Origin of the sequence: Flavobacterium circumlabens, from assembly GCF_004345565.1 — a bacterium.
GTDB classification, from domain to species: domain Bacteria; phylum Bacteroidota; class Bacteroidia; order Flavobacteriales; family Flavobacteriaceae; genus Flavobacterium; species Flavobacterium circumlabens.
Genome location: NZ_SLWA01000005.1, coordinates 378,798 through 423,461 on the forward strand (window position 1 = coordinate 378,798; position 44,664 = coordinate 423,461).

Consider the following 44,664-nt stretch of genomic DNA (forward strand, 5'->3'; position numbering starts at 1 on the left):
TTTGTCATTTATGATGCCATTGCAATGGGAATTCCGTTGAGCCGTATTCATGAAATCACAAAAATCGATATGTGGTTCCTGAAACAATATGAAGAACTTTATACTTTAGAAAAAGAAATTTCTAACTATAAAGTTTCTAACCTGCCAAAAGAGCTGTTGCTTGAAGCGAAACAAAAAGGTTTTGCCGACAGACAGATTGCTCACATGGTCAATTGCCTGGAAAGCGAAGTGCATACTTTACGTATGGATATGAATGTAAACCGTGTTTTTAAATTAGTAGATACTTGTGCTGCCGAATTTAAAGCAAAAACACCTTATTACTATTCTACTTTTGAGGCTGAAATCGAAAAAGCAAACGGCGAGCGTTATGTGGATAACGAAAGTGTGGTAACAGACAAAAAGAAAATCATTGTTTTAGGTTCGGGACCAAACAGAATCGGGCAGGGAATTGAATTTGATTATTCTTGCGTTCACGGTGTATTGGCAGCAAAAGAATGCGGTTACGAAACCATCATGATCAACTGTAATCCTGAAACGGTTTCGACTGATTTTGATACAGCGGATAAATTATATTTCGAACCGGTTTTCTGGGAACACATCTACGACATCATTCAGCATGAAAAACCGGAAGGTGTAATCGTGCAGCTTGGTGGACAGACGGCATTAAAACTGGCTGAAAAATTATCTAAATATGGAGTGAAAATCATCGGAACCAGTTTTGATGCACTGGATTTAGCGGAAGACAGAGGTCGTTTCTCTGATTTATTAAGAGAACTGCATATTCCTTTTCCACAATTCGGAATTGCTGAAACAGCTGACGAAGCTTCTGCTTTAGCAGATACTTTGGACTTTCCTTTATTGATTCGTCCTTCTTATGTATTAGGAGGTCAGGGAATGAAAATTGTAATCAACAAAAAAGAACTGGAAGAACACGTGATCAACTTGTTGAAAACGATTCCTGGAAATAAACTGCTTTTAGATCATTATTTGGCAGGAGCAATCGAAGCGGAAGCAGATGCCATTTGTGATGCTGATGGAAATGTTTACATCATTGGAATTATGGAGCATATCGAACCTTGCGGTGTACACTCCGGAGACAGTAATGCTACTTTGCCTCCTTTTAATTTAGGAGAATTTGTGATGCAGCAGATAAAAGATCATACGGTAAAAATTGCCAGAGCGCTGAAAACGGTGGGTTTAATCAACATTCAGTTTGCGATAAAAGACGATACGGTTTATATTATTGAGGCCAATCCAAGAGCTTCGAGAACGGTTCCGTTTATTGCAAAAGCATACGGAGAGCCTTATGTGAACTACGCTACTAAAGTAATGTTAGGATATAATAAAGTGACTGACTTTGATTTCAACCCGCAATTAAAAGGATACGCGATCAAACAACCGGTTTTCTCCTTCAGTAAATTCCATAATGTAAACAAAGCATTAGGGCCGGAAATGAAATCGACAGGAGAAAGTATTTTGTTTATTGATGACTTAAAAGACGACCAATTCTACGAATTGTACTCGAGAAGAAAAATGTATTTGAGTAAATAATCTCAAATCCTGATATAAAAAAGGCTCCATGAAAATGGAGCCTTTTTTGTGGTTAATCTGGAAGTTGGTTTAATTAATAGTTTTTTAAATATTATTCATTAGAGATTGACATATTGTCTCTTGTATTTTTTTGAACTGAAATAGCACCAAAGAGTGCTAATAAAAAAGCAAAAGCATAGAAGCCTTTTTCGCTTGGTAAAATAGTAGCATTCCAAAGTCCGACAACTAAAAGAACAATTGATAAAAGAGTTCCGAACCAGCAAATACCGTAATAAATGTCAGTCACAGGTAAGTTTTCCAATCGGTCCCTTACACTTTTTTGCAATGAAACTACGGCAAAAAGGCCAAACATTAAAACGGTAAAGTAATATCCTTTCTCATTTAATAACATTTCGGCTCTGGCAAGTCCTACTATAAATCCTACTGTTCCGGCTCCAAGAGCTACCCAGGATGCCGCTATAAAGGCATTCGATGTTTTTTGTTGTGTCATGTTTATATTAATTTTATTTGTATTTCGAAAAAATTCCGGAATCTGTAGCCGTCCAGAAGCAGGACTTCTGGCCACATGCTTTTAATCCGCTGTTGGCCCAGGTATTGCAGGTGTGCAGCATACTATAACTTCCGTTAGCTTCATAAAAGGCATCGGTTTTGCTGTAATTGGCATCCGTTTTTATAGGCAGATAATTGCCGGAAGCATCTTTTTGGAAACTATTGTTAATGTAATTTATGAGACGATCGTATTGTTCTTTGCTAATCATCATTGATTTGCAGTCCTCTCCTAATCTCATTTGTTTGTAATAAGTTGCATGAATGGCAGTAGTACTTAAGCCTGTTGCGGCTTTAAAAGCAACAGAAGCTTTTAAATCGGACCATTCGGGAGTTTCTAAGTAAAAACCTTTGTCGCCCCATCCCATAGCGATGTATTTATAAGTAGAGTCTGCAGCTTTGGTGTTTTTATATTGAATTTGTTTGCTCCAGTCGATCTGATCGTTTTTGACAGGCATTACAATATCGGTGTGAACGCCATTGGTGAGAATAAAAATTTCAACTTCAGGTTTTGTGTTTTCTTCTTTGGCAATTGTAATTTTTGAAAGTGAAAAAGCCATTATAACGTAGAACAAAAGAAATCCTGTAAAGACCAAAATTACTTTTAAAAGAATTTTAAATATTTTTTTCAAGTTATTTATTTTTTTTCAAATGTAACTAAATTAAGTTCACCTCAAAATTAATTTAAAAGAATTATGACGAATAATCTGTTTAAATCCCGGAAATAAAAAAAGCCTCCTAATAGAGGCTTTTTGCTTAAAAGTAAGATTGTTATTTAATGAACTGTTGTAATGGTTTTAATTGTTCCATGTCGATTTTGGATTGTTTTAAAACACTCATTAAAGTCATGATGTTATTCGGATTCATGTCTTTTCCCAACACGCGTACTACGGCAAATCCGTTTTCTTTTCTGTTGACGAAAACCACAAATTCTTCAATGTTTTCATCGGTGCCGACATAACTTATCGATGCGCCTTCTTTACCAGAGCCAAACTTCATTAATTCCTGATATTTCGGATCTTTTAAGATTGCTTTTACTTTAGCCCTTTCCGTTTCAAACGCTGTCGTGTTTGTTGCATTTGCTTTGAAGGCAAGAATGTTCATCTTGTCAAAAGAGTTTAAAGCTTCGGTTTGTGCTGCAGATAATTTTGCTTTATCTAAATTTAAAATAGAAGGGGAGACATCAAGGGCAATAAAATTTTTGTTGTCCGTATTTTCTACAAAATATTTTTGCAATGAAGGTTTAGATTCACAACTTATCAAAGTTAATAAAGCTAAAAGGGCTGAGGTAAAAACGCTTATTTTCATCTTATTTTTTGCCTTTAGAGGCTTTTTTTAAGTCAGAACCGCCCGGAAGCTGCATTTTGTCTGTTAGTACTGAGATTTCGTTTAAGTCAAAATTACCGGTAAGTGATAATAAAACCGATTCTTCGTTTTTAGCGCCATCAATAAACATCAGCAATTCTTTTACCTGTGTGTCGCTGGCACCTGATTTCACTAAAATTTTAATGTTTTTACCGCTATCATTTACGCGCATTAGTTCTTCTAAGCCTGCTGTTTTAATGTATTTATCGGCAGAAGCTTTCATTTCGGCTTCGACTTTTGGATTTTTAGTGGTGAACACTTTTAAATAGTCTAGCTTTTTAATCAGTTTAATGTATTGTTGTGTTTCTTTATCAGTAGCATCCACTTTTACTTTGCTCATTAAATCGAACATTTTTTTGTTTACAATTACGGATGTTACATCGTCCTGACCGTCAAATTTGTCAAAAGCGCCCTGTCCGTAAAAAATAGTGGTAACGAAGGTGAAAACTAGTGTTATGATGAAATTTTTCATTTTATTGAATTTTAATTATTGTTTGAAAATTTTGTTTTTTGATTGTTCGTATTCCTTAATGTATTGTACACTTCCGATACCTACATTTACATTGCTTGACAATAAGGATAAAGCTTTTTGCGTTGCCGCCATGGCTTCTTCAGGATTGTCGTAGGTTCCTAATTCTGATTGCGCTACAACCGGAGCTGCATTTTTTTCGATCACAAAAAAATAGGTTCCAATTCCCAGTAAAACAACAAAGGAGGCTGCAATCGATAACCACGCCACATTTCGTTTTTTAGTTTGTAGTGGTATTTCCTGCGTTGATTTTTGTTCTTTTACCTGAGAGAAATAACCAAACATTGGTTTGTACTGCTCCAGATGCTGCGCAACATCCGGTGAAGAGAAATATTCTTTTAATTCGTTCTCTTCGGCAACAGTTGTTTCTCCCTGAAAGTATTTTTCTAGTATATTTTCTATTTTATTTAATTCCATAACGGTGTGTATTAAGCATTGATTCTCTAATTTTTTTTCTCGCTCTCGAAAGGGCTACCCGGATAGCCGTTTCATTCATATTGACAATTTTCGCAATTTCATCAAATTCATATTGTTCAACATCGCGTAACTGAATTAATATTTGTAATTGTTCGGGCAGTTGGCTTATAATTTTCTCCACCCATTCTAAACTGTCCGCATCTTCCAGTTTTTTGTCTAACTGAGGCTGACGGTCTGTAAAATTATTGTGTACAATCTGCAGATTTCCTGCTCTTTTAGATTTTAACTGATCCAGGCAATAATTTTTGGTCATGGTCATCGCCAGTGCTTCAACACTATTGTAGGCTTCCAGTTTTTCTTTTTTATTCCATAATTTAACAATTACTTCCTGAGTTGCGTCTTCAGCTTCTTCCGTACTGGTAAGCAATCTTTTTGCCAGACGAAAAACTTTGTCTTTGAAAGGATTTATTAATTCTATAAAAACAATCTGATTCATAAATCAAGGTTATTTATTAGCTTGTATATAAGGAAGACGAGGCACAATTCTTTTTGTTACAATCAACTTCAAAAAAAATATTAAAAAAATATTAAAAAAAAGACATATAATGTATTACAGTTAAAACTAAAGATACTATTTTTACGTTAATAGTGTTATAAATACCATTTTATGAAAACAATAGTAAGAAGTTTATTGTTATTACTTTTACTCGCTTTTTCTTTGCAATCTTGTGAGGATCAGGACGATGTTGATTCTCCTGCAGATTTACAAATAAATGATTTTATCTGGAAAGGGTTGAATCAGTTTTATTTGTGGCAGGCTGATGTTCCCAATTTAGCTGATGATCGCTTTAGTAATCAGGAAGCTTTGAATTCTTTTTTATCGGGATATTCTGAACCTGAAAACTTATTTGAAAGTTTATTAAATAAACCGAGCAGTAAATTTCCGAAAGGAGAAGCTATAGATCGTTTCAGTTGGATTGTTTCCGATTATACGGTTTTAGAGCAGGAACTTCAAGGGACTACCAAAAACGACGGAATAGATTTTAGATTGAGTTATAAACCGGGGAGCTCTACAGATCTGGTGGGTTATGTACGTTATATTATTCCTAATTCAGATGCTTCAACAAAAAATATAAAACGAGGAGATCTTTTTACAGGAGTAAATGGAACTCAGTTGACCGTTTCAAATTACAAACAGCTTCTTCTCGAAGCAGAAAGTTATACGTTGAATTTAGCACAGTATAACGGAAGTACCATAGAGACGAATGGAAAAACAGTTTCACTGGTGAAGACCACTTTGGATGAAAACCCGATTTTGATTAACAAGGTGATTGTTTCCGGAAGCCATAAAATTGGTTATATGATGTATAATGGTTTCTATGCCAATTATGACACACAATTGAATGATGCTTTTGGACAATTAGCCGGACAGGGAATTACCGATTTTGTTCTGGATTTAAGATATAATGGCGGAGGATCAGTTCAGACTGCGACACGTTTGGCCAGTATGATTACAGGACAATTTAAAGACCAGATTTTTGCCAAGGAAAAATGGAATGCTAAGGTGAATGCCTATTTTGAAACGGAGGACGCGGAATCTTTAAACAACAGATTTGTAGATAATATTGAAGGAAAACCATTAAACAGTCTGCGTTTAAGTAAAGTATACATACTGACAACAAGTGGTACTGCATCTGCAAGTGAATTAATTATCAACGGATTGGCACCTTATGTGACAGTAGTGCAGATTGGTGATTATACGATTGGAAAAAATGTAGGGTCTATTACATTATACGATTCTGAAACCTTTACCAAAAGTAAAGTGAATCCAAATCACAAATATGCGATGCAGCCTTTGGTTCTTAAAATTGTTAATGCTGCCGGTTTCGGAGAATATACGGATGGGCTTAAGCCAACGATTCAGCAATTGGAGTATGTTTCTAATTTAGGGGTTTTGGGAGATCCTTCTGAACCTTTACTAAATACAGCCATTGCAAATATTACCGGTACTGCCGCCAAAAAAGTACAACAGGACAGAGGAAAAGCACTTAGGACTTTTATAGATGCCAAGGCCATGAATGGTATCAGAAACCAAATGTATGTTGATAAAGCTCCCGAAGGACTTTTAAGAACACTAAAATAAATTAAAAAGGCTTTCAGAAATGAAAGCCTTTTTTAGTAATATAAAATTATCCAAAAAACTAATTCTATAAAAATTATCTTATAACGATTCTTTTCGTTGTTTTCTTTTCATCAATTGTTATTTCAAACAAATAAATTCCAGGACTCAAATCAGAAACCTGAATGGCATTGTACTGTGCAACAGGAAGCTTTTTTCTAACGGTACCTGCGATATCATAAATCAAAATACTACTTTGCTGATCTGTATCTAAATAAACAATGTCAGTAGTCGGATTTGGATATAGTGTTACAGAAGTCAAATCGAAATTTTTAGCACTCAACACCGTTTTCTGATTGATTACACCAACGGCATTCAAATCAAATCCGCCCGTTGGATAAGGAGTAGAGTAGGGATCATTAATAATATTTCCTAAACTGTCGTGAGAAGCATACAACGGATTAATAGTTCCAATAACGTCGATTACCCTTACATGAGTGATATTGTTTTTATCTAGTAAAGCATTATTAGGAACGTCGGATAAATCAAACGGAGTTCCGAAATTCACACGATATTTTCCGGCTAAGTTGTTGATATATCTGCAATCTACAGCTCCAAAACCACCAATTTGACTAGTCGTCTGTGTTTGACTGTGCGATGGAAATCTAAAAAAGTTAACTCCGTTAGAGCTAACTTCCACAAAAGCCAATTCCAGGAACGTATCCGAAAATCCGTTTTCGAAAACGGCAAAATCAAATCCGGGACCATTTACAATTGGAGTAGCAAACGTAAGCGTTGCGCTTCCGCCGTCACCTAAACAAACAACGCTTGTACTGGTTCCGCCTAATGCACCACTGGGATCACCGGTCGAAGCCAAAGGACCTGTTGGATTTGCAATATCCTGAGGGCCTCTTACCACGTTAATTCCGGTTGCCCAACTCTTAAAAACAGTACTGCTTTTTGCTATTGCAGTGCTTCCGGTCTGTCCCGCTGCCGGAGCATACGATTGTGCTGTAAGTACCGCAGGGGCTAATAATAAAGTAAAGAGTAATTTTTGTATCATAATAGCTTAGTTTAAAAAAATACCCTTATAATTTTTATAAGGGTATTTTCGTTAGTAATTAGTTATTGGAATAAAAACCGTTTGGCCCAATACCAACAGTTAAGGTTTTTAATACAGTTCCGGTTGAAGAATACACCGTAACAATTCCGTCTTGTGTAAATCCGTTTGCATTACCCGAATAAATTTTCCCGTCAATAACTCCAAATCCATAAAAAGTAGAATATTGAACATACGAAGTAGTAAAAATGGGAGTAGTGCTAAACGCTGTAGCGGTCAGGTCCATTGCGTATACGCCACCATCTTTAGTGTAATAAATTTTACTTCCATCAATATCCATATTTGCTGCCCCTTTTAAAGCAGTAGATTCTATAGATGTTGCAGTGTCAGAAGTTGTGTTAATTTTGAATAATTTGCTTTTTGTATCATTTCCACACAATACATATACACTTCCATTTTTTTCTTCGATAGAATTAATACCTTGCTCAACAGTAATAGTTGTCAAGACAGTATTGGTTGCAGGATTAATTACGGTTACTTCATTTCCAGAACCATAAGCACCATTCATAACGTAAAGCTTATTATTGGCAACCACAATTCTCTCAGCTGTTTTACCTACAGGAATTGAAGCTATATAAGCATAAGTTTTAGCATCATAAATCGTTACAGCCTGAGAAATAGCATTGGTTACATATAGTTTGTCATTGAAAACAACACTGTAACGCGGGTTTTCTAATTTTGTAGTAATAGTTGCCAGACTTTTAAAAGTATAACGATTAACCACTTCAACTTCATTGGAGTTGTTTACCACAATAAAAGCTTTCTCTCCGCTAAAAGTCATAGACTGAGCCACATCACCTAAAACTGTTGGTGTATTTACAAGCTTGAAAATATCGTTTTGAAACGTAGCCAAATCATTCGAAACATAGGAAACAGAAGCATTAGGAGTTCCAAAATTCCCTTCATTTAAAATGAATATGCCATTTTCATACGCACCTAACGGAACTTCAATTTCGGGAGTGTCATCGTTACTACTACAAGAAGCAAATAAAAATGCAGATGCAATAATTCCTAAATAAAGATTTTTTAATTTCATGTTTTAATAGTTAAGGTTTAAATAAATAGTTAAATTCCGCCCGGGCATAAAACGGCTCGGCAGCGCTTCATATTTTTCATTCCACAAATTGGCCACTTTAAGACCAACTTTGAAAGTGTTTTTTTTGCTGAAATTATAATCTGTTCCGATATTGGAAACATTATACGCGTCCAGAATATATTTTGGGTTGTTGTCGGAAGTAGTAAATATTTCTCCCGTATACATAATCTGATAATACGCGGAAAGCTTTTTATAATAGTACGATAACGATCCCGTCAGTTTGTGATAAGGAACATAAAAAAGCTGTTTATTTGTTATGTCATCCAAGGAAACCGTGTAACCATAAGTTCCGCTAAAATCAAAAGTATGTTTGTTGACGTTTTTTTTCCATCCTAAAAGTGCTTCAGCACCATAAATAGTAACTTTGTCGGTATTTACCGGAGACCAGTTTCCGCTGTTATTGGGCAGCCATCGAATCATATCTTTGATTTTCATTCCGTAACCCGTTATGGTCAGTCTGAAATCTTTGTAGCTAAACTGATTTCCTATTTCTGCCTGATAGGAACTTTCCGGTTTTAAATCCGGATTTCCGCTGCCTTCCCAGTACAAATCGTTGAAAGTAGGAACTCTGTAGTTTCTGGATACATTGAATTTTAACTGATAAAAATCGGAGAAATTATAGCGTGAGCCCACAGAAAAAAGAACCGGACTTTTATAAACATCCGAAACCTCTTTTCGGGCGCTCATTTCATAATTCCATTTTTCCGTAAGAATGTGTTTCCACAAAAGACTTGCACCGCCAATTTCTCGGCTGCTACGGCCAATTCCGGAACCAATTCCATCATTTTTCGTATAATCTAAAATGGTGCTGATTTTGATTTTCGAAGATAATTCGTAATCAATATCATATTTTCCGATAAAACTTTTAACGCCTCCCGAAGTAAATCCGTCTCTGTTGATGTCTTCAAAATAATTATAGTGCTCGGTAATGTAAGCCAATCTCAAATTCGAAGCGAATTTACTGAAAGAGCTGCTCCACGTTACTAAATTTCGGGTATTGTAATCCTGATATTTTGTTTTGGTTGCATTGGGAGATGTGAGTGAAAAATGACGCTCACCATCGTATATTTCACTGTAAAATTTAATACTGTTATTAGTATTGATTTTAAAGCCAACTGCGGCATCAAGCGTATTGTTATAATATTGTCCATTAAGGTTATGGGCATCCTGACCAACAAATTTAAAATCATTATCGGAGCTGTTACGGGTAAAGCTGGCATCAAAACTCCATTTTTTTGTAGCGGCCGTAAGACCATAAATGGCACTTAAAGTATTGAATTCCCCGTAATAAATCTGAAAGTCATTTTTGAAAGTATCCGTAAACTTCAAATCATTATTTAAGTGAATGGTTCCTCCAATGGCACCGCTTCCGTAAATAACACTTCCGCCTCCGGCTTTTACATCGATAGAATTAAAACCACGGGTCGAAATCGTATTAAAATCAGTTTGTCCTAAAAGCTGGGAGTTGATGTTGATTCCGTTCCAGACTACTACCGTTTGTTGTGAGGTAGTTCCCCTGAAAGAAGGCGAAGAAGTCATTCCGAGACCATTTTCCTTAAAATAAATAACCGTATTGTAATTTAAAAGAGAAGTCAGTGAAGCCTGATTTCTATTAATGATCGAGTCGCTTAATCGTTGAACGGATTGTGTATTCGAGAAATTCTTAAGATTGGAGTCGGATACAACAACTTCTTTCAGTTTTGTAATAGAGTCTTGCTGCGCCGAAATAATCTGGCACAGGAAAAGCAGGCAAAAAGCAAAACGTTTTTTTAAAGTCATAATTTCTACACTCTTTTTCCCGAGAGTTCGATATTTGTTACAAAGGCAGGTCTCCTGGCTTGCGTCTTGTTGTTTACCTTCCCACCCGCCTTGGCGAGCAGTGGTTTGTAGCTAACAACAAGCGTTCTTTACGAACTTAGCTTACAGTTGCGGGTACAGCTCAGGATTTTACCTGATTCCCTTTTAATGTGTTTGTGATATTACAACACAACCTTAAATTTCGTGCAAAGATAGAGTTAAAATTATTGAATATTCAAATTTGTTTTGCTTTTTGAATTGAATTCTAAACAAATCAAGTTTTAAAGTTCTATTTTGATGACTTCTCCAAAGTCTGCTTTGTTCTGAAAAGCATCTTTTAAAGGCAGTGAAGTTTGATGACAAAGGAAGCTTCTGATAACTCCGGCATGTGCAACAATAATTATAGATTTATCTGTTTTTTTCGAAAGCTGCTCCGCTAAAAAAGCACCAACCCGTTCATGTAATTCGACAAAAGATTCTCCATTTACAGCGCTGACGTTTACAAAATCTTCCATCCACGGATTAAGTTGTTCCGGTGGAATACTATTCCAGTTTTTCATTTCCCAGTCTCCAAAATTCATTTCCATTAATCTTTCGTCTTCCTGATAAGAAATGGTTTTTATTTGGTTTTGAATGTGTTTTGCCAATATCACACAGCGTTGTAAAGGGCTGGAGAAGAGAATTGCTTCGGATGGTAATTGGGAGGTAATGTTTTCAAAAATTAAATCAAAAGGTTCGGCCAGACTAACATCAGATTGTCCGTAACAAATTCCTTTTTCGCAAGTGGTCTCCGTGTGACGAACTAGAAAGATTTCCATACCAAAAGAATACTTAAATAATAAATAACTTCACAAACCTGCTGAGTGGCACCGAGACAATCTCCCGTATAACCGTCAATCCATTTTTGAAAATACCGGGCTAAAAAATACCGGGTCATGAAAACCGGAATTAAGACCAGAAGAAGCTGATATTTAAAATAAGAGAGCACAAACAAAGGCAGTAATCCGAAGAAAAAAGCACCTAAAACTTCTTTCCAGGTATTGCTTTTTGCAATCGGCTTACTCTTGCTGGAAGCATCATCTCTTGAATATTCATACGTAAAAATAATACTTATGGCTGCCAGACGACTCAAAGCATGCGCTGAAACAAACAACAGCAAAATTGGTGAAACCGAAAACGGAAGACCAGTTTCAAAAAGCAAAACAGATTCTGAAAGCAATTTGAATTTTAGCAAAAAAAGCAAAACCAGACCAATTGCCCCGTAAGCGCCAATAGCACTGTCTTTCATAATCATCAGAATTTTTTCTTTGGTCCAGCCGCCGCCAAAACCATCGCAGACATCTGCAAAACCATCTTCATGAAAGGCACCGGTTGTCAGTACAGAGGTAATAATTGCTAAAATCACCGCAATTTCCGTTGACAGAAAAAGAGAAAAAATATAAAAAGCCAGAAAAGAAATGCTTCCCACAATCCAGCCGATTAAAGGAAAGTAACGTGTGGCCTTATTCAAATAATCCGGATGGTGATCAATGTTTTTCGGACAGGGAATTCTGGTGTAAAACATTAAAGCAGTAAAGAAAATATGGAGTTCTTTTTTCATTTAAAAATTTATGTATTGATAATAAACTGACACTGACACTGAAAACTGACAACTGAGACTGTCTACTTCCGACTCACCCCCGCATTTTCAAAAGTAGCCATTTCATTCAAAAAAGCTTCCGCTGATTTTAAAATAGGTAAAGCGATTGCACAGCCCGTTCCTTCGCCCAGACGCAAATCTAAATTTAAAACAGGTTTTGCACCTAAATAATGTAATAATTTCTGATGTGCATGCTCAGCTGAAACATGGCAAAAAACCGCATTTTCCTTAATATTTGGATTCATTTTGGAAGCAATCAGAAAAGCCACACTGCAAATAAAGCCATCTACTAAAATCAGCATTTTGTGATTGTAAGCGGCTAACATTCCGCCGGCCATTTGTATAATTTCAAAGCCTCCAAAATAAGCCAGTTGTGGTGCGATTTCGGCTTGACCGGAATAATTTTCAATGGCCTTTTTTAATATATTTTGTTTCTGAAGTAACTTTTCATTTTCAACTCCAGTTCCTTTTCCGACGCATTCTTCAATTGGGAAACCCGTTAGAAGACTCATTAAAACAGCAGCCGTTGAAGTATTTCCGATTCCCATTTCACCAAAACCAATGCAGTTGCAGGCTGTTTTGGCGATATCGTCTACGATAGTTTTTCCTTTTTCAAAACACAATTGCAGTTCTGTTTCGCTCATAGCGGGAACATGTAAAAAAGACTGCGTTCCTTTTGCAATTTTGGCATGAATCAATTTAGCATTGGTTGGAAAATCATAATTTACACCGGAATCTACAATCGATAAGGCAATATTATTTTGATTGCAAAAAACATTGATGGCCGCACCGCCTTCCAGGAAATTATGCACCATTTGTCGCGTAACATCCTGCGGATAAGCACTGACGCCATGATTGGCAATTCCGTGATCTGCAGCAAAAACAACAATATTCGTATTTTTTATTTTTGGATTTAAAGTTTCAAAAACACTTCCCATCTGGAAAGCTAAGGATTCTAAAACCCCTAAAGCGCCAATAGGTTTGGTTTTAGAATCAATTTTTCCCTGTAAAAGCTGGCTGAAACCGACTTTGTTTTCATTCGGAGCCTGAGAATTGAATTCAAAATTGGAAACTTCCTTTTTCATCACCGTTTTGATTTCAGTACAATCCGGAACCTCCGATTTCTGCTTCCAGTTTAATTGCTGCAGCATGGGCTGGTTATCATAATTGGTGGCGGGTTTTCCAATGCAGAAATATCCGAGCGGCTCGATGTTTTCCGGTAAATCGATGATTTTTTTAAATTGGTAATAATTCAAAATCGAAACCCAGCCCATTCCGTAACCTTGTTCCGTAAGCGAAAGCCAGATGTTTTGCGCTGCGCAGACCGAACTGAATTTAACGGCTTCATTACTGCCCACCGTTCCGATCGTAAACTGATTTAAAACCGATCTGTCGTAAGCAATGATCAGCCCGATTGGAGCTTCTTCAATGGCTTCCAGTTTCAGGGATTGGTACTGTTCTTTTTGTTCCGGATTGTCGGTCAGTTCTGCAGCTTTTGTATTATACTCTGAAAATAAATTCTTAATAGCACTTTTAACGGCTGCCGATTTAATGATATAATACTTTGTAGCATCGGTAAGCCCAACCGAAGGCGCCCAATGTCCTGCCCGCAAAGCATTTTGTATCACTTCATCAGGGACTTCTTCGGAAGTAAAATGTCTGGTATCACGGCGCGATTGTAATATATCATCTAAATAGCTCATCTGTGTAATTTTCAATTTTTAAATTCCAAAAAGGAATCCAATAAGAATTTCATGTTTAAGTAAAGATAAAGTGTCACTTTGGAATTTGGAATTTCAAAATTTGAATTTCTTTTTAAAATTTGGATTTTTCCCCTTTGATGGTAACAGGAATTCCGGAAACCATCAGTACCACTTCGTCTGCTTTTGCGGCTAAAAACTGATTCATCCAGCCTTGCAGCTCGGTAAATTTTCTGCCGATATGAGTTTCAGCATGAACGCCCATTCCAATTTCGTTGGTAACAATTATCAGGGCTGTATTTTGTTGTTGGGCTATTTTTTCAAATTCAGCTTTGGCCTCTTCCAGAGATAAGGAGACGTCATTTTTAGTATCCACAAAAAAGTTGGTTAACCAAAGTGTTACACAATCAATTAAGGCTACTTTTCCGGTGAAATCAATCTCACTCAAATGTTTTTCTTTTTCAACGTTCGTCCAACGTTCGTCACGTTCCTGTTGGTGTCTGTCAATTCTGTTCTGGAAATCCGAATCCCATTTTCTGGCTGTCGCCACATAAATCGGCGCATCCGAAAGTTGTAAAGCCAAATTTTGAGCGTAACTGCTTTTGCCGGATCGTTCACCGCCGGTAATTAGATAGATCATTTTATGCTATGAATTAAAAGTTGTCAATTGGGAATTATTGGGGCGTTCCCTTCGGTCGGGCTATCCACTTTATCTTTTGTTTTTTAAAGAAAAAAACAAAAGGATGCCGTTCCTATCCCTAACGCAGCCACGAATTTATGAATTTATAATTCACAGGAAACAATTCAATACGGACAATGTCTGCATTCGTTTCCGCAGCAAGTTCCTCTTTTTAGGTGAAACCACGCTTTGAAAACATATTTTTCATTCTCAATATAATAATCAATTCCTTCTATTAATTGTTCAGTTTTGGGTAAAGCCGCTGCTTTATTGTGAAGGGCTTTTTCCGGGGTAAGGGTTTCAATATAAGCATCTATTTTATCTTCACATGCTTCTTTAAAGCAAACCGGACAAAGACAGTCACCGCCTTCAGAAAGATTAAAAATAGGAGGGTAGTCATTGCACCAACATTTGTTTTCAACAGAAATATCTCCGCAGCTGAAAGAAGATTCACAGCCTGAGCAAACTTTTGTTTTTGTGGTATTCATGTAGGTAAAAATAAGATTTGTTTGATTTTGTAAGAATAAAGGTAAACAAAAAAAATAGAAATTGGTTTACCTTTGCCCTTATTGAAATGTAAATATGAAATTCTAATAATTCAAAAATCATATCTGTTCAGAAGAATTACAAATACCATACCTTAAAATTATATAACCTAAAGATGAAACATTTATTACCTAAATTTATTTTTATTTTTTCTTTCCTGCTCCTGGTTGGATGTAAAAAAAATGAGGAGACAGTAGCTGCCAGTACTGCAACAGCAAAAAACATTATCGAGTATGCTTCGGGGCTTTCTATTGTGAAACACGAAGGATATTCGGTGGTAACGGTTTCAAATCCATGGCCAAATGCCAATAAAAAATTCACTTATATCTTAAAAGAGAAAGAAGCTAAAGTGCCGGACAGCTTACAATCGTATACCACCATAAAAGTTCCTTTGGAATCAGTTGTAGTGACTTCAACAACCAATATTCCGTTTCTGGAAATGCTGGAAGTAGAAAATAAACTGGTTGGTTTTCCTCATACGGATTATGTTTCTTCAGAGAAAACAAGAGCATTGATTGATAAAGGTTCTGTTAAAAATGTTGGACAAAATGAAAAATTAAATGTAGAACAGCTAATCGAATTGTCACCGGATCTGATTGTGACTTTTGGTGTAGACAACAACAATCCGATGCTGGATAATTTAAAGAAAAGCGGCCTGAATGTTTTTATCCAGGCCGACTGGATGGAACAGTCCCCACTTGGAAAAGCAGAATGGATTAAACTGTACGGAGCCTTATTTGGTAAAGAAGATAAAGCCAAAGAATTGTTTGATAAGATTGTTTTGAGCTACAATCAGGCTAAGAAATTAGCGGCAGATCAAAAAGCAACTTCAACGGTTTTGTACGGATCGATGTATGAAGATGTCTGGTATGTTGCGAAAGGAAACAGCTGGGTAGCAGAGTTCATGAAAGATGCACATGCCAATTATTTATGGGCAGATTTAAAAGGAACCGGAAGCGAAGGTTTATCCTTTGAAAAAGTTTTGGTGAAAGCCAAAACAGCTAATATCTGGATAGCGGCCGGATCGTTTAAAACGCTGGAGGAGTTTGGGAACACGAATCCGCATTATACTCAGTTTGATGCTTTCAAAAATAAAAACGTGTACACTTTCGAAAGTCAGTTTGGAGCAACAGGGGGAATCATTTATTATGAATTGGCACCAAGCCGCCCCGATTTAGTTTTAAAAGACTACATCAAAATTTTTCATCCTGATTTGTTACCGGGTTATGAACTTACTTTTGCATCCAAATTAAATTAAGCCAATTGATTCATAAAAAGCGAAATATAGTCCTGTTTATTGTGCTGGCTGTAGCACTTTTGTTTATGTTTTTTCTGGACATTAGTTTAGGGTCGGTTACTATTCCGTTTAAAGAAGTGTATACCAGTCTGACGGGTGGGAATGCCAGTAAATCGACCTGGGAATACATCATCATTAATTATCGCCTGCCTAAAGCGATTACGGCTGTGTTGGTTGGCGTTGGGTTGGCTGCAAGTGGTTTGCTGATGCAGACTTTATTCCGGAATCCGTTGGCAGGCCCGGATGTTTTGGGATTGAGTTCAGGAGCTATTTTAGCGGTGGCTGTTGTTATTCTGGGCGCCGGTTTTTTACCGTCTTTTTTCAATACCGTTTTACTATCGCCATACGCAATTGTATTGGCGTCAACTTTAGGCAGTATTTCAGTATTGCTTTTGGTTTTATTAGTGGCACAAAGGCTAAGAAACACAATGGCAATCTTAATCGTCGGACTTATGTTTGGCAGTTTTACCAGTGCTATTGTGGGGGTTCTGACTCACTTTAGTTCAGCAGAGCAGTTGCAGAAATTTACCTTTTGGTCACTGGGAAGTCTTGGAAATCTTTCCTGGACGTCAATTTGTATTTTGGCAGTCTGTGTAAGTTTAGGTCTTCTTTTAAGCGCGAGCAGCATTAAACCCTTAAATGCGTTGCTTTTAGGCGAAAATTATGCTAAAAGCATGGGGCTGAATTATAAGAAGGCCAGATTAATTATCATATTTGCGACCAGTATTCTGGCCGGAAGTATCACCGCCTTTGCCGGTCCGATTGCTTTTATTGGTCTGGCAGTACCTCATATTGCAAAGCTTACTTTTCAAACCAGTAATCACAGAGTTTTATATTGGAGTACGTTTTTTTATGGTGGAATCATCATGCTGTTTTGTGATATTGCCTCACAGTTACCGGGATTGGAAACAACCTTGCCAATTAATGCCATTACTTCTATAATTGGTGCGCCTGTTGTCGTGTGGTTATTAATGAAAAAAAGGAATTTTCAGTAAACAAAACTCAGAATCTTAGCCGCTTACAACTTTAGCACCTAAAAAAATGAAAACAATTCTATCTACATCAGATTTAAGTATTGGCTACAAGTCCAAGAAAACAACTGTGACTATTGCCCAAAACCTGAATTTAAATCTGGGTGCGGGAAAACTCATTTCTCTGATTGGAGCAAACGGAATAGGAAAATCGACTTTATTAAGAACCCTCACAGGAATTCAGCAGCCGTTAGCAGGAACCGTTTTTCTCAATAATAAAAATATAAATACCTATAAACCTTTAGCTTTAGCACAGAATTTAAGTCTGGTGCTGACTGAAAAACTCCCGCCCAGTAATCTGACTGTTTTCGAATTAGTCGCCTTGGGCCGCCAGCCATACACCAATTGGATTGGAACTTTAACGCCCGAAGACATAACCAAAGTCAATGAGGCTTTGGCGCTAACCCAAATCAGTCATCTGGCGCTTAAAAAACATTTTGAAATAAGCGACGGACAATTGCAAAAAGTACTGATCGCAAGAGCGTTATCGCAGGATACACCGCTCATAATCCTTGACGAACCTACAACGCATCTTGATTTGCTTCACAAAGTTTCGCTTTTCAAATTATTGAAAAAACTAACGCAGGAAACCCAAAAGTGTATTCTCTTTTCGACTCATGATATTGATTTGGCAATTCAATTAAGTGATGAGATGATTATTATGACTCCCGATGTAATTGTTCAGGATGAACCTTGCAACTTAATTTCAAAAGGAAGTTTTGCAACTCTATTCAAAGACGAACATATTGCTTTTGATGCAGAAAAAGGGAAGTTTATTATTACTTAGATTTTTTTTCAGGAGCTAATCCTGCTGTCCACTATATCTTTTGTGGTGAACCCCACCACAAAAGGACGCCGTTCCCATCAGGGCTGGGAGATCAGTTTTATAAGAAATTAGTAAGTTACAATTACGAAATATTATTAAATCTCATTTTACCATTCAATAATTGATATCAGACTAAACCTTTAATCCAATTTGTCTTTTAGCTTCTCCCACTACAAAGGCAACAGAATTGGCAATATTAAAGCTTCGGATCAATTTTGACATTGGAATTGTCAGGTGGTTTTCAAAACGGGCCAGAACTTCTTTGCTTAAACCTACGCTTTCTTTTCCGAAAACCAGCCAGTCCCCATCCTGAAAATCGGTTTGCAGGTAGGATTTCTCGGCATGTGAACTCATCAGAAAAACACGCGAATGATCCGGAATTTGTCTGATCCATTCTTCAAGATTGCCATATTCGGTCACATCAAGATGCACCCAGTAATCGAGGCCGGAACGTTTTAGGTTTTTGTCATTAATCACAAATCCAAAAGGGTGAATTAAGTGCAGACGGCTTTCGGTACCCACACACAATCGTCCAATGTTTCCGGTATTATTCGGGATTTCAGGTTCTACGAGAACAACGTTTAGCATTATTTTTTTGAGTTATGAGTTATTAGTTATGAATTATAAGTTATTAGTTGTGAAAATTATCAAATTATCAAATTATCAAATGGGCTCATTATCTAATTTAAAAAAATCCTGAACTTCAAGGACTTCACCGGCTTTTAAGTTTTGCAAATATACATTTCCTATCCGGACCCGAACCAATCGTAAGGTTGGAAAACCAACAGCAGCGGTCATTTTTCGAACCTGACGAAACTTGCCTTCATTTACCGTTATGGATGCCCATGACGTCGGCCCATGACGTTCATCCCTGATTTTTTTGGCTCTTGGACCAAAGTCCGGAATTTCTGTAACGATAAAAGCCTTGCATGGCCTGGTTCTGTACTTGCCGCCATCAAAACCAATTTCGACACCTTTTTGCAGTTGTTCGATGGCTTCGGCAGTAATGACACCATCGACCTGTACATAATATTCTTTATCGACTTTTTTGCTTCTGATCTGTTCGCTTACCTTTCCGTCGGTTGTCAGTAAAAGTAATCCTTCAGAATCTTCATCTAAACGGCCGATTGCCATTGTGCCTTCGGGAAAATCGTGTAATTCCCCCAGAAGCTTTTTCTTTCTTTTTAATTCATAAATAAACTGACTCAGATAGCCGTAAGGTTTAAAAAGAATGAAGTGCTGGTGCATGTTTTATTTTTAGGCAAAGATAGTTTTGTTTGATTATAATTGAAAGAAGAACGTTTTATTATCCAAAAGCTATGTTAAAGCATTCCGTTTTCGGATATAGAATTCGTAATATTATAATAAGAATTTTAAAATATAAAAATATGGAAACTAATAATTTAGGCTCTAAAAAAATAAACGGAGTACAAAAAGACAGCGAAGAATCTAAAGGTAAAAATGTTTCTCATGATCATAAACCGGAAACAAAATTGCAGAAAGAAGTAGTCACAGATACAGATGGCAACAAAGAGGTGGTAAACCGTGCCAGAAATGAAAATGAAAAAATAGAGAAAGTTTCAGATCAAACCGATGGCGAAAGTTCAAATCGTGGTGTTGCCGGGGAAGAAGAGGTGAAAAAAACGGTTGAAAACAAAGATAGGAATTCTGATATCACGCCAAATCGTTACCCTAATTCCCACCCGGATAATCATGAAGACAGAGGAAACATGAAATTAGATGAATAGCATGCATTAATTTTAAATTGTGACACTTCTTAAAATCGTTGGGATACCATGGGTTTAGATGTATTTTCGGATATAAAATTAAAGACTTTCTAACTTTGGAGAGTCTTTTTTTTGTTTATTTTTCACATAATAAAAATAATAATCTAAGGTTATTTCTTATAAATCACTATATTGTAAGTAAATTTTTCGGATAATGTATAATGCTGTTAAACCTTATTATAGCTGATAATAATGAAATAAATTTGCTGATAATTTCCTTTTAGTTAGCAGATGTTCATCAATTTGGATGCAATAAGTTTAAGATTTTACAATATTCCCTTAATATTAAAGACTATAAATTTGATTTCTAAAAACCCCTATTTTCAAACGTATGAAAAACATTTACTCTTTACGCAACGTAATCGCTTATTTTAGCTTTTTTTGTTGCTTTTCGATGAGTCTTGTGGCACAGACCATGCCGGCAGCTCAAAGTTTACCGTATACACAGGACTTTTCGTTTGCTGCAACAGTAGCGACGTATCCGGCTGGTTTCCAAGGCTGGACGGTATCAACATCAAATCCTTCAGGGACAAGTCAATATGCCACAGCTGCCACTATGGTTGCCGACAGACCTTTGGCAATTAGTAGTACCGCTGCCATAAGTAGTGGTAATTTTCATAATTACGATGGAAAAATCGGCTTCCTGAACACGGGTTCTCTTGATTTGGCTATAGGATTTGCTTTCTCAACAGTGGGTCAGACTGCTATTCAGGTTAAATATGATGCGATGACCATTCGTAATCCTTATGATATACCACCAGCAACCGGTAGTACACGTATAAATGAAATGGTGTTACAATATCGTGTTGGCACAACTGCTGCTTTTGTTTCCTTATTGCCAACTGCTTATGTTAACAATGACGTAAAACAGATCACTGCTGTTACCACACCGCAGAATTTAAAAACCATAAAAGTAACCTTGCCGGCAGAATGTGAAAACCAGCCTGTTGTGCAAATTAGATGGATTTCCAAACAAAATTCAGGCGGAGGCTCACGTCCTTCTTTTGCGATTGATAACGTAGATGTAAGAAGTGATATTGCAGCTCCGGTAAACGCAACAGGTTATCCACAAGTAAGTACTGTATTGTCAGACGGTTTTGATTTTTCTAATAAATTAGATGAAGCTGGTAAAACGTATTATGTTTTATTGCCTTCAGGAAGTGCGGAACCAACGGCAGCCCAAATAAAATCGGGTCTTGATGCCAGTGGAACTGCAGCTTTACAATCCGGTTTTTTAGACATTACAGATCCTTCACAGGTGTATGTGAAAACCTTTACCGGTTTGGTTATTAATACTTCGTACGCTGTTTTTTCTATTTCTGAAGATCTTTACGACAATATTCAGTCCACAGTAAATAAAGTTGAGGTTACTACTTCAAGTGTTGTAATTCCGTCTTTATCCACATCAACTACTTCATTGGATTTAGGATTTTCTGAAGCAAATTTTGATTCGGAAACATTGTCTTATCAGATTCAGGGAAGCAATCTTACGAATGATGTTGTAGTTACTGCGGGAGCTAATTTTTCAATTTCTAAAGACAATATCAATTTTCAATCTTCGTTAACGTATAGTGTTTCTGATTTTGTTTCAAATGCAACACCAACGGTTTACGTGAAGTTTGCTCCAAATGCAACGGGTATTTTTTCGGGTCAGATCACACATGAATCAACCGGCGCAGCAACTAAAACGGTTACTCTTAAGGGAACGGGAATTAATCCTTATGTACAGGGTTTTAATGATACCAATGTTTTCACCAACAGTGGCTGGACTCAATTTAATATTGCGGGTGCCATTAATAAGTGGTCAACGACTACGGTGGCAAGAAATGTGAATTCAGGAACCGGAGCGGTTCTTATGAATGGTTTCTCAGATAATGGAGCCAGTAAGGATTGGTTGGTTTCACCAAGATTACGTTTAGATAATTTTAATCAATTTCCTTTATTGTCCTTCTACACGCGTAAGTTTTATGCAGGTCCGGGTTTAAAATTGATGGTTTCGGTTGATTATGACGGAAAAAGCAGTCCTGAAACTGCTACATGGACAGAAATAAATGGTAATTTCCCAACTGCAACAGGAACTTACGTACAGTCACAATATATAAATTTAGGCGCTTATAAAACAAGTCATACCTATTTGGCCTGGGTTTATGAAACGACAGCCGGAGGATCTAATAATGCTTCAGAATGGTCTTTTGATGATTTTGCTGTTACTAATGAGACAGGTTATGTGGCTTCAAATCCCGTTTTAGATTTTGGCGACGTAAGTCCTGACACCGTATCAGCCGGCAAGGCTTTTGATTTTAAAGCGGATGGTTATGGGGACATTACCGTTACTGCCCCTTCAGATTATCAGATTTCTTTAGATAATACTTCTTTTCAATCCAGTATTGTTGTCAGTGCTGCAGACGCAGTGGCGGGTAAAATATTGTATGTGCGATTTACACCTTCTGTAAAAGCATTAACGATTGCAGGTGCATTAACGGTGACCGGAACGGGGCTAAACAAACCAATCGGAGCCTTAACCGGTTCGTCCTTGCCAAAAGCAGAAACTTTTGATGTTGTGACGTATAATCTGGAGTTTTTCGGTACCGACGTAAAAGATAAAAGCGGAACTGAATTCGGCCCAACTGATGATGCTTTACAAATAGAGAATGTTGCCAAGGTAATGAATAAGTTAAATGCCGATGTATATGTGGTACAGGAAGTTTCGGATGATCCTGCTATAGATGCTTTGATCCAGAAAATAAATATAAACGGAAAAACATTCGATAAAACAACATCCACTTCCTGGTCTTACTCTTTTCTTCTTAATGCAGACCCCTATTTTCCACCTCAAAAATTAGTGGTTCTTTATAACACACAAACTACTACTGTAAAAAACACGAAAGTGTTGTTTAAGGATGTATATGATGCTGTTCGTGCCGGAACTACAGTTTTACCGGGTTATCCCGGAACAGAAACTCCTCAAATTAATGATGATAGTTTTTTCTCCTCAGGCCGTTTGCCTTATTTGGTTCAGATTGAAACTAATATTGGCGGAATCAAAAAAGAAATTAACCTGATTGATCTTCACGCACGTGCTAATAGCGGAAGTGATATGATGAAATACAATCAGCGTAAATACGATGCAGAATATTTAAAAGAAGCTTTAGATACAGAATATCCAAATTCGAATTTAATGATTTTGGGAGATTTTAATGATGATGTAAAAATATCAGTTGTGGGACCAACTATCCCTTCGTCTTATCAAAAAATAGTAGAAGATACAGACCGTTACAATACATTAACATTAGGAATAAGCCAGGCAGGAGCCTATAGCTTTTTAAGTTCCGGAGGATTTTTAGATCATATTGTTATTTCGAACGAACTAACAGATCAATATATTCCTAACTCAATTGCAGTGTACGATCCGCGTACGGATATTTCAGGTTATACCACTACAACTTCGGATCACGGACCGGTAATTGCCCGTTTTGAATTAAAAGCGGATAATCTGGCTACAACTGATTTTGAAAACAAAAACGGATATTCTGTTCAGGCCTATCCTAATCCTGCGTCAGATGTTGTAAACGTTACAGTGAAAACAGCAGATGATAAAAATCTGAAATTAAGGGTTTATGATCTATCAGGACGTTTAGTAGTGAATCCAATTGAAATAAAAGGAACTCAGGAAAAAAATAACTTAGTGATTCCGGTCAGTAATCTTAAAACCGGCGTTTATATTTATACTTTGACTGAAAATAATAAGGTTATTTACAGCAACAAAATTATTAAGAAATAGACATTCTATTTTTTTAAACCAGAAAGGCAGCTTAATTTAAGCTGCCTTTCTTTATTATTTCAGTTTTTTAATCATTGTCAATTAAACTTTTGACGCGATTTAAATCTGTAGGTGAATTAATGGGAATTTCATAGAAAAAATTCAATTGCCATTGTTGTGTTTTCTGAGCCTGTTTGCTTGTAGTTTCGTCCCAGGGCGGATAAACTCTTGTGGCTCTTATTCCTTCCCTGGCAGCGGTAGAAAATATTCCTTTCACTAACAAAACTGATTTCGGAAAAATAAACTGTCCAAACAGTTCCTTATTTCTGACACTGATTATCACATAATCAATTGCCTCTGAAGCATCAAAGGGTTCAATCGTTTTTGATGATTTATTACGTTTCCATAATGTTACAAACTGACCCGTTTTTTTGGGAGTAATTTTGGCTTCCCGGTAGCAAATGTCTTTCCCGTTCAATTGGAAACGATAAGCACTGTATTCCGTACTTTCTGCTTCAGGATGAGGTTGGCTGCATTCCAGATCAAGCTGGTCATAAACCAATTCCCTGGCCATAAGTAAGTCCCGCGGAATTGAGTTTGGGGCATTCCAGTTGTTTTTAATGCTCATTTTAAGAGAGTTATTTTTGTTGTTTTTTTTTGAAAATTACAACAAAAAAGAGTCTAAAACGAAACATTCAATCCAAAATTCAATCCCCACTGAAACTGATTGAAAGACTGATTACTTAAAGGGTTTAAATAATAGTTCATAGCCGGTTCAACAAAAACATTTGTCTTTTTGTAAATGCGATATTGCACAGTGCTGCTTAGTACAGAACCATAAACAAAGTCATTGGCATCAATATTTTTCCCGATACTGTTACCGTCCAAAGCCACATTATTTGAAATTAGTTTCCCGACAAAACCACCTGTATTTAGACTTATACTCGTCTTGTTTTTACTAAAAACGGCATACGAAACTTCTAAGGGCATTTCAATATATTTTAAACTCTGATCTAAATTACCGGTCTGAAGATTGTTACTTTTCAGAACCTCTTTGCTGCTGTTCGAAACAAATACATAGTCACTGTTTGTCGCAATTTGTGGCGTAGCCGAGCTTTGAATGTAATAATCACTGTAGCTTGCGAGAGCATTATTTTTTTCACTCACATTCACATACGAGACATTGGCAATACTCTGACCCAATTCGTTGATTTTAAAACCGGAGCCAACTGCCCATTTTTTATTGATTTTGTATTTTGTTTTTACACCGTAGGTATTACTTTGCTTAGAGTCATTTACATGGCCTAAAGTCTTCTCATTTTTATAATTTTCAGAATTAGCGACACCTGCAAAAACTTCAACAGCCCATTTTTCGGCATTAGATTTAGCTTTTATTGCTTTTTCTGTTTCCTTTTTATTTTCTGGATTAGTGATCCCTTTTTCTAAATTCTGAAGGACTGCCAACTGAACAGAATCTTGTTTGCTTAGTACAACATCGTTAAATTTTGAATTGCTTTTTTGATTCTCAACAGCTGATTTTTCAGCGATAACCAATTCGTTTTTTGATTCTTTTCCGCTTTTATCAGTTTTACTTTGCGAATCATTTAAAAATGTAGCTGAAGAATTTAAAGCGAAACTGTTATTGCTGTTTGGACTGTTTTTCGAATTCTGCTTTCCTTCAAAAAGAGAATTTGATAGCTGATTTTTTGAATTTGCACTAAATGGATTCTGCGTTCGGGCGTTAAATGTCTTTTCGGCAAGAATCTGATTTGCTTTTCTTTTGTCAGTATCTAATATCTGTTTTTGTGAATCAGCATTAAATAGATTTTGCTTCTTAGTGCTAAATGTTTTCTCTGCTATAATTTGATTTTCGTTTCCTTTATCGGCAGCTGAAGTTTGATTTTTTGAAGCAGTATTAAATGCATTCTGTTTTTCAGGGCTAAATGTTTTTGCTGCTAAACCTTGATTCGTATTTCTTTTTTTAGTGCTTACTATTTGATTTTTGGAAGTTGATTTTAATGCGTTTTCTTTTTCTGTTACAGTTGTATTTTCAGCTACCGCCTGATTTGCGTTTTTCTTTCCGCTACTCAGTTCCTGATTTGAACTGTCTGAATTGGTGTTGTTATTTGCATCAGCATCAGCAACTTCTTGTTTTTGTACTTTTTCGCCGGAAGAACGGGATTGTTTTAAAAGCTCTTCCGGACTACTAACAGTGCCGGATTTTGGGCTGATCGTATTTTGCTCCGCAGAAACTGTTTTGTTTGAAGTAGATTCTGACTGGTTTTCTTCCAGAACAACACTATTGTTTTCTGTACCATTCGTATGAACCTCTTTAATTTCAGACCCTGAATTAAAATGGAAAATCGAAGGGAGCATTAAACCTAATAATAAGCATGCAGCAGCCGACCACCAAAGAATAGCTCTTTTCTTCTTTTTGGGTTTGTTAAGTTTTTCTTCAATCTGTCCCCATAATTCGGGTGGCGGAACACTTGAAAAGTTTTCCATTGATGAAAAAATATCTTCTATTTTTTGCTTCTTCATGCTGTCTTAAAATTTTTTATGCTCAAAATTCTTTTTTGCAAAATTCGCTTGGCCCTGTTTAAATTTGATTTTGATGTTCCTTCTGAAATTTTCAATACTTCAGCTATTTCTTTATGTTTCATTTTTTCGAAAACATATAAGTTAAAAACGGTCCTGTATTGATCGGGTAAATCCCGAATGTACTCGAGTAATTTTTCCTGTTCGATCGGAATACTTTCCAGTTCTTCCTCTTCAGTGTAATCGGTATCAGGGTCAAAAACATCCAAAAAGAAATTTTCTTTTTTCTTCTTGTTTAGAGTCTCAATAAGTTTATTGATGAAAATACGTTTCAGCCAGCCTTCAAAACTTCCTTCAAACTTGTATTGACTGATTTTTTGAAAAACAATCACGAATGCTTCCTGAAAAACATCTTTGGCATCGTCTTCGTTTTTCATATATTTCAAGCAGATTCCATACAAAACAGGAGAAAACAACTGATAAATTTTCAGTTGTCCTTCTCTTTCATTTTGCATGCATTGCCTGATATATTTTTCTAAATCGTCTTTCAAAAATGGGATTAAATTAGTTTTGGCAAAATTAGTTTTTTTTAACTCAGAAAACTATCCTTTACAGATAGTCTGAGTTGTATTCTTAGGATTACTTAAAACTGTTATGTTTTGATTTACAGTATTTTGTGCTGGTAAATTTGGTTTTCAAGAGTAATAACTTCATTTTCTGAATTACCCGATTCCGGAATGTCAAGAGTGATCAAAACCGGAACCGATAATAAAGTATAGTATTTTGTTATTATTTCAAAAGTGTTATTTTATCCTGAATTGCCTTTTTGAAAGTTTTTATTGCTGCATTCTGATCGTCGGTGTCCGTGTTGTCAATATAGATTTTGGTAGTGACTGCCCCCTGACGCAGTTCAAAATAAACACCACCGTGACCTGCTGTATCCGGAGAACCGTATGTTTTTGTTTGTCCTTTTAAGGCAGTAATCTCAGCCGGTACATTTTTCAGGAATAAAGTATATTCACTTCTCTTGCCTGTTGCAGAGTATTTATATTGGTTAAAATCATAGCTTCCGGCTACTACATTTTGAAATTTCAGAATATTGTAATCATTCAGTTGAAAAAACTTCTGACAGTCAGCACCTGTACATTGGTTGGTAAAACTTCCAATTACGATTTTATCTGAACTTTCATTAGTTCTGTTAAAAAGAATGGTTTTGGCTGTTTTAGGAATCAGAATAAAATCAGAAGGATAAGTTGGCGTTTGTGTTATCGCCTCACCAGCCAAAGGTGCTTTTTCATAGAAATTAATAATGACTTCACAGTTGTTTTCAACAATCGATGTCATTTTTATATCATAACCGCTTGTAGGTTTTGGTCCGGAAAAAATACCTACTAAATAATATTTGGTAAAATCGATAGCCGGATCACTTGGATTTGGACAGGTATTTTCGTGTTTCGTGAAATAAGTTTCCAGTCTTTCCTGTGTATTAATTATGTAGGCAGCGGGATTTGGAGGTAGTGTTTTTACACTGTAATTACATAAAAATGGAATTCCTGTAAAAGGGGAGTCTACATTTGATCCGCAATCAACATTCAGATCATCATTGCTTATTGAACAAGCGCTAATTCCAAAAGCTATAAATAAGCCAAGTATTAATTTTTTCATGATTTTTTTAAATAGGTTATATTTAGAAGATGTAATTTTAGAAAATGGTTGCGTGGTAAAACATTTTTTATTGAAAATGTTTGTTTAATTGAGAATTGCCTGTTATTCGTGAAATTTCAATTTTAAAGATTAGGCACTACGTATTATTGCATACTTTTACTTAAAAATAAACTTGCTTATGTTTGACTTTCTTCCGGTTTTGTTTGCTTTTATAGTCGCTTTGTTCTTAGGCATATACTTAGGTAAAGTATTGTTTTCGGCCCGGTCGGAATCGGAAAAAGTAAGCTTGAATGAGCGATTAAATGCTGCTTTCAATCAATTGCAATTGCAGAAAGAACAGTCTGAAAAAGAAAGAATTGCTTTTGAAAAACAGCTTTATTCCAATAATTCGGAAAAAGAAAATATCCGGACCGAAAAAGACAGTTTAGCTATTCAGCTTTCCAAAAAAGAAGTTGATTTTGAAAATTTATGGGAGCGTCATAAAGAGCAAAAAAACGAAATAACCGAATTACAGGAAAAATTCACCAAAGAGTTTGAAAATTTAGCCAATAAAATTCTTGAAGAAAAGTCGGCTAAATTTACAGAACAAAATAGTGAAAACATGAAAAATATCCTGTTGCCCTTACAGGATAAAATTCACGGTTTTGAACAAAAAGTCGAGCAAACCCACAAGGAAAGTATCGATTATCATGCGGCCCTGCGCCAACAGATTCTGGGTCTGAGTGAAATGAATGCCCAAATGAGCAAAGAAACCCTGAATCTGACCAAAGCACTCAAAGGCGACAGTAAAATGCAGGGCAATTGGGGAGAACTGGTTTTAGAACGTGTTCTGGAAAAATCAGGTTTGGAAAAAGGACGCGAATATGAAGTGCAGCAAAGTTTTACCAACAGTGAAGGTGCGCGAGTATTCCCGGATGTAGTTATCAATTTGCCGGACGGTAAGAAAATGATTGTAGATTCTAAAGTTTCTTTGGTAGCTTATGAAAGATGGATCAACGAAGAATCCGAAATTCTGAAAACGGAATTCCTGAAAGAACATGTTAACTCAATTAAAAGGCACGTTGAGCAACTCGGTAATAAAAATTACCACGATTTATATCAAATAGAAAGTCCGGACTTTGTGTTGCTTTTCATTCCCATAGAACCCGCTTTTGCAATTGCTTTAAACGAAGATTCCGCATTGTACAATAAAGCCTTTGACCGAAATATAGTAATTGTTACACCAAGTACGCTGCTTGCGACTTTACGAACCATAGACAGTATGTGGGCCAATCAGAAGCAACAGGAAAATGCTTTCGAAATTGCCAGACAAGCCGGTGCACTATACGATAAATTTGAAGGTTTTGTTATGGATCTGGTTCGGATTGGGAATAAAATTAAAGATACCAAAACTGAATACGATAGTGCCATGAACAAATTAGTAGACGGAAAAGGAAACCTGATTTCAAGCGTTGAGAAGTTAAAAAAAATGGGTGCCAAAGCTAAAAAAGGGTTACCCGAAAATATTATCGCCAGAGCCAATACTGACGAAAATGAACAATTGAATTAAAAATAAATACTAAAATAATACCAAATGACTGCCGATTTCAAACCCGTTTCTTCTTCCAAAGTAAGTATTTCCGAGCTAATGCTGCCATCACACACCAATTTTAGCGGTAAAATACACGGAGGATATATTTTGCTTTTACTGGATCAGATTGCTTTTGCCTGCGCTTCAAGATTTTCCGGAAACTATTGTGTGACTGCTTCTGTTGATACCGTAAATTTTCTGAAACCAATTGAAGTGGGTGAATTGGTCACTATGAAAGCTTCTGTAAATTATGTGGGAAGAAGTTCTATGGTCGTAGGGATTCGTGTGGAGTCGGAGAATATTCAGACCGGAGCTGTAAAACATTGTAATTCCTCTTATTTTACGATGGTTGCTAAAGATAAAGAAGGGAAAAGCGTTCCGGTACCGGGACTTATTTTATCTAGTCTTGATGAAGTACGCCGCTTTAGAAAATGCATCAAACAAATTGAAACTAAAAAAGAAATCGAAGAACATGCTAAAATTACCAGCGTAAACTCTATTGAAGATCTGGCAAGCCTCGACAAGTATAATGTGCTCTTGGAAATAGGATAGTTTTCCTGTCAGGTCAAATAAGGTTTTGTAATAACTTAAAAAGAGACAAAAATGATAAAGTTCGGATATACTATTTTATATGTTGAAAATGTGGAAACAGCAGTTGCTTTTTACGAAAATGCATTTGGATTTTCAAGAAAGTTTGTAACGCCCGAGAATGATTATGGCGAATTGAGCACAGGGGAAACAACCCTTTCGTTTGCATCAAAGAAACTGGCAGCTCAAAATTTAAAAGAAGGTTTTATTGAAAGTAATCTGGAAGCGAAGCCATTTGCAATCGAAATAGGTTTTATCACTGATGATGTAACTGAGACAGTACAAAAAGCAACCTCTTTCGGAGCTGTATTGGTCAAAGAGCCTGCCCAAAAACCATGGGGACAAATTGTGGCTTATATCAGGGATTTAGATGGGTTTTTAATTGAGATTTGCACGGAAGTGGAGGGTTGAGGAGTTATGAGTTGTGAGTTATCAGTTTTGAGTGAAAGGGCTAAGTATGTTAACGATTTATTTATAGATAAAAGGAATTACGAATAGGAAATACGTTTTACATCTCAGCTGTCACATCTTCTCACAAAAAAAACATTTTACAAAAGATTTTTTTCACAAAGATTTAAGATATATCAAGAACTGTATGGCAGATAATTTCGTAACTTTAAGTACATGGTTTAGGTTACTAAGTTTTCACGGAGTATTGCCATTTGATTTTTTCAGACTTACTTAAGTTCAGTTTTTTTCTCCTCTTAAATTAAAAAGAATCGAATGACATAATTGTTTAATTATTGACGATTATGAAAAAAACTACTTTATTTATTTTTCTTTTTACCACATTCTCCTTACTCGCCCAGGATAAATTCAGAACCAATTCGGCGGTTGTAAATTTTCAGGCTTCCGTTCCTTTTTTTGAAGAAGTAAAAGCGGTAAATAAGCTCGGGACTATTGTCTTGGAACCTCAGACCAGTACGCTTATCTGTACGGTTATTATCAAGGATTTTCGTTTTAAAATGGATTTAATGCAGGAACATTTTAACGAAAATTATATTGAAAGCCATCGTTATCCAAAAGCTGTTTTTAAAGGTAAAATCGAAAAGTTTGACCTGAAAGACATTAACGAAAATGAAAAAGAATATGACATAAAAGGGAAACTTTACCTTCATGGTAAATCCAAGGTAATTGCGGTAAAAGCTTTAATCAAAAAAGTTCCTGATGGAATACAAATCGTATCTAATTTCCCGCTCTCGGTTTCGGATTTTAATATCGAAATTCCATATGTCGTGGCCAATAAAATTTCAAAAACGGTCCAGACAGATCTGAGCGGTATTATGATGAAATGATTTTTTATTTTAAACAGCTGGAAAGTGCGATCTCGATGTCGTTGTATTGAAATTCAAAACCTGTTTTTTCTATTTTTTCAGAAGAAACCCGCTGACCTTTTAGAACGGCTTCACTCATTTTGCCTAAAACTATTTTAAGAATAAATTCAGGAACTCTGGGCAGCCATAGGTTATATCCGTAAAGATTAGCAAGTATTCTGGAGAATCCCGAATTGGTGGTATTGTCTGTAACCGCTGCGTTATACGCACCGTGCATCTCTGCGTCTGTAATCGATTTCAGGTAAATCTGAGACAAATCTTCTATATGAATCCAGGGCAGGTATTGTTTGCCGGTGCCTAAAATTGATCCAAAACCGGCTTTGAAACCTGGAGCGACTTTTTTAAGGAAACCTTCCCCTTTTCCAAAAACAATTCCGGTTCTGATTTTCACCGTTCTAATTCCCAAAGGTCCGATTGTATCGGCAGAATTTTCCCATTGCTGGCAGGTTAGTCCAAGAAAATCATTTGCGGGCTGTGTTTCTTCCGTACAGATATTCTGGCTTGTAACAGCGCCGTAAATTCCAACGGCGGAAGCGGAAACAAATGCATCCAATGATTTATTGTGTTTTTCGAGAATCGAATGAATGAGTTCGATGGGTTGGGTGCGACTTTCTAAAATTACTTTTTTACGTTTCTCTGTCCATCGTTTTTCTACAATTCCTTCTCCGGCCAGATGAATGATGTAATCCGCGTTAAGAATTGCATTTTCATCCATATAATTCCGCGTTAAATCCCACTTGTAGTACGTTACAGCATCTGTGTTTTTCCGATCTCCGCGACTCAGTACAGACACCGAAAAACCATTGGCAGTTAATACATCTGTTAAGTATTTGCCAATAAATCCTGTTCCCCCCGTAATTAGTACATTTTTAGCCATTTCATTTATCATTTATTTAACACAGAGTTTTGTTTAACGATAAATAAAGATAGTTAAACATTGCTTACCTTTAATGCAAATTCTAAATTTTAATATGATGGCCACTAAAAAAAAGGAAATTACGAAGGATGATATCATCTCAGTGTATATGAATGAAGTTTTGGAAGCAGGAAAAAAGCCTGTTTCTGTGTTTCATTTTGCAAAAGGGAAAGATTTTTCAGAAGCAGAATTTTATAATTTTTTCGGAACGCTTGAAGGTTTAGAAAAAGAGATATTCCGATTATTTTTTGCGAATACAATTGATTTACTGCACAGAAATACGGAGTATACGGAATATGATATGAAGAACAAAATGTTGAGTTTTTACTTTACGTTCTTCGAGATCTTAACCGCAAACAGAAGTTATGTTATACAAGTTTTAAAATCAGATCCGAATCCAATTCGAAATTTGACACAATTGAGTACGCTACGGGATGGTTTTAAAGGATATGTTGCCGAAATCCTGACCGATGAATACAGACTGGAACAGGAAAGATTCCAGAAATTTCAGGAAAAAACAATTCAGGAATCGGCTTGGGTGCAATTAATGCTAACCCTGAAATTCTGGATGGATGATGCTTCGCCTGCCTTTGAGAAAACAGATATTTTTATCGAAAAATCAGTCAATGCTTCATTCGAACTAATGAAGGTTGCACCCATGAATCATCTTTTAGATCTTGGAAAATTTCTATTTAAAGAAAAAATTTACAGCAGATAATGAAAACAATCGATTATATACCCACTTCAAAAATAGAAAGAGCCACCAAACTGGTTCAGACAGGAGCAAAGGTAGGAGTGAACTATATTAAGCATTATGCCGAAAAAATGGTGAACTCTGATTTGACCCGTGATAAATTAAACGAAAATAACGCAGAAGATATTTATGATGGCTTAAAAAGCCTGAAAGGAAGTGCCCTGAAAGTTGCCCAGATGCTCAGTATGGATAAAAACTTTCTCCCCCAGGCGTATGTGGAGAAATTTTCGTTGTCCCAATTTTCTGTTCCACCGCTTTCTGCACCTTTGGTACTGAAGACCTTTAAAACCAATTTCGGAAAAACGCCCTATGAAATTTTCGACGAATTCAATGCTAATTCCGTAAACGCGGCAAGCATTGGTCAGGTACATCTGGCTGTAAAAGAGGGCAAAAAACTCGCCGTTAAAATTCAGTATCCGGGTGTTGCCAACAGTATTTCATCAGATTTGGCTTTGGTAAAACCCATTGCGATCAGAATGTTTAATCTGCAGGGAAAAGATTCTGATAAATATTTTAAGGAAGTAGAAGACAAGCTTATCGAAGAAACCAATTATTTACTGGAGCTACAACAAAGTCAGGAAGTTGTTGAAGCCTGCAGTAAAATTGAAAACATTCTTTTTCCGAAGTATTATCCGGAGTTTTCGTCAGAGAAAATTATCACCATGGACTGGATGACGGGAATTCATCTTTCTGAATTTACAGCTAAAAATACAGATCAGGAAGTTGGAGATAAAATTGGTCAGGCACTATGGGATTTTTATATGTACCAGATTCATGTTTTAAAAAAAGTACATGCAGATCCGCATCCTGGTAATTTTCTGGTCGATGAGCAGAACCAATTAATTGCTCTTGATTTTGGCTGTATGAAACAAATTCCGCAAGACTTTTATATCCCGTATTTTGAATTAATCAATAAAAATGTCATTACAGACGAAACTCTTTTCAATCAGAAATTATTTGAGTTGGAGATTCTTCGTCCGGATGATTCTCCTGCAGAAATCGAGTATTTTACCGAAATGTTTCATGACCTGCTTTCGCTTTTTACAAAACCGTTTCAAAGTGAGAGTTTTGATTTTGCAGATGAAACGTTTTTTGAAAGTATCGCTAAATTGGGAGAACGTTTCTCAAACGATACCAATCTTAAAAAAATGAATGGAAATCGTGGTTCTAAGCACTTTATTTACATGAATCGGACGTTCTTTGGCTTGTATAATCTAATGTTTGATTTAAAAGCAAAAATCGTGGTAAATAATTTTTTGAAGTATTAAGCTGGAAAATTTCAATATAAAAATTCCAAATTCCAACTATTTTGTTTCATTACAATTGGAATTTGGAATTTAAATTTTTTGGAATTTATTTGATTATCCCCTTTTTATAAGTAGCAATAGCCCGATCTCTGGCAAAAGCATGATCGACCATTGGGGCATTATAACCCAGGTCAAATTCAGGAATCCATTTGCGGATGTAGCTTCCTTTTTCGTCAAATTTCTTTTGTTGAATTTCAGGATTAAAAACCCGGAAGTAAGGTGCGGCGTCACAGCCCGTTCCTGCAGCCCATTGCCAGTTGCCCACGTTGGAAGCCAATTCGAAATCTAATAATTTTTCGGCAAAATAAGCTTCACCCCACTGCCAGTTAATCAGTAAATGTTTGCATAAAAAGCTGGCGACTACCATTCGTACACGGTTGTGCATATAACCGGTTTCGTTGAGCTGCCGCATGCCCGCATCGACCATAGGATATCCGGTTGTCCCGGAGCACCAGCGTTTAAAATCTTCTTCGTTATTACTCCATTCAATGCCGTCGTAAGCCGGTTTAAAATTGTGATTGACTACATGTGGAAAACTAAACAGAATCTGAATAAAAAATTCCCTCCAGATCAGTTCACTTAAAAAAGTCTGGTTTTTCTTATTGGCCCAATTCACTAATTTTCGGATACTAACAGTTCCAAAACGCAAATGCGGGGAAAGATAAGAAGTACTGTCTAACGCCGGAAAATCTCTTGTTTCTTTATAATTGGCAATTTGTGTCAGGTTATGAGGGAGCACTTTTATGGAACTTCTTTCAAAACCTATTTCAGATAATTCCGGAAATTCAAATTGATTTTTGGCGAAGTTTGAAAACAAAGGTTTGGTATCATATTCCGGAGCTTGTCCCGAAAGATGGTATTTCTCCAGCCATTTGTTTTTATAAGGCGTATAAATTGTGTACGGCAGTCCGTCTGATTTTGTGATTTCTTTCTCTTCAAAAATGACGTGATCTTTGTATGATAAAGAGACTGCACCATTTTGTTGCACTAAGCTGCTAATCTCTGAATCGCGTTTGATGGCGTAGGGCTCGTAATCTTTATTGAATAGGACTTTCTGAATATCAAATTGGGTTAACAGGGATTTCCATACTTCGGCAGTTTTTCCTTTTTTAATTAAAATAGCCGATTCAATTGTTTTAAGTTCTTCGTTTATTTTTTGAAGGGAATCATAAATAAAACTTACCCTTGCATCATTTTTTGGAAGATTTTCAAGAATATCTTCATCAAAAATGAATAATGGAATTACAGGAAAATCAGATTGCAAGGCATGAAACAAACCTACGTTGTCTTCTAATCGTAAATCGCGTCGGAACCAAAAAAAGGTAACTTTTTGTTTCATTTTATTCTTGAGTTAAACAATTCTTCAATTTTATTCTTACGGTAAGCAAAAATCGTTTTTAGCTTCTTTTCAACAATCAATTTGTTCATAAGACGTCCTAAATAGCCAAAGGGTAAACCATAATGTACAACATCGGTCATTTTTGTTCCGGTTTCGGTAGCTTCAAAAAAGTGTTTGTGATGCCAGAATTTATAGGGGCCAAATTGCTGAACGTCTATAAAATATTTATTTTCTTCTGAAACTGTAATTTCTGTTACCCACGACATTTTAATTCCCAGAAGAGGCTTTAGGGTATATCTGATAATTTGTCCCGGATACATGCGTTTGTTGTCGAAATCCTGGATTTCAAAACTCATATTATCTAATGTTATGCTCTGAAGATTCTTTGGGCTGGAAAAAAAATCCCAGCATTCTTCTATACTGCTGTTGATATGCTGAACAGTTTCTATTTTATATAATTTCATAATCGATTATTAGGATAGTTTTCAGATACGGAATAGATGCGTTAGGGGTTGAAGTGGAGCTCTTTTTATGTCTGGTTTTGCCGGGCATAAAAAAGCGGGAACGTAAAACCCGACCCGCTTTTTCTGCGGGTAACGCCCAAAATAACCTACATTCTGTAATATTTGAAGGGTACGAATAACATTCCGAAGCATTCTCCGTGTTCTTTTCCCAGATGTTTATGATGTATTTTATGTGCTTTTCGCAATCCGATGAGGTATTTGTTTTTGGTATTTTTGAACCACTTAAAACGCTGATGAATTAAAACATCATGAATTAAGAAATAACAGATTCCGTACAAAGTAATTCCGCACGCTACAAAAAAGAGATAATTGAATCCGCCCTGCGCACCTAAATAAAAAAGAATAATACTCGGTGTGGCAAAAATGACAAAGAAAATATCATTGCGCTCAAAAGTGTTTTCGTATTTTGGCTGGTGATGGTCTGCGTGAAAATACCACATTAAGCCGTGCATAATGTACTTGTGGGTAAACCAGGTAACACATTCCATGAATAAAAAAACACCTAAAAATAGTAGAAAAGAAATCATTTTATGTTTTTTAAATATTAAGTTGCCAACACAACTGATCCAAAAATAGTTTTAAGAAAAAGAATAATGCAAAAGTGCATCAGACCAGTTTTAACTTGTACGTTACAAAAGATTGCGCCAAAAGTCCGGCCTTGGTATAATTGGAAACTCTGATTCTGGAATTTCCGATTTCATAATAAGGAGTGTTTTTTAGCTTTTTCAAAAGTTTTTTATAGTAAACAAAAGCGGTATAAACGCCAAATTGGGCTTCGATAGGAAGTTTTACGATACCCTGGTATGCAATTCTGAAATCTTCCTCAATCTCGTTGATGATTTCGGTTTTTGCATTTTCATCAAAAGTTTTCAGATCGATTCCGGGAAAATAATTTCGGTTTAAAACTAAATTGTCATCTTTTAAATCTCTCAGGAAATTTACTTTCTGAAAAGCAGATCCCAATCGCATCGCTTCATTTTTAAGCTGTTCGTATTTTTGCTCTTTTCCTGCAACAAAAACTTTAAGACACATTAGGCCAACAACATCCGCAGATCCGTAGATATAATCTTCGTATTCTGTTTGTGTGTTATAAGTTGATTTTATAAGGTCTAATTTCATGCTTTTTAGAAAAGCCTGAATCAGGTCGTCTGTAATATTATATTGCTTTACCGTATGTTGGAAAGAATTTAAAATAGGATTTAAGCTAATGCCCATTTCCATTGCTTTGTAATATTCTTTTTCAAAATCATTGATCAGGTATTCTTTGTCATATTCATGAAAAGAATCGACAATTTCGTCAGCAAAACGAACAAATCCATAGATGCTGTAAATGGCTTCCCTGATACTTGGTGCCAACATATGTACCGCAAGCGAAAAGGAAGTGCTGTAACTCTTGGTAACCAATTTGCTGCATTTGAAAGAAGTAGTGTCAAATAGTGATTTCATCTTTTTATGATCTAGTAGATTTACGAATTAACTCAGCAACTAATTTTCCTGAAATTAAAGCAGGAGGAACACCTGGTCCGGGAACGGTTAATTGCCCTGTGAAGTATAAGTTCCTGACTTTTTTACTTTTTAGTTTAGGTCTTAAAAAAGCGGTTTGCAGCAGGGTGTTTGCCATTCCATAGGCATTCCCTTTGTAGGCATTGTAATCTTCTACAAAATCGTTTTTACAAAAAGACCTCTTAAATATAATGTTATTTTTTATCTTTTGTTGGGTAAGTTGCTCAAAACGAGTGATTATTTTTTCAAAATATTCTTCTCTAAGTGTCTGATTGTCTTCTATTCCCGGTGCTAAAGGGATCAGAAAAAAAGCACTTTCCATTCCGATTGGCGCAGCAGTCTCATCTGTTTTAGAAGGGAAATTAGCGTAGAACAAAGGAGCTTCGGGCCATTTTGGATGATCGTAAATATCACTTGCGTGCTGATCGAAATCAACATCAAAAAATAAAGCGTGGTGCGAAATATTTTCTATTTTTTTATCAAAACCCACAAAGAAAAGGAGGGAAGACGGAGCAAAAACGCGGCTTTGCCAATATTTCTCGGAATAAACGCGATGTGCTTCGTCCAGTAAAGTTTCGGTGTGGTGATAATCGGCTCCGCTTAAAACAATGTCTGCCTTTATAAAATTTCCATTTATAAGTACTCCGGTAGCGGTTTTGTTTTCTACGACTATTTTTTCTATTGGCGAATCGGTTTTTATGGTGACTCCCAATTCGGTTGCTAATTTTTCTATAGCGCGAACCACATCAAACATTCCTGTCTTGGGATGCCAGGTTCCTAATCCAAAATCGGCATAGTTCATAAAATTATAGAAAGAAGGCGTCTTGGTTGGCTTGGCTCCAAGAAATAAAACGGGAAATTCCAGAATCTGGATGAGCCTTTCGTTTTTAAAATTCTTTCTGACATCACGGCTGACCGTGCTGAAAAACTGATTTAGTTTTAAAGCGGTCTGAGGCGTAATTAATTCTAAAGGGGAAACTCCCGGACGATACACCAGATCTTTTATGGCGATGTCGTAATTGCTTTTTGCTTCTTTTATAAAAGTGTCCAGTTTTTTGCCGCTTCCGGTTTCAATGTTTTCAAAAGTGTTTTTTATTTCTTCCAGGTTATCGTAGATATTTATAAAATCAGCAATGCCGAAATGAACGCTGTAGGCAGGATTCAGTTTTATAAGTTCGTAATAATCTGATGTCTTTTTATTGAAATCGTTGAAGAAACGCTCAAAAACATCGGGCATCCAATACCAGCTTGGCCCCATGTCAAAAGTAAAACCGTCTTTTTTGAATTGTCTGGCCCTTCCGCCGATCGTTTCGTTTTTTTCAAAAATAGTGACACTGTTTCCTTGTTGCGCAAGGTAACAGGAAGCCGCTAATGCAGAAAAGCCTGATCCTATAATGATGATAGTTTTTTTCATTTGTTTAACAAATGTACAAAAACTTTAAACAAAATATTTATATTCTTTCTATTGTTTCGTTCATCGAATTGAAAATATGTATTCTGTCGGGTAAATTTTTAGTATCAATGTGTTCCACCATTTTTCCCATAAGCCATATTTCGTTGTTTTTCAGGAGTAATTTTTGCCCCATTGATTTTACGTATTGATTGATAACGCTGCGGTCCGGCTGAATGGTCATGAAGGATATAAAAGTGATGTTGTCGAAATGTCGGGTAAGATCCTGAAGGTTTTCGATTGGCATGCTTTCTCCTAAATAAATGGTTTTGTAACCTTTGGATAAAATTTCATATTGCAGGTACAGTAACCCGATCTGGTGAATTTCATTTAAAGGTAAGGAAAGTACAAAAACGCGATCGGTTCTGGTTGGCTTTTGTATTTGAAGGCTTTCGGTATATATTAATATTTTTTGCTGGATCAAATGACTCATGAAATGTTCATTTGCCGGAGTTATAGTTTCAGATTGCCATAGTAATCCGAGTTCTTTTAGTAGAGGAAGAAAATTTTCTTTGAAAACTTCCTTAAACGTTTTTTCAGAAATCAGCCAGTCAAAAGTGTTGAAGAATATTTCCTGGTCAAAATTCATCATTGCCATTTTAAAGGAAGTAATGGCATAGTTCTGTGAATTCTTTTTTGAGATGATTTCACGAACAAGTTGTGGAATCTTTTCTTCGGAATAGGTTGCGATTTTAGAAATTTTATAACCGTATTCGTGTAGTAATGTTATGTTTAGAAGTTTCTGTAGATTTTGTAGATTATAAAGTCTGATATTGGTATCTGTTCTCATAGGTTCAAGAATGTTATATCTTTTTTCCCAGATACGAATCGTGTGTGCTTTTATTCCAGATAAGTTTTCAAGATCTTTTATGCTGAAAACAGTCTTTATGTTGTTTATCATTATACTACAATTTGGTAAACAAAAATAGACTAAAATCTGAGATTACCTTTAAATCTTAAGTAAAATCAAGGAATATAGGTAATTATGTAGTCTCATACTGATTTAATTTGTCCAGATGCAAAATCGTTCTGGAGCCATCTTTGCTTCTGTTGTACATGGTTTGGAATTTTGCACCATAAATAATTTCATCAAAAGTATAGGATGTTCTTGCGGCTACTGTATTGCTGAACATGTTGTCGAAAGTGGTAATGAACACCAAAATTTCACCGTGATTTTTCCTGAAGTCTTCTTCTGTATAGTTGTACAAAGGGCTGTTTTCAGTGATTGGATGCACTAAAGTCCAGCTTAATGAAAGTGCGTTTATTTTGTCCAGTTCCAGCTCTAAATTGTAGAACTTGTTTATCATTTTGCCATTTTCTTCAATGCTCATTCCAAGTGTTATTTTTGCATTTGCATCTGTTAAATTGGTGTTTTTAAAAGGAACAAGTCTTATCATTAATGCTTTATGGCCGCCATAAGGTGAAATCAGGGCATTGTGTGAAAACTTTAGGAATGCTGTCGGTTTGCTGAATCTTCCAAAGAACAAACCGGTTGCAATAGCAAAACTCAGGAGACCGATTAATGCTTCAGCGGCAGATAAGGCACTTGTCAAAAATCCTGTAGGACTGATATGTCCGTATCCTACGGTAGTGAAAGTTTGTGCGCTAAAAAAATAAGCTTGTCCAAATTGTGTCAGGAAGTTTCCGGAAGCCGCTATGCCGTCGAGATGTTGTATTCCGATAGCGTAATAAACAATCGCAAAAATAAAATTGATGACGACATAAAAAGAAAACAGAATAAGCATGAATTTCCAGTTTGGCATTTCAATCATAGTGTGGTACCAACTGATGCGATGCAGTAAATGCATGCCTCTCCTTTCAATATTGGGCGTTCCGTTTTTGTTTACAAATCTTCCGCCGTAACTGCTTGCGTTCGTTCCGAATCCGGAATTTACATCCGTTTTAGCGTTGTTGTTTATTTTTTTAAGGAGCGCCATTGAAATTTAGTTTAGGATAGCAAATGTAATAATATTTTAAGATGAAAACAGGTAAGCATATAAACAGAAAAGCAATCTGGAAAAATGAACTTTCGCAGATTGCTTTTCAATTAAAAACTGTATTTTTTGATTTTATTTACAAAAGGTGGCTTTGTTTTTTATAGCGCTTTTGCTTCCTAGTTCAATTGCTTTTGTGAAGTCATTGCAGGATTTTTTCTTATCTCCAATTTTATTATAAGCCAGACCTCTTAAGTTATAAGCAATATAATCTTTAGGATTCATCATAAGGCAGTACGAACAATCTTCAATTGAGGCGTCGTAATTCATTAATTTGTAATTGACATTGGCTCTTCCTGTAAAAGCATCAGAATTCATCGTGTCTAATTCGATTGCTTTAGTAAAATCAGCCAAAGCTCCTGTTAAATCATTGAGTTTGTACTTGGCAACTCCTCTGTTTTGGTAGGCTTCAACAAATTTAGAATTCATGCTTATTGCTTTGGTGTAATCGGCAATAGCACCTTTAGTGTTTCCTGATTCTGCCTTTTTCATGGCTTTATCAAAATATCCGGTTGCAGATTGTGCAATACCGGAGCACGTAATCATAAGAAATGATAGTAATAATAAATGTTTCATAGACTAATTTGGGATTAGTAGGTTAATTAATTCTGGACGAATTTAAGAAAGATTTATTTGTAAGAGAATTTCTTTTGTGAAATAATAGTTAGTAAATAAAAAATTTTATTGTTACCAGGATTATTTATGTTGGCGGAATAGCTATTATTTTAAACCGAAATAAAATTGGATAAAAGATGTTTCTTCCTTGTTCCATTTAGTGACCTGGAGGAAGTTTTTGATGTAAATAAAAGCCGGAATGTAAGATTAAGAATAAAACTCCCGCTAATACACGTTTTAATCGATTTGTAGATTTAGTAGAATTACCTTTTTATTTTATAATTTAGTGTAGCGGAAAATACGCTGCTGCAAAGTCTTTAAATCGATTGAAGTTTAGGAATGTTATATCGCTATGTAAAACCACAGCAAATATGACAGCTAATAATAATTTGAAATATTTAACATTATGAAAAAGTTACAATTCAAAGTAAGTATCAATGCACCTGTTGCCAGGATATATGATTTTATGCTTGGCATTACTAGTAAATCAACTTATGAGCAATGGACTTCCTTGTTTAATCCTACATCTACCTATGAAGGAAGTTGGGACAAGGGAACTAAAATTCTGTTTATTGGTGTAGATGAGAAAGGAGAAAAAGGAGGTATGGTTTCCAGGATAGCTGTAAACATTCCCAACCAATTTGTTTCTATTCAGCATTACGGACTTTTAAAAGCTGATAAGGAAATAACTGAAGGACCAGAAGTAGAAAAATGGGCAAACGGATTTGAAAATTATACGTTTGAAGAAAACAAAGGGATTACAACCGTTACTGTTGACTTAGATACGACAGAAGATTTTTTAGGTTATATGAACGAGACCTACCCAAAAGCACTCGATAAACTGAAAGAACTTTGTGAAAAATAGGAATTACATCACTCTTATGTGGGGATATGGTGGTCAAATAAAAAATCTATACAAAACAAAAGCCTCGTAATGAGGCTTTTGTTTTGAAAATAAAGTAAAAAATGTGACCACGGTGGGGACAAAGCCCGTGAATTTGTACGGAATCATAAAAACTTAAAGGTACCGTAAACAAAGGGTTTAAGGGTTTTTAAATTCGGAGTGATTCGTGATAATTCGCATAAATACACTTTAAGTGTAGCAAAAGTGTAGCAAGATATATATCTTTGGTTTTTAATTCAATCTTAAAAAATGGCTACTCTAAAACTCAAACTCCGCAATGAAAGTGATAATTCAAACATTTATGTTTATTATTCAATTAGTCAAAAAATAAGACTTTGGAGAAAAACAGGTTTTGTTATCAATTTCAAAGATTGGAACGCAGACAAAGAGCAGAGTAGATTAAGAGACAATGAATCCAAAAAGTTAAATATTCGACTAGCTGAACTAAAAATTCATTTAGAAAGATGTTTCAATAATGCAGTAAGTGATGGAACTGAGTTTACAGGTGATTGGTTACAAAATAATATTGATGCTTTTAACAACAAATCTCCAGTTGTTGATTTAGATGTTTTGACAAACTATATTCAAAAATATATTGATGATGCTCCATTCAAGCAAAACCAAAAAAAGGAATTAGGTTTGAGTGCTGGACGTGTCCAGAATTTGAAGCTTTTCAAAAATACAGTTATTAAATATGAAGCTGAAAAGACAAAATGCAAAAGTATTTTGATTAAAGAAATCAATTTGCAGTTTGTAGAAAAATACAAAATGTGGATGTTTGAAAAAGGCTATTCAACTAATTACGTTGGTAAAAATATTGCTAATATTAGGACTATTTGTCTTGATGCTTCGAAAAACGATATTGAAACCTCAACGCAAATAAGGAATTTTAAAGGAGTATCGGAGACTAGAGAGGCTGAGGATATTATTACACTAAACGAGCAAGAGCAGAACGAAATTAAAAAAGCAAAAATAACTAGAGAGGCTTTATTAAATGCTCGTAAATGGTTGTTATTAGGTTGTTTGATTGGACAGCGTGCAGGCGATTTACTGAATATTACAGAGGCAAACATTAAAGAACTGGGAACAGCTAAGATAATTGAATTAAAGCAACAAAAAACTGGTAAGTTAGTCGCAATTCCTTTACTTCCAGAAGCTTTAGAAGTTTTGAAAGATGGATTTCCTTATAAAATTTCTTTATCTCGATTCAATGAGTATATTAAAGATGTTTGTCAATTGGCAGGAATTGACAAACCTACTAGAGCAAGAATTAAAGAAAAAGAAGGTACTCCACATAAAAAAGATATATTTCCTAAATGGCAGGTTATCAGTTCCCATGTTTGCAGAAGGTCGTTTGCCACTAATTTTTACGGTCGCATACCTACACCATTATTAATGAGTATTACGGCACACGGAACAGAAAGAATGTTTTTGTCATACATTGGAAAAACTACCTATGAAAATGCCTTACAAATGTTAGATTATTTTAGTAGATTGTCTTCTGATACAAAACCAAATAATTCTACTGAAATTGACTAATACAGAACTAATTGCATTTTACGACAACATAGATAAGATTACTTCTTTTAATAGAATTAAGACAGTTTATGATTTGACTAATAATCTTGATATCTACTTATTGCGTTTTTTAAGAAAAGATTTTTTCTCATATAATATGAACAAGGTCAGGAAAGAGATGGAGTGTTCAGAAGAAGAAAATATCAATGATATTGACTTATGGTTTACTGATGTATTGCTGTATATGGATATTCTGGATAAAGTGAGCACCTAATTCTGGATAAAAGTGAGCAGTATAAATGAACTCAAAAAGGTGTCTAAAAAGTAGTTTAAAAGTATA

General features: G+C 35.8%; 43 protein-coding genes, 1 pseudogene and 1 riboswitch (1 of these 45 cut by a window edge). Of the genes and pseudogenes, 15 read left to right on the top strand and 29 right to left on the bottom strand.

Going from position 1 to position 44,664, the window contains the following annotated elements:
- Positions 1–1,551, top strand: the 3' portion of a protein-coding gene (gene carB / locus EV142_RS14570; protein ID WP_132036579.1) for a carbamoyl-phosphate synthase large subunit. The gene continues 1,305 nt to the left of window position 1, outside the view; 1,551 of the gene's 2,856 nt are visible here — the last part of the coding sequence; its start codon lies beyond the left edge, outside the window; it ends in the stop codon at positions 1,549–1,551.
- Positions 1,552–1,642: 91 nt separating this feature from the next.
- Here the strand turns inward: carB and yiaA are convergent, their stop codons facing one another.
- The 6 genes from yiaA to EV142_RS14600 all read right to left on the bottom strand — a co-directional run bounded on the left by yiaA (position 1,643) and on the right by EV142_RS14600 (position 4,904).
- On the bottom strand, positions 1,643–2,041 hold the full coding sequence (yiaA, locus tag EV142_RS14575) for an inner membrane protein YiaA (protein ID WP_127339826.1): 399 nt from the start codon (positions 2,039–2,041) through the stop codon (positions 1,643–1,645).
- 13 nt (positions 2,042–2,054) lie between these two features.
- Entirely contained in the window at positions 2,055–2,729 is a 675-nt protein-coding gene (locus EV142_RS14580; protein ID WP_132036580.1) for a TIGR02117 family protein, read from the bottom strand.
- Between the two features lie 139 nt (positions 2,730–2,868).
- On the bottom strand, positions 2,869–3,405 hold the full coding sequence (locus EV142_RS14585) for a DUF4252 domain-containing protein (RefSeq protein WP_132036581.1): 537 nt from the start codon (positions 3,403–3,405) through the stop codon (positions 2,869–2,871).
- A gap of 1 nt (position 3,406) precedes the next feature.
- Positions 3,407–3,934: a DUF4252 domain-containing protein gene (locus tag EV142_RS14590; protein WP_132036582.1), complete on the bottom strand. Its 528-nt coding sequence runs from the start codon at positions 3,932–3,934 to the stop codon at positions 3,407–3,409.
- Positions 3,935–3,949: 15 nt separating this feature from the next.
- A complete protein-coding gene (locus EV142_RS14595; RefSeq protein WP_132036583.1) occupies positions 3,950–4,408 on the bottom strand; it encodes a hypothetical protein in 459 nt (152 codons plus the stop codon).
- Complete coding sequence (locus EV142_RS14600) at positions 4,395–4,904, bottom strand: RNA polymerase sigma factor (RefSeq protein ID WP_132036584.1); 510 nt, start codon at positions 4,902–4,904, stop codon at positions 4,395–4,397. Before EV142_RS14600 ends, EV142_RS14595 begins: the two co-directional genes overlap by 14 nt.
- Before the next feature lie 171 nt (positions 4,905–5,075).
- Between EV142_RS14600 and EV142_RS14605 the strand changes: the two genes are divergently transcribed.
- A complete protein-coding gene (locus tag EV142_RS14605) occupies positions 5,076–6,551 on the top strand; it encodes a S41 family peptidase (protein ID WP_132036585.1) in 1,476 nt (491 codons plus the stop codon).
- A gap of 73 nt (positions 6,552–6,624) precedes the next feature.
- Here EV142_RS14605 and EV142_RS14610 read toward each other — a convergent pair whose 3' ends face one another.
- The 8 genes from EV142_RS14610 to EV142_RS14645 all read right to left on the bottom strand — a co-directional run bounded on the left by EV142_RS14610 (position 6,625) and on the right by EV142_RS14645 (position 15,046).
- The gene (locus EV142_RS14610; protein ID WP_132036586.1) at positions 6,625–7,590 is read right to left on the bottom strand and encodes a T9SS type A sorting domain-containing protein; all 966 of its coding nucleotides are present in this window, start codon (positions 7,588–7,590) and stop codon (positions 6,625–6,627) included.
- Positions 7,591–7,648: 58 nt separating this feature from the next.
- A complete protein-coding gene (locus tag EV142_RS14615) occupies positions 7,649–8,683 on the bottom strand; it encodes a DUF5074 domain-containing protein (protein WP_132036587.1) in 1,035 nt (344 codons plus the stop codon).
- Between the two features lie 3 nt (positions 8,684–8,686).
- On the bottom strand, positions 8,687–10,522 hold the full coding sequence (locus EV142_RS14620) for a TonB-dependent receptor plug domain-containing protein (protein ID WP_132036588.1): 1,836 nt from the start codon (positions 10,520–10,522) through the stop codon (positions 8,687–8,689).
- A 27-nt stretch (positions 10,523–10,549) separates the two neighbouring features.
- Positions 10,550–10,753, bottom strand: a riboswitch (cobalamin riboswitch).
- A gap of 68 nt (positions 10,754–10,821) precedes the next feature.
- Positions 10,822–11,358, bottom strand: a complete 537-nt coding sequence (cobC, locus tag EV142_RS14625) for an alpha-ribazole phosphatase (protein ID WP_132036589.1) — start codon at positions 11,356–11,358, stop codon at positions 10,822–10,824.
- Positions 11,343–12,140 (bottom strand): adenosylcobinamide-GDP ribazoletransferase, encoded by a 798-nt coding sequence (locus EV142_RS14630; RefSeq protein WP_132036590.1) that lies wholly within the window; start codon positions 12,138–12,140, stop codon positions 11,343–11,345. The genes cobC and EV142_RS14630 overlap by 16 nt, the downstream gene beginning before the upstream one ends.
- 62 nt (positions 12,141–12,202) lie before the next feature.
- On the bottom strand, positions 12,203–13,882 hold the full coding sequence (gene cobT, locus EV142_RS14635) for a nicotinate-nucleotide--dimethylbenzimidazole phosphoribosyltransferase (protein WP_132036591.1): 1,680 nt from the start codon (positions 13,880–13,882) through the stop codon (positions 12,203–12,205).
- A 112-nt stretch (positions 13,883–13,994) separates the two neighbouring features.
- Positions 13,995–14,519, bottom strand: coding sequence for a bifunctional adenosylcobinamide kinase/adenosylcobinamide-phosphate guanylyltransferase (cobU, locus tag EV142_RS14640; RefSeq protein ID WP_132036592.1), 525 nt, complete (start codon positions 14,517–14,519; stop codon positions 13,995–13,997).
- Positions 14,520–14,683: 164 nt separating this feature from the next.
- Positions 14,684–15,046 carry a DUF5522 domain-containing protein gene (locus EV142_RS14645; protein ID WP_132036593.1) on the bottom strand — a complete coding sequence of 121 codons (363 nt, stop codon included), beginning with the start codon at positions 15,044–15,046 and terminating at the stop codon, positions 14,684–14,686.
- Positions 15,047–15,219: 173 nt separating this feature from the next.
- Between EV142_RS14645 and EV142_RS14650 the strand changes: the two genes are divergently transcribed.
- The 3 genes and pseudogenes from EV142_RS14650 to EV142_RS14660 form a co-directional block, all read left to right on the top strand.
- Complete coding sequence (locus EV142_RS14650; RefSeq protein WP_132036594.1) at positions 15,220–16,362, top strand: ABC transporter substrate-binding protein; 1,143 nt, start codon at positions 15,220–15,222, stop codon at positions 16,360–16,362.
- 5 nt (positions 16,363–16,367) lie between these two features.
- Positions 16,368–17,396 carry an iron ABC transporter permease gene (locus EV142_RS14655; RefSeq protein WP_371311642.1) on the top strand — a complete coding sequence of 343 codons (1,029 nt, stop codon included), beginning with the start codon at positions 16,368–16,370 and terminating at the stop codon, positions 17,394–17,396.
- A 112-nt stretch (positions 17,397–17,508) separates the two neighbouring features.
- Positions 17,509–18,219: pseudogene (locus tag EV142_RS14660) on the top strand (ABC transporter ATP-binding protein); the annotation flags it as partial.
- Positions 18,220–18,390: 171 nt separating this feature from the next.
- On the opposite strand, the gene EV142_RS14665 reads toward EV142_RS14660, so the two are convergent.
- Both EV142_RS14665 and EV142_RS14670 read right to left on the bottom strand, forming a co-directional pair.
- The gene (locus EV142_RS14665; RefSeq protein ID WP_132036596.1) at positions 18,391–18,846 is read right to left on the bottom strand and encodes a tRNA (cytidine(34)-2'-O)-methyltransferase; all 456 of its coding nucleotides are present in this window, start codon (positions 18,844–18,846) and stop codon (positions 18,391–18,393) included.
- Between the two features lie 75 nt (positions 18,847–18,921).
- Entirely contained in the window at positions 18,922–19,506 is a 585-nt protein-coding gene (locus EV142_RS14670; protein WP_132036597.1) for a pseudouridine synthase, read from the bottom strand.
- 140 nt (positions 19,507–19,646) lie between these two features.
- On the opposite strand from EV142_RS14670, the gene EV142_RS14675 reads away from it, so the two are divergent.
- Both EV142_RS14675 and EV142_RS14680 read left to right on the top strand, forming a co-directional pair.
- Positions 19,647–20,006, top strand: a complete 360-nt coding sequence (locus tag EV142_RS14675; protein WP_132036598.1) for a hypothetical protein — start codon at positions 19,647–19,649, stop codon at positions 20,004–20,006.
- Positions 20,007–20,376: 370 nt separating this feature from the next.
- Complete coding sequence (locus EV142_RS14680) at positions 20,377–23,826, top strand: T9SS-dependent choice-of-anchor J family protein (RefSeq protein ID WP_132036599.1); 3,450 nt, start codon at positions 20,377–20,379, stop codon at positions 23,824–23,826.
- Between the two features lie 67 nt (positions 23,827–23,893).
- Here the strand turns inward: EV142_RS14680 and EV142_RS14685 are convergent, their stop codons facing one another.
- The 4 genes from EV142_RS14685 to EV142_RS14700 form a co-directional block, all read right to left on the bottom strand.
- Entirely contained in the window at positions 23,894–24,433 is a 540-nt protein-coding gene (locus EV142_RS14685) for a MepB family protein (protein WP_132036600.1), read from the bottom strand.
- 53 nt (positions 24,434–24,486) lie between these two features.
- Entirely contained in the window at positions 24,487–26,346 is a 1,860-nt protein-coding gene (locus tag EV142_RS14690; protein ID WP_132036601.1) for a hypothetical protein, read from the bottom strand.
- Positions 26,343–26,894 carry an RNA polymerase sigma factor gene (locus EV142_RS14695; RefSeq protein ID WP_132036602.1) on the bottom strand — a complete coding sequence of 184 codons (552 nt, stop codon included), beginning with the start codon at positions 26,892–26,894 and terminating at the stop codon, positions 26,343–26,345. Before EV142_RS14695 ends, EV142_RS14690 begins: the two co-directional genes overlap by 4 nt.
- A 238-nt stretch (positions 26,895–27,132) precedes the next feature.
- Complete coding sequence (locus EV142_RS14700; protein ID WP_132036603.1) at positions 27,133–28,008, bottom strand: protease complex subunit PrcB family protein; 876 nt, start codon at positions 28,006–28,008, stop codon at positions 27,133–27,135.
- A gap of 178 nt (positions 28,009–28,186) precedes the next feature.
- On the opposite strand from EV142_RS14700, the gene rmuC reads away from it, so the two are divergent.
- The 4 genes from rmuC to EV142_RS14720 all read left to right on the top strand — a co-directional run bounded on the left by rmuC (position 28,187) and on the right by EV142_RS14720 (position 31,461).
- Positions 28,187–29,557 carry a DNA recombination protein RmuC gene (gene rmuC / locus EV142_RS14705; protein ID WP_132036604.1) on the top strand — a complete coding sequence of 457 codons (1,371 nt, stop codon included), beginning with the start codon at positions 28,187–28,189 and terminating at the stop codon, positions 29,555–29,557.
- Between the two features lie 24 nt (positions 29,558–29,581).
- On the top strand, positions 29,582–30,130 hold the full coding sequence (locus EV142_RS14710) for an acyl-CoA thioesterase (protein ID WP_132036605.1): 549 nt from the start codon (positions 29,582–29,584) through the stop codon (positions 30,128–30,130).
- A gap of 51 nt (positions 30,131–30,181) precedes the next feature.
- On the top strand, positions 30,182–30,577 hold the full coding sequence (locus EV142_RS14715; RefSeq protein ID WP_132036606.1) for a VOC family protein: 396 nt from the start codon (positions 30,182–30,184) through the stop codon (positions 30,575–30,577).
- Positions 30,578–30,918: 341 nt separating this feature from the next.
- Positions 30,919–31,461 carry a YceI family protein gene (locus tag EV142_RS14720; RefSeq protein ID WP_132036607.1) on the top strand — a complete coding sequence of 181 codons (543 nt, stop codon included), beginning with the start codon at positions 30,919–30,921 and terminating at the stop codon, positions 31,459–31,461.
- A gap of 4 nt (positions 31,462–31,465) precedes the next feature.
- On the opposite strand, the gene EV142_RS14725 is transcribed toward EV142_RS14720, so the two are convergent.
- On the bottom strand, positions 31,466–32,377 hold the full coding sequence (locus EV142_RS14725; RefSeq protein WP_132036608.1) for a TIGR01777 family oxidoreductase: 912 nt from the start codon (positions 32,375–32,377) through the stop codon (positions 31,466–31,468).
- A gap of 97 nt (positions 32,378–32,474) precedes the next feature.
- Between EV142_RS14725 and EV142_RS14730 the strand changes: the two genes are divergently transcribed.
- Both EV142_RS14730 and EV142_RS14735 read left to right on the top strand, forming a co-directional pair.
- Positions 32,475–33,134, top strand: coding sequence for a TetR family transcriptional regulator C-terminal domain-containing protein (locus EV142_RS14730; RefSeq protein ID WP_132036635.1), 660 nt, complete (start codon positions 32,475–32,477; stop codon positions 33,132–33,134).
- Positions 33,134–34,438, top strand: coding sequence for an ABC1 kinase family protein (locus EV142_RS14735; RefSeq protein WP_132036609.1), 1,305 nt, complete (start codon positions 33,134–33,136; stop codon positions 34,436–34,438). The genes EV142_RS14730 and EV142_RS14735 overlap by 1 nt, the downstream gene beginning before the upstream one ends.
- Positions 34,439–34,523: 85 nt before the next feature.
- On the opposite strand, the gene EV142_RS14740 is transcribed toward EV142_RS14735, so the two are convergent.
- The 8 genes from EV142_RS14740 to EV142_RS14775 all read right to left on the bottom strand — a co-directional run bounded on the left by EV142_RS14740 (position 34,524) and on the right by EV142_RS14775 (position 41,863).
- Positions 34,524–35,816, bottom strand: a complete 1,293-nt coding sequence (locus EV142_RS14740) for a cryptochrome/photolyase family protein (RefSeq protein WP_132036610.1) — start codon at positions 35,814–35,816, stop codon at positions 34,524–34,526.
- Complete coding sequence (locus EV142_RS14745; protein WP_132036611.1) at positions 35,813–36,280, bottom strand: SRPBCC family protein; 468 nt, start codon at positions 36,278–36,280, stop codon at positions 35,813–35,815. The genes EV142_RS14740 and EV142_RS14745 overlap by 4 nt, the downstream gene beginning before the upstream one ends.
- Before the next feature lie 146 nt (positions 36,281–36,426).
- A complete protein-coding gene (locus tag EV142_RS14750) occupies positions 36,427–36,867 on the bottom strand; it encodes a sterol desaturase family protein (protein ID WP_132036612.1) in 441 nt (146 codons plus the stop codon).
- Positions 36,868–36,946: 79 nt separating this feature from the next.
- A complete protein-coding gene (locus tag EV142_RS14755) occupies positions 36,947–37,786 on the bottom strand; it encodes a phytoene/squalene synthase family protein (protein ID WP_132036613.1) in 840 nt (279 codons plus the stop codon).
- A gap of 4 nt (positions 37,787–37,790) precedes the next feature.
- The gene (locus tag EV142_RS14760) at positions 37,791–39,257 is read right to left on the bottom strand and encodes a phytoene desaturase family protein (RefSeq protein ID WP_132036614.1); all 1,467 of its coding nucleotides are present in this window, start codon (positions 39,255–39,257) and stop codon (positions 37,791–37,793) included.
- A 37-nt stretch (positions 39,258–39,294) separates the two neighbouring features.
- Complete coding sequence (locus EV142_RS14765; protein ID WP_132036615.1) at positions 39,295–40,194, bottom strand: MerR family transcriptional regulator; 900 nt, start codon at positions 40,192–40,194, stop codon at positions 39,295–39,297.
- 82 nt (positions 40,195–40,276) lie between these two features.
- On the bottom strand, positions 40,277–41,230 hold the full coding sequence (locus EV142_RS14770; RefSeq protein WP_132036616.1) for an ion channel: 954 nt from the start codon (positions 41,228–41,230) through the stop codon (positions 40,277–40,279).
- A 132-nt stretch (positions 41,231–41,362) separates the two neighbouring features.
- On the bottom strand, positions 41,363–41,863 hold the full coding sequence (locus EV142_RS14775; protein ID WP_238698727.1) for a tetratricopeptide repeat protein: 501 nt from the start codon (positions 41,861–41,863) through the stop codon (positions 41,363–41,365).
- A gap of 445 nt (positions 41,864–42,308) precedes the next feature.
- Between EV142_RS14775 and EV142_RS14780 the strand changes: the two genes are divergently transcribed.
- Positions 42,309–42,767 carry an SRPBCC domain-containing protein gene (locus EV142_RS14780; protein ID WP_132036617.1) on the top strand — a complete coding sequence of 153 codons (459 nt, stop codon included), beginning with the start codon at positions 42,309–42,311 and terminating at the stop codon, positions 42,765–42,767.
- A gap of 288 nt (positions 42,768–43,055) precedes the next feature.
- Complete coding sequence (locus tag EV142_RS14785; protein ID WP_132036618.1) at positions 43,056–44,345, top strand: phage integrase SAM-like domain-containing protein; 1,290 nt, start codon at positions 43,056–43,058, stop codon at positions 44,343–44,345.
- Positions 44,346–44,664: the final 319 nt, after the last annotated feature.

Bases quoted from the DNA above. Each gene is read 5' to 3' on its own strand.
- yiaA (WP_127339826.1), bottom strand. From the start codon at position 2,041: ATGACACAACAAAAAACATCGAATGCCTTTATAGCGGCATCCTGGGTA.
- EV142_RS14585 (WP_132036581.1), bottom strand. From the start codon at position 3,405: ATGAAAATAAGCGTTTTTACCTCAGCCCTTTTAGCTTTATTAACTTTG.
- EV142_RS14590 (WP_132036582.1), bottom strand. From the start codon at position 3,934: ATGAAAAATTTCATCATAACACTAGTTTTCACCTTCGTTACCACTATT.
- EV142_RS14595 (WP_132036583.1), bottom strand. From the start codon at position 4,408: ATGGAATTAAATAAAATAGAAAATATACTAGAAAAATACTTTCAGGGA.
- EV142_RS14600 (WP_132036584.1), bottom strand. From the start codon at position 4,904: ATGAATCAGATTGTTTTTATAGAATTAATAAATCCTTTCAAAGACAAA.
- EV142_RS14605 (WP_132036585.1), top strand. From the start codon at position 5,076: ATGAAAACAATAGTAAGAAGTTTATTGTTATTACTTTTACTCGCTTTT.
- EV142_RS14610 (WP_132036586.1), bottom strand. From the start codon at position 7,590: ATGATACAAAAATTACTCTTTACTTTATTATTAGCCCCTGCGGTACTT.
- EV142_RS14615 (WP_132036587.1), bottom strand. From the start codon at position 8,683: ATGAAATTAAAAAATCTTTATTTAGGAATTATTGCATCTGCATTTTTA.
- EV142_RS14620 (WP_132036588.1), bottom strand. From the start codon at position 10,522: ATGACTTTAAAAAAACGTTTTGCTTTTTGCCTGCTTTTCCTGTGCCAG.
- cobC (WP_132036589.1), bottom strand. From the start codon at position 11,358: ATGGAAATCTTTCTAGTTCGTCACACGGAGACCACTTGCGAAAAAGGA.
- EV142_RS14630 (WP_132036590.1), bottom strand. From the start codon at position 12,140: ATGAAAAAAGAACTCCATATTTTCTTTACTGCTTTAATGTTTTACACC.
- cobT (WP_132036591.1), bottom strand. From the start codon at position 13,882: ATGAGCTATTTAGATGATATATTACAATCGCGCCGTGATACCAGACAT.
- cobU (WP_132036592.1), bottom strand. From the start codon at position 14,519: ATGATCTATCTAATTACCGGCGGTGAACGATCCGGCAAAAGCAGTTAC.
- EV142_RS14645 (WP_132036593.1), bottom strand. From the start codon at position 15,046: ATGAATACCACAAAAACAAAAGTTTGCTCAGGCTGTGAATCTTCTTTC.
- EV142_RS14650 (WP_132036594.1), top strand. From the start codon at position 15,220: ATGAAACATTTATTACCTAAATTTATTTTTATTTTTTCTTTCCTGCTC.
- EV142_RS14665 (WP_132036596.1), bottom strand. From the start codon at position 18,846: ATGCTAAACGTTGTTCTCGTAGAACCTGAAATCCCGAATAATACCGGA.
- EV142_RS14670 (WP_132036597.1), bottom strand. From the start codon at position 19,506: ATGCACCAGCACTTCATTCTTTTTAAACCTTACGGCTATCTGAGTCAG.
- EV142_RS14675 (WP_132036598.1), top strand. From the start codon at position 19,647: ATGGAAACTAATAATTTAGGCTCTAAAAAAATAAACGGAGTACAAAAA.
- EV142_RS14680 (WP_132036599.1), top strand. From the start codon at position 20,377: ATGAAAAACATTTACTCTTTACGCAACGTAATCGCTTATTTTAGCTTT.
- EV142_RS14685 (WP_132036600.1), bottom strand. From the start codon at position 24,433: ATGAGCATTAAAAACAACTGGAATGCCCCAAACTCAATTCCGCGGGAC.
- EV142_RS14690 (WP_132036601.1), bottom strand. From the start codon at position 26,346: ATGAAGAAGCAAAAAATAGAAGATATTTTTTCATCAATGGAAAACTTT.
- EV142_RS14700 (WP_132036603.1), bottom strand. From the start codon at position 28,008: ATGAAAAAATTAATACTTGGCTTATTTATAGCTTTTGGAATTAGCGCT.
- rmuC (WP_132036604.1), top strand. From the start codon at position 28,187: ATGTTTGACTTTCTTCCGGTTTTGTTTGCTTTTATAGTCGCTTTGTTC.
- EV142_RS14710 (WP_132036605.1), top strand. From the start codon at position 29,582: ATGACTGCCGATTTCAAACCCGTTTCTTCTTCCAAAGTAAGTATTTCC.
- EV142_RS14715 (WP_132036606.1), top strand. From the start codon at position 30,182: ATGATAAAGTTCGGATATACTATTTTATATGTTGAAAATGTGGAAACA.
- EV142_RS14720 (WP_132036607.1), top strand. From the start codon at position 30,919: ATGAAAAAAACTACTTTATTTATTTTTCTTTTTACCACATTCTCCTTA.
- EV142_RS14725 (WP_132036608.1), bottom strand. From the start codon at position 32,377: ATGGCTAAAAATGTACTAATTACGGGGGGAACAGGATTTATTGGCAAA.
- EV142_RS14730 (WP_132036635.1), top strand. From the start codon at position 32,475: ATGGCCACTAAAAAAAAGGAAATTACGAAGGATGATATCATCTCAGTG.
- EV142_RS14735 (WP_132036609.1), top strand. From the start codon at position 33,134: ATGAAAACAATCGATTATATACCCACTTCAAAAATAGAAAGAGCCACC.
- EV142_RS14740 (WP_132036610.1), bottom strand. From the start codon at position 35,816: ATGAAACAAAAAGTTACCTTTTTTTGGTTCCGACGCGATTTACGATTA.
- EV142_RS14745 (WP_132036611.1), bottom strand. From the start codon at position 36,280: ATGAAATTATATAAAATAGAAACTGTTCAGCATATCAACAGCAGTATA.
- EV142_RS14750 (WP_132036612.1), bottom strand. From the start codon at position 36,867: ATGATTTCTTTTCTACTATTTTTAGGTGTTTTTTTATTCATGGAATGT.
- EV142_RS14755 (WP_132036613.1), bottom strand. From the start codon at position 37,786: ATGAAATCACTATTTGACACTACTTCTTTCAAATGCAGCAAATTGGTT.
- EV142_RS14760 (WP_132036614.1), bottom strand. From the start codon at position 39,257: ATGAAAAAAACTATCATCATTATAGGATCAGGCTTTTCTGCATTAGCG.
- EV142_RS14765 (WP_132036615.1), bottom strand. From the start codon at position 40,194: ATGATAAACAACATAAAGACTGTTTTCAGCATAAAAGATCTTGAAAAC.
- EV142_RS14770 (WP_132036616.1), bottom strand. From the start codon at position 41,230: ATGGCGCTCCTTAAAAAAATAAACAACAACGCTAAAACGGATGTAAAT.
- EV142_RS14775 (WP_238698727.1), bottom strand. From the start codon at position 41,863: ATGAAACATTTATTATTACTATCATTTCTTATGATTACGTGCTCCGGT.
- EV142_RS14780 (WP_132036617.1), top strand. From the start codon at position 42,309: ATGAAAAAGTTACAATTCAAAGTAAGTATCAATGCACCTGTTGCCAGG.
- EV142_RS14785 (WP_132036618.1), top strand. From the start codon at position 43,056: ATGGCTACTCTAAAACTCAAACTCCGCAATGAAAGTGATAATTCAAAC.